A 57,671-nucleotide genomic window follows, 5' to 3' on the forward strand; every position below is an offset into this window, starting at 1 on the left:
GACTTAGTTGAACGAAACTCGTCAAAACATAGATGCTTAGGCAACTTAGCTACACGATAGTGTGGTTCCATGCGCTCTAAAATTGTTCGACGAACACTGCTAGAAGAGCAGTGACACATTTCAGCAATTAGCTGACCAGATAGTCCTTTACGAGCTAAAAGCATGATTTGATTTTTGAGATTACTGGATAGGGTTTGATTTTCTTTGGTTAAATTAGTAATAGCACCAAACGTAGTATGGCACGATTTACATTTATAGCGTTGTTTACGAAGCTCTAGTTCATATCTTCTCCCGTTTAAACTAGCCAGTCGTACATGAGTTTTGCGAAAGCCATCCTTATTAACTGTGGGAAAGCCACAGTTACGACAACGATTAATCGGATAAGAAAGAGTAGCCGTTATTAGTGTTATATACTCTTTAACAGAGTCATCGTTGTGTTCAGCTTCTTCAACAGAAATAATTTTAATATTTTTATCTTTAATTCCAAGAATATTTAGGATAGAATCATTAGGGGACATTTGTTTAACCTTCTTTCATGATTTTTGTGGTGAATTGATTGTATAACGAGGGGACAGCAAATGTCTCTTTTTTATACAAAAAAATCTGGCATGGAATCTCCATCCATACCAGAAAGTGTATACCCTAAAAAAGTTGATAATAAAAAGGATTGCGGAGAAAAATTCCACAATCCTTTTTATTATCTTCAATTTTTTAAAAGATCTTATTAGGGATTAGTTGTGCTTGGTTGCGTAGCAGGAGCAGGGCTAGAACTTGAACTTTGTGCAGGTGCAGATGAACTTGAACTAGCCGGAGCACTGCTTGATGAAGACTCAGCTGGAGCATTGTTTCGTTCTTCTGTGCGACTTTCGCTGCTACTACTTGAAGCAGAGCTAGAAGACGATGAAGACGATGATGAATCACTTGAGCTAGAAGTAGAACTACTATCACGATCATCTGATGTATCTTCAGTGTAATCAAATGCCCATTTTGAATCACGAATTACAAGCTGACGTTTACCTTTAACTCGAACAGCCTCAACAGTGTCTGGCATCGTCCAATCAGATGCGTGATTTTGGCTGTCAAGATATTGCATTAAGTCCTTGTAAAGTAATTGCGCTGACTTTACATATTGTTCTGAAATGCTGCCACCAGGTTCGAGTGGGTGGTCATAACCAGTCCAAACTGCAATTGAGTAATTCTTAGTATAACCAGCCATCCAGGAATCCATTACGCCAGACTGGCTAGAATTTCCAGGGTAGTTTGTCGTCCCTGTCTTACCAGCTTGGTTAACACCGTCGAGTCGAGCGTCAGTTGCGCTTCCCTGTGAATCAGTGAAAACTCCTTTAAGCATATCAGTAATCATGTAGGCAGTAGCCTTATTCATTGCGCGTTTACCTTTAGGATTGAATTGCTTTACTGAACCATCTTGAGTAGTAATCGAGCTAATGTAGTAAGGTTTGTAGTAAGTACCACCATTAGCAAAGGCCGCATATGCAGCAGAAACTTGGAGTGGGGAGATATACAACGCAATCCCGTTTTGTAAAGTATATGGTTGTTTTTGTGAAATCCCTAATCCATCAAGGAAAGAAGTAGCACGCTTAATTCCAACAGCTTGCAATGCGCGAATAGCAGGAACATTCCGTGATTGAACTAAGGCTTCACGCATTGTCATATTACCCTTGTACTTTTTGTCAAAGTCATGAAGGACAGTGTTGGTACCAGGAAAGACAAACCGCGTATCAGCAATTGATTTGAAAGTTGGCCATTGCAAGTATTCGATAGCTGGACCATAATCCATTAATGGCTTTGCGGTTGACCCAGAACTACGATTGCTTTGCACAGCTCGGTTAAGTCCATACACAACATTTCCTGTGTGACGACCACCGAGCATGGCAATAATTTGCCCGTTGTGGGGGTCGGTAACAGCCACTCCAGCTTGCATTTTATCATTTTGGAACTGAACATTTTTATTTGCAGCGTCGTAAAGATGTTGTTGAGCATCAAGGTCAAGGTTGGTGTGAACCTTTAACCCATCACTATAAGGGTTGTATCCTTGTGCTTGTAAATCAGCAAGAACCTGCTTTACATAAGGATCCACAACCTTAGAATCTACAGCAGTTCCGCTTCCCGAAATATTACCGTGATCAGGGTCTAAACCAGCAGTAACGCTTTCACTTGCAGCTTGGTTAGCCTGTGATTGGGTAATGTAATTGCTGCGGACCATCGCATTCAATACTTCATTGCGCCGTTGTGTTGCATACTTTGTGTTACTTACAAGCGGATTATAGTAAGTGGGAGATTGTGGCATCCCAGCAAGCAGGGCTAATTGGGAAAGATCAAGATCGTTTAAATCTTTACCGTAGTAATACTGAGCTGCTGTTTGCATTCCATAAATTCCATTTCCCATGTAAACCTTGTTAATGTAGAAATCAAGGATTTGACTCTTGCTAAAATGCTGCTCAACATTAATAGCAAGCCATGCTTCTTGGGCTTTACGTTTTAATGTTCGATCAGAGGCAGCCGTTGAGAAGACTGATAGTTTAACTAACTGTTGAGTCAGCGTACTTCCCCCCTGCATCCCGGCTGAACGACCAAAAACATTAGAAGTGGCTGCTCCAAGAATTCGAATTGTATCAACACCATGGTGCTTGTAGAAGCGGCGATCCTCAATTGAAACAACAGCATTTTTTAACTGCTTTGGAATTTGATTATCCTTGGCATATTCTCGCTTTTGTGCTCCTAAACGAGAAATCACTCGATTTTGATCATCGTAAATAGTCGTAATACTCTGACTTGTTAAGTCGCTTCTACTAATTTTAGGAGCGCTTGAGGCATAGTAGAAAAATAAAGCTGCAGATGCCACCATTAGTAGAACGACGATTCCTGCTACCCATAGCAAGATTTTCTTTATTAAGCCGCCAACATTGCGCTGTTGATTGTCATTATTATTATGACGCTCACTACGCGTTGACTGATTATCATTTGACATAGTAAACTCCTTTACGCTTTTGCAGCAATTATTTTATCAACAGCGTTTAAATATGGTAAACGCGGATTGAGTTGATAATGAATTTGATAGCCTTCTTTAGCGATATCAGTTCGCAAAATTGATTTACGGCCGCCATTTTGCTGTTGGTCCCAATATTTAAACAGGTTGGAAGCGGGAAGCAGGTATAGCAGGTCAAGCTCCGTAAATTTAATGAAAGCAAAACAAATTCCTCCCTGTGCTACACATTCACGCATATGTTGAATTTGGTGGGGATGAAAGTTCTTTAATGGAAAAGAATTTTTATTACGTGTTTCTTTAGCATCAAAATCAATGTAGTATCCACGGTACACCCCATTGTAATCAGTAGTTGATGGCCGCCGAAAATATGCTTCTTTAATAACAGCCGCACTCCGCTTGGGGTAATCAACTTTTACAAGCTGAATAGGGGTAGGCTTTTTATGAATAACAGCAATATGGCGAGCCAAATAGTACTGATTACTATGATTGATCTCATCCTCTAACGACATCCCACGTTTGGCATAAATAGATTGATGTGGTGTCGGTAATTCATTATGTGTATTATAGTGTTGTACAGGTTGCTGACCATTGGGATAGTGAATGGTCACAGTGATCACTCTCCTAACTAGAGATTTATTATACCAGACTCGTTACATAATGATTGATACAAGATGATTACAAGTTTAAGTTAAAAGGCTTTATATCTGCTTATTTAGGGAGGATTTTATGAAGAGAGTATGGATTACTGGCTATCGAAGTTACGAACTAAATATATTTAATGATGATGATCCCAAAGTTCAAGTAATAAAAGAGGTGCTAAAAAAATATTTAAGAGCTCAATTAGAATTAAATGATGATGAATTCTGGGTAATAACTGGACCACAAATGGGAACGGAAAGATGGGGACTTGAAGCTGCCTTAGAACTCCAAACTGATTTTCCACAATTAAAAACAGCTTTAATGTTTCCTTTTGCAGAATTTGGTAAGCAATGGAATGAAAGCAATCAGTTAAAGCTGACAAATGTTACCCAGCAAGTTGATTTTTTTGCTAATGTTTCAGATAAACCTTATCAATCGCCACAACAATTACGGAATTATCAGCAGTTTATGCTTACCCATACTGATGAGGCTTTTCTTCTTTACGATCCAGAGTATGAAGGAAAAACTAAGTATGATTATGAGACGATTCAAAAATATATAGAAGAAAGTGAGTATTCGATGACGCTTGTTGATTTTGATGAACTTCAAGAAGAAGCAGAAGAATGGGCCGAGCGTCAAAGGGAAAAAGATGAATTTTAATCTTGCATTTTTTCTTTGATTTGGTATTATAGTTATTGGACTACGCAAACTAAACAATTGAGGTGTTTAAGTTGGATAACATAAAATTTACTCCACAAGATATTTTGCACAAGCAATTTAAGGAGAGAAATATTGGCAAAGGCTACGATGAAGCGGATGTTGATGCTTTCTTAGATGATGTTATTAAAGACTACGACACCTATAACAAAGAACTTGAACGTTTAAATGATGAAAATGAACGTTTGAGAGCAAAGGTTGACGAATTAAATCGTCAAGTAGAAGTTGGTTCATCTATGAGTAGCCAAACTACTTCCCGACAACCTGTATCGAGCGCTACAAATATGGATATTTTAAAGCGTCTATCTAATCTAGAACGTCGTGTATTTGGTTCACAATTAGATGGTAATGATAATAATGACTCACATTTGCTTTAGTGCGTGTCGAATAGTTTATTAATAATTTTGCAAGTTTTGGGTAATTGAGCACAGCTTATGTTGTGTTAGGAAGGTCCATGCTCGCACAGGCTGCGATGCCTGTAGTGTTTGTGCTCGCTGAAAAAATAAGGCGGGGCACCATTTTATGGTGACGGCGGAAAAACGGACTAAGGTTTAACTATGTCTTAGTATTCCTGAAAAGTGCCACAGTGACGATACAATATCGGAAACGATATTGGTGGAACGCGGTAAACCCCTCAAGCGGTAAACCCAAACTACGGTAGGGGAGCTTTGGATAACAAATTGAAGTGATTCCAGGGGAGAGTATTTCGGTACTCTGAGATAGATGATTACCTCGATATAATTATGCCTGATAATTATATTACGACAAAACATGGCCTACAGATACTTGCATACAGGCACCCGAGTTCGCTCGGGTTTTTTTATTTTAAAAATCAGAGTATGGTTTTATTGGTTCTTTTTTTGTAGAATGCGTTAATAATTACTCGCTTGAAGTAAAAAGTTAAATGGTGATAAATTAAATTTTAGAAGCTTAAGATAGATATCACTTAAAATAGCAATAAAATATAAATAATCGTTTCATTTTATTGCAAGTGCGCCTATAATGTTAAAGGGGTTAGAAATGAGTTATTTGTAAATTTGGCTTATCTTTTGATTAATAAAATTAGATAATGAAGTTAGGGAATTATGGATAATAAGAGAATAAAAATTGTATATATGTCGTTTTCTGGGAATGTACGGTCATTTACTCATCGGCTTCAAGAATACGCAACGCAACAACATCATTTGAATAATGAAAATCCTTTAGTCGATTTATTGGAGATTTCAGAGGAGACCCTTCCGACTGAAAGCGATAGTAAATTTTTTGTTTTACTACCAACATATATGATTGGTGGAAGTAGATTTACGCCGACATTAACAGAGATTTTAACAACACCAATGCACGATTATTTGGAAAGCTATGACAATGTTAAACGTTGTGCGGGAATAATTGGCAGTGGGAACTTAACCTTAGGGAAGATGTATGTAATAACTGCCAAGACATACGCTAAAGAATATGGTTTGCCTTTATTGGACGCATTTGAATCTCGTGGCACCACCCGGGATATTGAACGCATTTACAAAATATTGACTGATAAAGCAAATGAGAATTCATTAATGTAGTTAGGTTAAAGTCAACTACCATTCATAAACAAAAAGGGACTGTGACATAAGTTAAGTTACTTTCATAAAAAGAAAATACACAGTACAACAATGGCCTCCAACGTCCGGCAAAAAAGCCGAACATTGGAGGCCTATTGTTGCTTGCGGGGGCTCGAAGTCCCTGGGAGCATGATCGATCTTAGCTCTATCTTCAGAATAACAAAAAAGTCCAGGACAATAATTATTTTTGTCCTGAACTAATCTTAGGTTGTTTTGTTTCTTCTTGCGGCTTCTTTTCATTTTGAAGCAACATAAGGTAAAATAGCTAATAGGAATAAGTCTAAAGGAGCGTTTAATGTGCAAACATATCAGTTAATTGCTACTGCTGCTGCAGGTATTGAAGCATTAGTAGGAAAAGAACTAAGAGATCTTGGCTATGAAGTCAAAGTAGAAAATGGTCGGGTGCGTTTTCAAGGGACAATGAAGGATGTCATTCGGACTAATCTCTGGCTACGGACAGCAGACCGAGTAAAAATTGTTGTTGGTGAATTCGATGCTCGGTCTTTTGAAGAATTGTTTGATCGTACTGAAAACATTGCATGGGAAGATTTGTTACCAATTGACGCGAATTTCCCAGTGGAAGGAAAAAGTCATAACTCACAATTGCATAATGTGCCAAGTGTTCAAGCAATCACTAAAAAGGCGATTGTTCAACGCCTCAGTAATGCATACCACCGTCGGACTCGCTTAGCCGAAACTGGTGCCACTTACCCGTTAGAAGTAGCGATTAATAAAGACCATGTTCTTCTTACGTTAGATACTAGTGGAGAAGGGCTTTTTAAGCGTGGATATCGTAAAAATAAAGGTGGAGCACCGTTGAAGGAAAATATGGCAGCCGCCTTGGTGATGCTGGCTCACTGGTTCCCAGATAATCCATTTGTCGATCCTGTATGTGGTTCGGGAACGATTCCAATTGAAGCAGCATTATACGGTCATAATATTGCGCCGGGCATCAACCGTTCATTTATTAGTGAACAATGGGTTAACTTAGTTCCAGATGGTTTATCTGATGAAGTTCGGGATGAAGCCGATTCCTTAGCAAATTATGATATCGAATTAGATATTCACGGATATGATATTGATCAGAATATGATTGATATTGCTCAAGAAAATTCTCGTGCGGCAGGATTAACTCATGATATTACGTTTAAGCAATTAGCCGTAAAAGACTGGCAAACAAGCGAAGTTAATGGAGTTATCGTTGCTAATCCGCCATATGGTGAACGGTTAAGTGATAAGGAATCAGTTCATGAACTTTACCGGCAGATGGGTGAGTTATATCGTCCATTAACCACATGGAGTAAATATATTTTGACGGCTGATATGGAATTTGAAAAGTATTATGGCGCACCCGCTACCAAGCGTCGTAAACTTTATAACGGTGCTTTACGAACAGATCTCTACCAATATTGGGGCAAAAAAGACCGCTCCAAGATCAAAGCCCTTAAATAGCAAGGGTTTCAAGCGATTCGCATGATCGAAAATAGGTGCTAGGGGGCAAACCCACCCAATAATAAAAGCCTTAGTAGGATAACAACCGCTAAGGCTTTTTCTCTGTTTGGTGGCTGATAGAACACGTGGATGATATAATTAAAACGATATGCTGTTTTCTAAAATCACTCTATTTTATGGAGGGCCTGGTTTGCTAAATTATGTGCACCACGATTTTGGCTTTCAGGAATCCACTGGGTAACAACCGTTGAAAAGTGTTGGAGGAGAGGATTTAGTGCTGCTAATTCTTTTTGGTAATGTTTTGTATAATTTTTGCCAATTGCGTCACTTAAGATACGACTATCAGTATAAAATAGGATTGTTTCATTATTACTAAAGTGATCAATTAAGTATTTAAATCCATAGTGAGCTGCAGCAAATTCGCCATGGTGATTATCCATTCTTTCCTTATCTACTGGAATTGCAAGCTGAATTTGCTTATGATTGGCAAGTATTATTATTCCTAAACCAGTGGGGCCTGGGTTTCCTTTTGTTGCAGCATCTGTAAAGATTTTGATCATAAAAACTACCTCTTTTCTGAAAGGATGACATTTATAATTATGGAAGAAGAAACTCGTTATTTTTACCAACCAGACCTTACGGGGACAATTATTAGCTGGTGTTGGACTTTTCTCTTCTTTATTGCCGGTCTCGTAATTTGGCTTGAAATTACCCATTTTCAGTGGCTCAGCGCGCTCTTTTTTGCAGTTTTTGTAATTCTTGCCTTATTAGAATGGCGGCGACGAACCGTAGTAATCACTCCAACTAAAATGGTATTTAATCGCTTGTTACAAAAGCAGTATCTCGTTATCCCGATCTCTGATATTCGTCAGCCAGAGTTTACCAAGCATACGGTGACAATTACCGTGAATGGAGAGGTAATGAGCTTTACCTTTACCACTAAAGCAATTGCACGTTTGAAATTAGCATTGAAACAACAGGGGGTTCAATAATTGTTACTTGGGATCGCTATTGGAATTATTTTAATTTTAACAATTTGTGACCAATTATTAAAATCTTGGGTTGCTTCATCAATTGTTCTTGGTGGTAGTAAACAGCTAATTCCTGGTATTATTGAGTTAACTAATTTACGAAATTCAGGTGCTGCTTGGAGCCTTTTTGAAGGGCAACAAACTTTTTTTACCATTATAACCATTATTGCGATTATTGTAATTGGTTACTTTATCTGGCAGTACCGTAAAAATATTCCTATGCTAATTGGCTTATCATTGATTATGGCAGGAACAATTGGCAACTTTATCGACCGGTTAAGACAAGGGTATGTTGTGGATATGTTTGAAACAACATTTATTAATTTTCCAATTTTTAACATTGCGGATATGTGCTTAACACTTGGCGTAATCTGGTTAATAATTTGCATCTTAAAGGAGAAAGACTGACAAATGTCTGAAGAATTAGAATTAACAATTGATAGTGAGATGGTTGGAAGGATTGATAAGCAACTTGGCCATCACTTTGACCAATTTTCTCGATCACAAATTCAACATTGGATAGAAGATGGTCACGTTCTTGTTAATGGCAAACAGGTAAAACCTAAGTACAAGTTGCTTGTAGGTGACCACGTCCAAATAATCCCAGAAGAGCCACAAAAAATTGATTTAGCACCTGAGGATATTCCTCTTGATATTGTATATGAAGATGAGGACGTTATTGTCGTTAATAAACCGCAGGGAATGGTGGTTCATCCTGCACCGGGTCATCCAGACCATACGCTTGTAAATGCTCTTCTATATCATTCACCACTATCAACTATTAATGGAGAATTTCGGCCAGGGATCGTTCATCGGATTGATAAGGATACCTCAGGACTATTGATGGTAGCCAAAAATGATATGGCGCACCGTTCTTTGACAGCTCAATTAAAAGCAAAAACTAATAAACGAGAATATGTTGCGCTTGTGCATGGAGTTATAAAAGAAGATAAAGGAACAATTGATGCTCCATTAGGTCGCTCATTGAAGGACCGCAAGAAGCAGGCAGTTGTAGTTGATGGACGTCATGCGGTAACTCATTTTAATGTGTTAGAACGGTTTAATAATTACACATTAGTTGCCTGCCAGTTAGAAACAGGACGGACTCACCAAATTCGCGTTCATATGAAATATATTGGTCACCCGCTGGCGGGAGATCCGTTGTATGGACCGCGAAAAACGCTTGCTGGCAACGGCCAATATTTACATGCTCGTTTGTTGGGCTTTAAACACCCCCGAACAGGCAAAGAAATGGTTTTTACGGCTCCATTACCAGCCTATTTCACAAAAATGCTTGAACATTTACGTAAGATAGACCAATAAAATTATTGTGTTTAATTCGGAGAACGTTCATAATGATATTGATCAATTATTAACAAAGTTTTAGGAGAGTGGGACAGTGACAGCACGATACCTAATATTTGAAGATGGCTCAATTTTCGCTGGCGAAGGTTTTGGTTCACCAGCTGTTACTTTTGGTGAAGTTGTTTTTAACACCAGTATGACTGGTTACCAAGAAATCATCACTAATCAGGTTTATAATAACCAAATTGTCGTTTTTACCCAGCCAAATATTGGAAGTTACGGCATTCAACGTAATATTTATGAATCCATTGTACCGACAATTAAAGGAATTATTGTTCGTTCTCTTGCCGATGCTGGCACCGATGATAATGGACGACAATTGACACTTGATAAATACCTTCAACAAATGAATATTCCTGGAATCGCTAATATTGATACGCGAGCAGTAGTTCATAAGTTAAAAAAAGCTGAAAAGCCATTAAAAGGAAGCATTGTTCCAGTTCCAGATGATCACGCTTTTGACCAGCTTCATGCGACTGTTTTAACGAACCAGCAAGTTGCTCAAGTCTCTACTCCTAAGCCATATCCTAATCCCGGAACTGGGCTAAGTGTTGTTGTGATTGACTTTGGATTAAAGAACGGAATATTACGGGAATTGAGTCGACGAAAATGCAATATTACCGTCTTACCATATACTGCAACGGCTGAAGAAATATTACGGTTAGATCCTGATGGGGTTGTACTTTCAAGTGGGCCGGGAAACCCAAATAATGTTCGTAGGTCGGTCCTGGAAATGATTCGTACTGTCCAGACCAAAGTACCGATGTTTGCTATTGGACTAGGTCATGAATTATTCGGAATCGCCAATGGAGCAAATGTCCAGCAAATTCCGGTCGAACACCATGGGATGAATCACCCAATTCATGAAATTATTACTGACCACATTGTCTATGCGACTCAAGCAGAAGGATACTTGATTGATCGTAATTCGGTTGACCGCTCCCAGCTTTTTATTACATACGTTGACATGCTTGATAATAGTGTTCAAGGGCTTCGTCATCGTCGCTATCCAGCTTTTTCAGTTCAATTCTTCCCCGATGGTGCACCAGGGCCTGATGAAACTGATGGCTTATTTGATGAATTCGTTGATACAATGAATAGGAGGGGGGATCGTCATTGATGGAAAAGTTGAAATCTGTATTGATTATTGGAGCAGGAGCCAACGATGTTCAACACGGCGATGAGCTCGACTCTGCTATTTACCAGGTCTCACGCGTTTTTAAGCAAATGAAGATAAAAACAATCTTGGCAGATGATAACCCATTTTCAGTAAGCTTAGAAAATGTTGACCACGGTTGTATTGTCCCACTAAAGGTCGAAAGCCTAATGGATATTATTGATAAATTTCATCCTGACGCAATCTTACCTACACTGGGAAATCGTCGGGCTTTTGAACTTACTCAAGAATTGCTAGAAAAAGGGATTATTCGTAAAGAAAATATTCAATTGCTAGGAGTCCCTGAAGCAACTATTCGTCAAATTAATAGTGCAGTTTTACTTGAACGAACCCTTCGTCAAATGGAAGCACCTGTTAAAAAAATCGTAACGGTTAATAATTATCAGGATGCTTTGGATGAGGCAACTAAACTAGGATATCCAGTTATTATCCGGTCGGTATTACCTAAGAGTAGCAGTACGCGTAAAATTGTGCATGATCGAAGTGAATTGGCAGATGCGGTAAAGGTTTGCTTGAGCCAGTCGCGTGCGGAACAGGTAGTAGTTCAGCAAAGTCTTGCTGGCTATAAGGAAATTGAAGTCGTCGTTCAACGTGATAGTTCTGGAACAATGATGATGTTGTCAATGATTGAGGATATGGACCCAATCGGTATCCATGCTGGTGATTCAATTGCTTTCAACCCTGTTCAAACACTTCGCGATCGACAGATTCAGGATATTCGGGATACGGCTTTTGCTATTACTCGCAAATTAAGGATTGTCGGTACAAACCATATTCAGTTTGCCCTGGATACAAATAGTGATCGTTTTTATGTCATTAAGAGCAGTCCATACTTTGATCGAATTACAGCGTTTGTGTCGCAGTCAACTGGTTACCCAATTGCTCAGGTAACAGCACAATTATATGCGGGAAAGCATCTGCGAGACATTGATCTTGGCGAAAATTATGTTCATCATGCGGCTCTTATCGAACCAACAATGGATCATATTGCTGCACGGGTTCCAATATGGGGATTCAGTGATTTACCAAAAGCTAGTCGTTTACTTGGAACAGAAAAGCGGTCGGTGGGGACGGTTTTTGGTATCGGCCGAAGTACTATCGAAGCACTTTTCAAAGCTATTGAATCCCGTTATCACGAGCCAGCTGACTTTCATCTTGCCGCTCAAAAGCAATTGACTGATGACCAATTAATCGCCAAAATTGTCCATCCAGAAGCAGGACGACTTTTTGTATTAATTGAAGCGATGCAGAGAGGATATTCAGTTAACGAATTAGCAGAGATGACAAAGATTGACCCATTTTATTTTGAACAGATTAATAAAATGCGGTTGTTGATTCGGGAAATTGCTGAGCATCCAAATAAAGAACCGGTTTTACAAAAAGCAAAGAGTTACGGATTAAGCAATCAACTTATTGCAAGACTATGGAAAACTACCCCTGAGCAAGTTTATCAGATGAGTTTAGACCATCAATTATTGACAAAGTACAAGGAAATCGAACCATCAGCCGGGGAGTTTGATCAACATACTAGTAGTTTTTATTCTGCTTATGAAGAAGAGAATGAAATTAGCCGAACTTCCCAACCAAGTGCCCTTGTAATAGGAACGGGGGGACTACGTTTAGGATTAAGTAATTCTGGTGATTACTTTGTTGCTATGATGTTAAAAGAGCTTCATAATGAGGGCTTTAATAACGTCATTGTAAATTCGAATCCTAGTTCAGTTACGTTTAATCCAGAGTTAGCTGAAAAGCGCTATGTTGAGCCAGTAACGATTGAAAATATTTTGCAGATATTACGGATAGAGCAACCCCAGTATTTGTTTATTCCTGCTAGTTATAGTAAATTATTGAAATCATTGCAAAATTATGACTTGGATGTAAAAATTATCGTAATTCCAGATGAATTGCCAACTACTGCTGCTAGTAGCGATAGGCAACGTTACTCCTTCAATTATGTCTATGATGGCAATTATGCTTATCCATTAGGAACAATGACTGATCTTTTTTCACCAATTGCGTTAAACTATCAATCCACCGCTTTACGCTACCCGGCTGATCTTCCTTCATCAACTTACCAAAATCTCAATGACCAGGCTAGTGTTGCTGTATTAAAGATGGAACAGCCAGGATTATACCAAGTGATTTTTGAAGAGAATGATGGTGAATTTAATTTAATGAAAGTTCAACCATTATCATTGCCAGAAGTAGCCTTTTTATCAAAAGCACTTCATATTAGCTTACCAGGAATCTTTACTCAATTATTCACTGGTAAATTCGATAAAATGCTGGAGCCCAAACCGGTATCAGGGATTGTTAACTATCGTGCAACCTTCCCATTTAAGGCGTTGCGAGTTAAGGGTGGAATTCCTGCCCGTAACCGAGTCATTGGTGCTCAGATGCAATTTTTAGGAGAATAATTTAGAGATATAAAAAACTTCAGCCCGGTGTCTTGGGCTGAAGTTTTTTAGTTAGAAAGCTTATGCGGTGTTACATAAAGTGTTTTCTGACCTGTAAAAATAACAAAGCCAGGTTTAGCTCCGTTTGGCTTATGAAGTCGCTTGACAGGAAGATAATCAACGGGTACGTTATCGGAATCGCGACCTTTAGAGAAGTATGCTGCTAACTGTGCAGCTTCTAGAATCGTATCTTCAGATGGGTTTGTTGAGCGGATTACCACGTGGGAACCTGGGATATCTTTAACATGTAACCAAATTTCATTTTTATTAGCAATCTTAAAGCTAAGACGGTCATTTTGTAGGTTATTTTTACCTACTAAAATTGTAGTGCCATCACTAGTATGAAACTCTTCTGGGGCACTTACTTTAACTTTTCGTTGCTTTTTCCCACTTTTCTTCTTTTTAATATAACCTTGCTCTTGTAATTCTAGTTTAATCTCTTGAATATCAGCAGGAGCAGCTAATTTAATCTGATTTTCAATGTTTTCAAAGTATTTGATTTCATCATTTGTCAGTTTTAGCTGTTCCTTTACATATTCAACAGAGGTTTTGAGCTTATTATACTTAGTAAAGTACTTTTGGGCGTTACGCGATGGTGATAATTCTGGAGCAAGCTTGATTTTCAGTGGCTTATTATCATCATAAAAGTTAGGAAGTTCGATTTCTTTCATTCCTGGAGTTAATTTACTAAGATAGGTAGTAAGGATTTCACCACAAATTCGGTACTGATCTGCAGTTGCTGCATCTTGTAATTGTTGTTGCAGTTTTTTTACTTTTCGCCGATCTTTTTTTAGCTCATTCTTCAGTACTTTTAACACTTGCCCAGCTAATTCTTTGGAACGATCCTGCTCTGCTTTATTGGCATAGAAGGCATCGAGAAGGGCAGAGAGGGAGTCGAAATGTTGCAACTCGCCGTCAATATTTAATGGAGGGAACACAGCAAATTGGGTCTTTCCATTAGAGCGGGTGATTAATACTGGCTCTGGATTTTCAAAGTGCTTAAGAAATTGCTGATAGGTAGCTGGCAAATTATCACTTTGCAGTAATTCTGTAGCTAGTTCCCGTGCGGAGTCTTTACCAAATCCTTGATAATGCTCCTGTAACTGATGACTTAATTCTGCTGTGTCATCGGTTTGTCTTACAAGATCAGAGTAGACCTGGTTTGGTAAGTAAGGGTTAACTTTATCTTGCTTTGGTGGCATGACAAAGGTAGCACCAGGTAATAACAGGCGAACCCGATTTTGATCTGAGCCAATATGCTTAATGGTGTCAATGATTTTACCTGTCTTGAGGTTAACGAGTGAGATATTACTATGCCGGGCCATAATCTCACTCACAAGGACTAGTTGTTGACTATCGCCTAATTCATCACGAGTGTCAAAGGTAATTTTGATAATCCGATCATTATCAACTTGTTCAATTTTATTGACGATTGCACCTTCAAGGTATTTCCGCATCGTCATTGTAAAATTAGTTGGAACTGCTGGATTTTTATATGGGATCTCAGTAATTTGGATTCGTGGGTATGTTGGATTAGCAGAAATGAGTAATGGATAGTTGTGCCGGTGAGCACGGATCGTAATGATTAATTCTGCAGGGTAAGGTTGACTAACTTTGGCTACCCGACCAGTAGTTAATTTTTGATCTAGCTCATGGACAATTGCATGAGTAAACAAGCCATCAAAAGACATTAGTGTAGCCTCCTAAATATTATAATTACAAACGAAAATAGCACTATTAATTATACAGTTTTACATCATTAATGAAAAGTAATGTTACTTTAGTGGACATATTTTTGGTTGGTTTAGGGCCGTCAATGTGGTATGCTTTTTGTATTATGTGGGTGAAATCCGCGTAAAAACGCAATTATTTTTAATTATACAAATTTAGAACATGGAGTTGATAAGATGAAAATTGCTGTTGTTACTGACAGCACTGCCTACCTTTCTCCTGAAGAGGCGGCGGCTAATAATATTCATGTTGTCCCAATCCCAGTGACATTGGATGGTCAAACATACCGTGAAGGTGTCGATATTTCCACCAGTGATTTTTATGAAAAGATGGCAAATTCAAGCTCTTTTCCAACGACTTCTCAAACGCCAATCGGTCAATTGATGGAAGTTTACCAAGGATTAGCCGATGATGGGTATGATGCTGTGATTAGCATTCATTTAACACGGGCTATTACAGGATATTTGGATACTGTTGAACAACTTGCTGAGCAGATGAAGGATACAATCAAGATCGTACCAATTGATTCCCACCTAACAGTTAAAATGATGGGATACTTAGCCTTAGAAGCAGCTAAATTAGCTAGTGAAGGCGATGATTTAGATGACATTGTTAAAAAGGTAAAAGAATATCGTGATACCTTTAATAATGTATTTGTGGTTGATGACTTGCAAAACCTTGTTCGTGGTGGTCGTTTATCAAACGCCTCTGCATTTGTAGGCTCAATTTTAAAAATCAAGCCTCTCTTGACTATGCATACTCCAACGCATGCTATTGAAGCATTTGAAAAGGTACGGTCAATGAAAAAGGCTAAACTTCGCTGTGAACAAATCTTTGATGAGGATATTGCCAAACTTGACTATCCAGTTAGAGCAATGGTTGTTCATGCGAATGCTCCAGAAGAAGGCCAAAAGTGGCTTGATAAACTTCAAGCAGATCATCCTGATATTTCATTTGAGTTGAGTTACTTTGGTCCAGTAATTGGTTCCCACTTAGGACAAGGAGCCCTGGCCTTAGCATGGATGCAAGATACAGCAAAGAAGCCTTTAGCATGAAAAAACAAACCTTAATTAAAACCCTTTTGGCAATTGCGGCGGGTATTTTGATGATATTAATATCATTTACTGGCTTTCAAACCATTTTACCGACCGGTGAGGCGTTTATGCCTTTAGCTGGCGTGATTGCAGTGGGAATAGCGGTTGCATTAGGAATTAATATTGCATTTATTGTGACGCTGGTTAGTGCCATAATCATGATTGTCTTAGGAACTGCTGACTGGGTAATATTAGTCGATTTTATTGTTATTTTGATTGTGGTTGGCTTGATTTTACGCAAACAAGTTCCATTATCTATTGATCTCAATCATTCACAATTATTATGGCTTGCTATTTTTACCGGTCTAGTTCAATTATTCTTTATTTCAATCTTTTATGGTCTAATTGGATTAGTCCTAACGGGGACGCCAACAGGTGGATTAACATTTGTTCAACTGATTATTCCTAACGCATTATTGACAGGATTATTGTATGGCTTCCTAGTAGCACCGATCTCATTGATTTTTCGATGGGTAGCGCGAAAAGCATTGCATATTGATAATAATCATCATAATGATTCAGGTAACTCTGCAGGCGATAAGCAGGGCGGTTCGATTATTGTCGACTTAAGAAGTGCTAAAAATAAAAAAGATGATAAGTAAGAAAAATGCCTTGGAAAAACATTCAAGTTTTCCAGGGCATTTATTATTTCTCTAAATAATTTACATCTTTGCATCCCATTCTGCATGAAATTCATCAAGAAAGTCGAGCATTACTTGTTGACGGTGATTTGCAATTTTCTTGGCAGTTTCAGTGTTCATCATGTCTTTTAGATGTAAGAGTTTTTCGTCAAAGTGATTAATGATAGTTTCATTTGCTAAATTACGATATTCTTCCCGGGACATATTATGACGAGGTTTAATAGCCGGATCGTATATTTTTTCATGATGACCACCTCCATAATAAATTGCCCGAGTAATGCCAATTGCGCCAATTGCATCTAACCAGTCGGCATCACGGACTATTTGTCCAATGAGTGAGAGTTCGACTTCCTCTTTATCTAATGTATGAGCAAAAGAAATATTATTGATGACATTCATAATTATTTCGACTTGTTCATCACTAAAGTCAATTTGCTTTAAGTAATCAACTAATTCTTGTTTAGCTGCCTCAACGTTGTCAACTAATTTCTCATCAATTGTATCGTGAAGGTAGGCCGCCACGATGGGCAAAAAGGGATCAACTTTTTCACCAATTGCTAACCGTTTACTCATTTTTACTACGCGGTTAATATGGTCCATCCCATGTCCAGTCTTGTCCTGACCTAATTTTTGAATGGTGTACTCTTTAATGGCAGTTAATTGTTCCACTTGTTTCATCATAAAACCTCTATTCTTGATTGGTTCTTTAATTATTAAATACTGAATCGCAATCCACGTCAACGTTTTGTAAAATAAGATGTGAGGGGTGGAATAAAATGAATTTATTATTTTCAATTAACGACAAATTTGTCACGCAATTAGCAACAGTTTTGTTATCGATCAAGTTAAATACTCACGCACAAGAATTTAACGTATATGTCTTACAAAAAGAGAAATTGAAACGAACTGAAGACTTGGAAAGAGTTTGTAAGCAATTAGGAATGAACTATTTTCCAATCAAAGTTAATGATCAATTATTTAGCAAAGCACCAGTTACAGACCGCTATCCGACAACAATTTATTATCGTTTACTAGCACACCGTCTTTTACCTCAAGATTTGCATAAAATTTTATACTTGGATGCTGATGTTTTGTGTATTAATGATCTTTCAAGTCTGTATGAGACTTCATTAGAGGGATACCTATATGCTTCTGCCATCCATACAAACCTTACGAATACGACAGAGGTTATTAATAAGATTCGTCTGCAAAACTTTGATGCTGACGGGTACTATAATTCTGGCGTTCTCTTGATGAACCTTGATACTATCCGTAAAAAAGTAAAGGATACGGACATTTTTAACTACATCTGTACCCATACACTTTTATTACCTGATCAAGACGTCTTGAATGCCTTATATGGACGCTATATTAAATCTGTCCCTGATCAACTATATAATTTTGATACTCGTAAAGGCGGTATTTACGAAACAATTTCCTTTGGTGAATGGACAACCGATTGGGTAATGCGTAATACTGTGATTCTCCATTATTGTGGGCGAGACAAGCCATGGTTACCAACAAAAAATAGTGGACGTTACACTGCTTTATACAAAAACTACTTTCAAATGACTAATAAACTTATTAGCGCAGCATTATTACTTTCCCCAGAAGAAACTGATTAAGATTTTATTGACTTGCGGATTATGATGAAGTAATTCGTGTTTAGCGTTTGGTCCAGTAATCTTAACTTCGCGGTATGAACGTGCGCGGTTATTAATAAGGTACTTAAGAGAAAGACAGGAAGCGTTTGAAACTTGGCTATCATTGCCATCTTTTAAGTCACCGTAAATATTCAATAATTTAATTTGTCGTGGGTAACGGTGACGTAATGGAAGTAACTTTTGATAGGAATCATTCATTGCGGAAGGTTTTCCCGTTTTTTTATTCACGGTTAGATTAGCAGGTTCATTCCAACCGATTGCACCATCAAAGGTTCCAGCCATCGCAACTTGTTTTTGAATTTGTGGAAGGTTATGGTTACCGGCATTAGCAAGCAGAAAATACATAACTGCCATGTTTCCCATGGAGTGTGCTTCGATATTTACCTTTTTAAAATGATATTTAGCTTGCAGTTCTTCAAGAACGTTCTTAACCCATTGTCCTTGTAATTCATAATTTGTGCTATGGTTATCATTGAAATTGACCATCACGAGCGGATTGACGGCGTTATGAGGGATATCTCCTTTAAGAGTAACGGTTCCATCGCCAGCAACATCTGCGGTGATAACTGTCTTTGACACACCTGCTTTCACAAAACCATTTACCATATATTCTTCTGCATGGGCACCGCTTCCGTAGCCATGGAAAAAGAGGGTGGGGGTAGTAGAATGGATATATTTATTTGAGAGATCTGCATGAACTGGATTTGCTGCTAGTCCATAAATGAATATTAGGAGAAATGCAGTAAATATTGTTAAAGTAAATTTAATAAATTTGATCATATGGAAGCCTTCTTTTTCTTTTTAGTGCTATCATAGCATATTGAAGGGGCATCTTTTAATAGTTAACAGTTGTATTTAAAACGTAAAATATGTTACAGTATTAGGGTTGTTAAACGAATAACACATCTAATTAATGTAATGAGAAGGGAAGGTAATACGATGCAAATCAAACAAGCCAAAATGGATGATTTAAATCAAATTATGGAAATTCTGCGAGATGGTCGAAACCAATTAGCTGAACAAGGGATCGATCAATGGCAAGGAGATTACCCGAACGAAGAACATATCAAAGAAGATATTGAAAAAGGATTTGCATACCTTGTACAATCACAAGATGATGAAACTGTCGGTGCATTATCAATTGTTGAAGCACCAGATCACTCATATGATGAACTTGACGGTGATTGGTTAATTGACACTGATCATTATGTTGTTATTCACCGTGTGGCAATCCACTCTAATCATGCTGGAAAAGGATATGCTTCAGCATTATTCACTAGTGTAATTGATTATATTAAGAATAATCGAAAGGATATTAAGACCATTCGGATCGATACCCATGAAGATAACAAGATCATGCAACACTTGATCGACAAAAATGGCTTTACTAAAGTTGGTGAACTTCACGGGGTTTACCGTCCAGAAGAAAATTCATATGTTTACGCCTTATTAACAGGTAATTAAACACTAAAATAGCGGGAGACTAGGGATACCTAATCTCTCGCTATTCTTTTAAATTAATTTTTGAAACTATGAATTGGGGCGGGAATAAGTCCACCACGGTTAATCATAGCGGTACTTGCGGCTTTATTGACTGCCATTACCGGGGCATATCCTAATAAACCGCCGAATTCAACCGTATCACCAACTTTTTTACCAGGTGCGGGAATCACACGGACAGCAGTGGTTTTATTATTAATCATTCCAATTGCTGCTTCATCAGCAATCATTGCGCTAATGGTTTCTTTTGGTGTGTCACCTGGAATTGCAATCATATCAAGACCAACGGAACAAACTGCAGTCATTGCTTCTAATTTAGAGATATTTAGCGTTCCAGCGTTAACTGCCTTAATCATGCCAGCATCTTCAGAGACGGGGATGAATGCGCCTGATAAACCACCAACATGACTGCAGGCCATAATGCCACCTTTTTTCACGGCATCGTTTAACATAGCTAGAGCAGCGGTGGTTCCATGAGTTCCAACCTGAGCTACGCCAATTTCCTCTAAAACTTCGGCAACGGAATCACCAGCGGCAGCAGTTGGTGCGAGAGAAAGGTCCACGATCCCAAATTGAACGCCCAGTCTTTCCGCTGCAACAGTTCCTACTAATTGACCCATTCGTGTAACCTTAAAGGCAGTTTTCTTGATCGTTTCAGCAACAACGTCCATTGATTCACCTTTAACTTTTTCTAGGGCGGTTTTGATAACTCCAGGTCCTGAAACACCAACATTTATTACTACATCTGGTTCACCAACACCATGAAATCCGCCCGCCATGAAGGGATTATCTTCAACAGCATTGCAAAAGATAACTAGTTTAGCATTTGTCATCATATCAAGCTTTGAGCCAGCAACGACTACTTCACCCATTTGTGCAACGGCATCCATGTTGATCCCGCTACGAGTAGAGCCAACATTTACTGATGCACAAACAAAATCAGTTTCTGCCAATGCTTCAGGGAGAGAGGCGATTAACGTGCGGTCACCAGTTTGATATCCTTTTTGAACAAGTGCACTGTAACCACCGATAAAATCAATTCCTAATGCTTTAGCAGCCTTGTCTAATGTTTTAGCATATTTAACATAGTCATGGTCTTGAGAGGCAGCAGCAATAAGAGAAATAGGAGTAACAGTTACTCGCTTGTTAGCAATCGGAATCCCATATTCGGCTTCAATTTGTTGGCCGACTTTAACAAGGTTCTTTGCTTTTGTCGTAATTTTGTCATAGATCTTTTGACATGCAACCGTACTATCACTATCGATACAATCAAGTAAAGAAATTCCCATCGTGATTGTCCGCACGTCAAGATTTTCATTAGAGATCATATGGCTAGTTTCATAAATTTGTTGTGAATTCATTAAGGGGTATTCCTCCTCTATATCTTAAAGATTATGCATGGCATCGTAAATTTTGGCATTTCTAAGGTTGATTTCAACGCCGATTTTTTTGCCGAGTTCTGTAAACTCATTGGTTAACTGATAACTATCAATACTTTCAGGAATCATTACAGACATCATCATTACGAAATTGCCATCCATTATTGTTTGAGAAACATCAAGAATATTAATTTGCTTTTGGGCAAGAAGGGCACTTACCTTAGCGATAATTCCAACTTGGTCTTCACCTAGAACAGATACAACAGCTTTCATTAAAGAATCCTCTCTTTCTTTTAATGATTTTAATTGTAGTATAATAATATGAACATTTCTAGAAAATTTTGGTTAATAAAAAAGGCATCACTCGTTTAGAGGTGCCCTTTATAGTAAAAGATATGAAATTGGTTGGATCTAAAATGCGCCTGGCTTACCAATATAGTCATCTACACCGTCAGGATTGCCTGACCATTTGAACTTATCATACCAGATAGAATGTTTTTCTTGATCTAACTTGTCGATTTGTTTCATTTCATCTGGTGAGAGGGTGAAGTCAAAAATTTCTGCATTTTCTTGCATACGTTGAGGATGAGTAGTCTTGGTAAGAACAACAAAGTCTTGCTGAATTTCCCAGCGAAGAATTACTTGGGCAGGACTCTTTTGGTGCTCGTCTGCGATTTGCTTAATAACATCATTAGAAAGAAGACGACCATTGCCTAGTGGCGACCAGGCTTCAAGCTGAATATCATTTTCTCGACAAAACTTTACAATTTTAGGTTGGTGAATTAGGGGATTGAATTCAATTTGATTAATTGCTGGTTTAATTTTGGCGTGATCGAGCAAATCAGTCATTCGTTCAACATTAAAATTGCAAACACCAATTGATTTTGCTTGACCATCAGCATAAATATCTTCGAGTGCCCGCCAACTCTCATTATATTTATCATTAACTGGCCAGTGAAGAAGAAGAAGGTCGACATAATCAGTTTGAAGCCTTTTAAGTTGTGCTTTTACTGCTTGCCGAAGTTTATCATAGTCTCCTTGATCACCATTGAAAATTTTAGTAGTGAGAAAAATACTGTTGCGCTTACGACCAGTTGCTATAAGGCCGTCCTGAATCCCTTGTCCGACAGCTGCTTCATTCCCATATTGTTTAGCAGTATCGATTAAGACGTAATCATTCATAATAGCCTCTTTAACCATTTGCTGTGTTTCCGCAAGTGAGGCTTTCCAGACTCCTAAGCCAAGTTGGGGGATGAGGTGACCGTTGTTTAATTTTATCTTTGGTTGCAGATTTTGATTCATTTAACATTACTTCCTCTCTATATGTAATTATAGCAGTCATTAAAAATAACTAGTCATTGTTATCTTTCGAAGGCAATGACTAGTTAATATTTTTAGTAATACTTGTACATTTCATTGGCAAGCATAATAAATGGTCCTGTTCCTTTATGATCATTTGAAACAATAGGCTCGCTCATATAATAGGCAAAAGAACCATCACGATGATTTGGTCCCCCTAAGCCGCCAACATGAGCAATCTTGTTAACATTAACCCAACCTTCATTGGTAATTGAAATAAATTGTTCTAATGCATTTTCCCAGCCTTTGATGAGGAACTTAGTCCATTCTTGCTTGTCTGATAAGTATCCTTTACGTAAAGACTTTGCTATTGCATTGAGAATCATTAAACTACCAGAAGACTCTAGATAGTTCATAGGCCGATCTTTTTCGTCAGGAACTTGATACCAAAGATTTGTCTTTTCATCGGCAACATTCTTAAGAGATTGAAGTAAATTATTAAGATTAGTAAGTATTTGTGTTCGTCCAGGATTATCTTGAGGTAAATGCTCCGAGACGTCTGTCATTGCCATTACATACCATCCAATGCTACGTAACCAGAAGTGTGGTGAATGCCCATTTTCTTTATTAGCCCAATACATTTCTTTTGATTCATCAACAGCATGGTAGCAAAGACCAGTTTTATCATCTAAAGCTATTTCGTAGGATTTTGTAAACTGATGAATAACATCATCAAATGAAGGATTCTCCTGAAACTTCTCTAAGTATTCGGCGTAAAAAACATCACCCATGTAAATTCCATCAAGCCATACTTGATTTGGATAACTCTTTTTATGCCAAAAAAGATTACTATTGGTCCTTGGCTGAGTTTCTAATTGAGAATACTGTTTATCTAAGGCTTCTTTGTATTTGTTATTCTTGGTTAGGTTATAAAGTCTTAGTAAAACTTTACCATTATTAATATCATCTAAACGAAAAAGATTAACATTGTATCCTTTTATTTCCCCATTAGGCTGGATATAAGAATCGAAGTAGTGCTTAATATAATTTAAATAGGCTTTGTTCTTAGTTCTTTCATAGACATCCATTACTCCGTCTAACATTAATCCATCCTCATATTCCCATTTCCCTTTTAGGTTTACTTCGGGCTCACGTTCTAATAATGTTTCTACTGTTCGAGTTGCCCAATCATCTGAAGGCTTTCCATATCCTTTATACATTATGTAAGCATCTCCTCAATTACAAATCTAAAACTAAATTATCATTAGCGTCATTGAAAAATACTTTTTCGACAGTGTTGTTTGAGATTGTTATATTATTCAATTCACAATTTTTAGTATTTGCGATAAAAAATCCCTTTTGAGTTAATTCAGGTGCATTAGCAAACATAGCTGGCTTTTGCGGAGTACAGTTGGAATCCAAATAGAAAGAACTATTAGTGATATTAATATCTTCTATTGGCATTTCAGGCAATCCATAAATTAATCCAGCACAGGATCTAATATGCATAACGCTAAGCTGTGAAATTCGAACATGTTTGATTGCAGGGGTAGAACTCGAAACAGGATAAGGATTTTTATCCCAAACTATCTTTTCTTTTCCTTTTTTACCACAGAAATAGTAAAGATTCATAATAATAGGGCAAAGAACATTATTCATTGTGATGTTAGAAATTGTTATATTTTCAATTGTTCCGCCTCTGCCACGACGAGTCTTAAACCTAATACCTCTATCTGTATCGGTAAATGTGCAATTACTGATAGCAACGTTACGAATATTTCCGCTCATTTCGCTTCCAAAAACGACTCCACCATGTCCATGAAGCATATTACAATTGGAAATAACAATATTTTCACAAGGAATTTTCTTTATTGCATCTTCTGTGCCAGCTTTAATCGCAATACAATCATCACCAACATCAAATAGAGAATTAATAATTCTAATATTCTGACAAGATTCAGGGTCAATTCCATCAGTATTAGGGGAATCGGCTGGGTTTTTAACAAAGATATTGTCGATCACAAAATCATTACAATCAAAAGGATGCAATGTCCATGATGGGGAATTAATAAACTTTAAATTGTAAACCTTGATATGTTGAGAGTGTTCAATTGATAGAAGATAAGGTCGGGCATGGTCAACGTGTTTATTTTTTTTACGAAATTCATCCCACCATGAAAGACCATTACCGTCAACTGTACCAGTACCATCTAAAATAACATTTTCAATATGGTCGCCAAACAGGCATGCTTGATAGATAGATGTTTCCCTGCCTTCCCATCGTGATGTAATTACTGGATAATCTTGTCGAATATTAGAAAAGATTAATCTAGAATCAGATTCGATAGTAAAATGGAGATTACTGCATAATTGTAGAGGGCCAGTATAAAAGGTTCCACCAGCTAAAATTAAGTGTCCACCACCATTAGCTTTTAAGCGATCAATTGCTTTTTGAATATACTTTTTATCTTTATTTTTATCGTTAGGCGAAATAACTAACAGTTTCTCATTGCAAACCATTTTTTATCCTCCGTAATTTTATCGTTAACATCACTACAATAAAAGCGCTTTCATGATTATTGTAAATAATTGATCATATTATGTCAATTTTCAGTTGAATATTGTTAATAAAATATTTTTTATTAGTTAGAATGGTTGATATTAAAGGAATTAGACATCTTTCTGTAGAAAGCGCTTACACAAATTCATTGATTAACAAATAAGATAGTTGTATATTGAAGTTGTAGATGTTAACGGTAACATTTATTATTTCCTTATTCCATATTTCCTTATTCGATTTCTGCAATTGTTTTTGTTTATTAGCTTTGGAGGGATAAATATGGTTTCAAATGGGTCTACTGCTAATTCACCGTCTGGTAAACACAAAATCACTATTATAACTAAACTTGGTTATGGTTTTGGAAACTTTATTGGTGGTGGTGCCTTATCAATTTCTTCTGCTTGGTTGCTGTTCTTCTATACTACTTTTTGTAATTTGCCTGTTTGGCAAGGAACCTTAATCTTTACGATTGGTACTTATTTAGATGTTATTGAAAATCCATTGATGGGTTATATTACCGATAATTTTAATAATACACGTACTGGTCGTAAATTTGGTCGGCGTCGGTTTTTCATCCTATTATCTGTACCATTAATGTTTTGGTATCCATTATTATGGCAAACCGGAAAATCATTCGTTTACTATTTAGTTACTTATTTGATTTATGAATGGTTCTACACTATGTTTAATGTTCCATTTAAAACGCTTCCGGTTGAGATGACTAAAGATTATACTGAACGTTCACAATTAACTGGTTTTATGTCTGTATTTGGCAAAGTTGCTGGATTTGTAACTTCAGCATTACCAGGTGTATTCTTTGTGTTAATGGGTAAAAACAATCCACGTTCCTATCAAATGGCTGTCTTAACATATGCTGCTGTAATGGCTCTTGCAGCTTTATGTGTTTACCTTGTTACATGGGAATTACCAGTTAGTGAAGTTAAATCTGAACATGTTAAAGGCTTTTGGGATGGATTTAAGAAAATCTTTGTTGATATTGTGTCAACTATGCGGAATAAGAGTTTCCGTTGGCATATTGGGATGTATGCCTTTGGATTTGGTGGCGAATGGCTTTTCGCTGCAACTAACACATATTTCTTCATCTTTGTCTTAGCACAAACAAATGTCTTTGTTTCAGAAATCAATTCGCTTAATAATATTTTGCAATTGATCTCAACCTTCTTTATCATGTGGGTATTTGCCAAATATGGCAAAGCATCTAAGCCGTATATGTTTGCTTTAACTACTGTTATTATTTCGATGATCGCTTGGTGTTGTGTATGGTTTGCAGGTGCTACATCGATGACTTGGTTAATCTTTGCAATTAGTATTGTTTATGGCCTTGGAACAGGAGCTGTTTATTATATACCTTGGGCCAATTATTCGTATATGGCCGATGTTGATGAAGCAATTACTAATCGTCGTCGTGAAGGAATTTATTCCGGTGCAATGACAATGATGGGCAAGATTATGCGAGCTACTATTATGTTAATATTAGGATTTGTTCTTTCTGAAACTGGTTTTGTTAAAGGTCACGCAACACAACCTTTAAGTGCTCAGTGGGGAATTGTATTAATTCTATTAGTAGGTGTTTGTGGACTTGAATTATTAGGTATATGGAGTTCTAAACATATGCATGTTACACGTGATACCCTTAAGATACTAAATGCTGAAACTAAGCGTCGTCATGAAGGTGGTAAGCCGCAAGATGTTGATCCGAAGACTAAGGCTGTAGTTGAAGATTTAACAGGTTTTAAATATGATCAATGCTATGGGAATAATAATGTAGGCTATCAAGAAAAGACAGATCCAATTAAGCAAGTGACACCATCACATTAGTTGGAAAACTAACTTAACGGGAAATACTAAATAATTAAACGAAAAGTTGGGTTTGTTAAACTCAACTTTTTTTATAAGAAAGGTGAGTTTAATGGTGATAATTGATATTATTATTCAATAAATAATATTCAAAGCATTCTAGCAAAATTTCAACGAGGAATCATTACCTCCAAATAAAATCATCATTAAAATCCATGCTGGCTTTTACTCTTAAGAAAGACTAAAATTTTTGATCTTAGAGGAGTTATCAATAACAATAATTTAGGTCCAAAATAAATTAGATCATAATCTAGCTTTTAATTCTTTACGATAGCGAGAAACAAAATATTAAAAATACTAATAATGCAGGAATTAGTTGTTCAGTTGATTAAAGTGTTGTTTTTTACTTGAATAGGTTTCTATCAATATACGATTATTTCTTACTAAGATAAAGTAATTCAAATAAATCGTAATAGAACAAATTACTGATATGCCAATTAAAATCAAGTAATTAACAATGGCACGATATGCTTTTGAAAATTATAATATCCAAGGAGTTATTGACTATATCTTTAGGGATGGAGGTGAAATGCCATATATATATAATAATTTCAACGTATATACGTGTCCAATATACTGATAAATCAAAATGTTTGACTTTGTTTTTAGCAATAAACAAATGTATTTTTAGATCAGCGAATTTGGCGTAAATTTTCAAAGGCATACTATATTATTTGTGAATCGACTCAACGACGGTAAGAAATGTTGTTATTAAATTAATAGACTCAATCCAACAATCTTTTTATATTATTTTATGGTTTATATAAATCTTTTTCACGTGAACATTACTAAATTAATGGTTTTATCTTATTTTGTAACCTATAAAACTTGCTAAGCCATGTCATTATTAGTATTATTTACACTAATAAAATAATAGGGAGATATATGAGAATGAACGATAAAGTAACAATAAAAACAATTGCAAAGATGGCAAATGTTTCTCATACAACTGTATCAAGAGCATTAAATGATAGTCCATTAGTTAAAGAAAAAACAAAAAAAGAAATTCGGGAGATTGCAGAACGATTAAATTATTCGCCTAATTTAAATGCTAAAGCCCTTGTTGAGCATCGTTCATTTATTATTGCCGTTTATTTTACTGATTTAAATAGTGGAACTTCTCCTAGTTTTATGTCAGAAATGCTCCACCAAATAAAAGAAATGCTCCCAGCTGGTTATGAAATAGCGGTCGACAGTTTCGCTGGCCTGCGTCGTGCTAATCAATCAATTAATTTAAGATTTGATGGGGCGTTAGTTGTTAGTCAATCTTCAAGCGATGATGTGTACATTGATCAATTGGCTAAAACAGGCAAGCCCGTTGTAGTGTTAAATAGGAAGATTGAGCGTGACGATCTCTTTAATTATGCTTCTGATGATTATTCAGGAACTGTAACTGCAATTGAATATCTCTTACGAATGGGTCACAAAAAAATTGGAATTATTTCGGGGAAAGAGGAATTTGCATCATCTCAAAATCGGTTGAATGCTTTTGTTGATGTTTTGAATAAATATAATATTAACTTAAATGATAATTGGATGGTAACTGGAGACTACAGTGTTAAATCGGGATATAATGCTATGGAAAAAATCTTAAATGCAGGTGAGCTTCCCACTTGTATTTTCGCTTCTAACGATGACATGGCGATGGGAGCTATTCGGGCATGTCAGGATTATGGATTTAATGTTCCAGATCAAATCTCGTTTGTAGGATTTGATGATAGTGCATATTCTAATTATTTTATTCCGCGATTAACAACAATTAAAAAGCCAATGCGTGAAATTACTAACAAGGGGTTAAAAACATTAAATAATCTTATTAATAATAAGAATATTACACCTATTGAATTTATGAATATAAAGCCATCATTAGTAGTCCGTGAATCAGTCAAAAAAATAAATTAGTTATTTTTTTCACAAAAATTGTTAACGTTTTCAAAAATATGTGGTATTATACAGTTGTTAAGGAAATCGCTTACAGTTTTATAGGGCATCCTTAGCGATTGCAATCATTCACAGTAATTACTGTTAAAAAGTTGCGTATAACGCAGCTATTAATTTTATAGATAAATGTTCACGTGTGTTTTTTTTGCTCTTGAATATTAAGGGAGGTCATACCGTTGGATACTACATCTGCTAAAACTCCAAATGACACTAGTTCAGTAGGAGAGAAAACAGTAACGAAAACGGATAACTTTAATAAGCAAATTCCTACTCATCAGAAAATCTTTTATGGTTTTGGGGACTTTGGAAATGGTTTTATGTTTGATTTAGGTCAAGCGTATTTAACAAAATTCTGGATTGATGCTGCAGGGATTGGTGCTGGTGCCGTTGCTGGAATCTTTGCTTTTACTAAAATATTCGATGCTTTTATGGACCCTATTGCTGGTTCTTTTGTCGATGGGAGAAAAAATATTGGTAAAAGGGGTAAGTTCCGCCCCGTTATGATGGTTTCAGCAATTATTTTAGGTATTATGACTGTAATTACTTTCACAATGCCAATGGGTTTATCAACCACACAAAAGATTATTTACGCTTATGCTGTTTACATGATTTGGGGTGTTGTTTATTCATTTACTAATGATCCGTATGGGTCGCTAGCGTCTGTTATGTCACGGAATCCGCAAGATCGGAGTTTTATGGCAACAACTCGTCAAGTAGGGTCAGTTGGTGCGCAGTTTATTGCGGGAGTTGCCTTCATTCCATTGATGGAAATGGTCGGCGGCGGAATGAGTAGTAAAGATCAATTACACGGATATTTTGTTGCTGCTGCTGTATTTGCCGTTATTGGTGTTGCAATGTTTGCGGTTTGTTATTTCGGAACCAAGGAAAATGTTAAGGTACACCGTGATAAGAATGCTAAGCGTGAAGGGTTCAAAGACTATATTAAAGTAGTCTTCACTAATGGTCCTTTGGGTGCATTGATTTTAATGACATTGTTTACTATTTCTGCCATGAATACTAACAACCAAATGATGGTATTTTATGCTCAATACAACTTAGGTAACATTGGATTACAGCCAGTTATTAACGCTGTTATGATGGGGTGCTCAATTGTTGGGGTCTTCATGATTCCAGCACTAACAAAGAAGTTTGGTCAAAAGCGGACAGCAATGTGGTCATTCGTTGTTGGTGCTGTTGCTAACATCTTAAATTTCTTCCTCCCTACTAACGTCATTACTTTTATTGTTTTGGTCACGATTGGGTATACTGCTCTAGCAATTCCAAATGGTATTACTTGGGCGATGGTTTCTAATGCAATTGATTATGGAGAATGGCATACCGGGATGCGGAAGGAAGGTATTACTTATGCTGCCTTTAACTTCTCACGAAAAATTGCTCAATCTCTTGCGGCATTAGTTAGTGCAGGGGTGCTAGCTGTAACAGGTTATGTTGCTAATGCTCACCAATCTGCTCGTACTTTACAAGGGATTAAAGCTGCAATGACGCTTTACCCTGGCTTCTGCCTAATTATGGCTGCTGTTATTATTGGATTCTTATACAAGATTAGTGATAAGAAATTCAAACAGATTGCTACTGACCTTGATAATGGTAAGTGGGAACATGGTGTTATTGGTGATGAAGATGTTAAAACTGATAAGTAGGTTGGCTGTATTATAAAACTATAAGGAGGAATTATCATGACATTACTTGGTAAGGATTTTTTGTTAACAAATGAATGGGGTAAAAAGTTATTCTTTAATTATGCTAAGGATATGCCAATTATTGACTTTCACTGTCATTTGAATCCAAAAGAAATTTATGAGAATAAGAACTACGCTAATATTACTAGGGTTTGGATTAATGAAGAACATTATGGAGATCACTACAAGTGGCGTTTAATGCGTGCTAACGGTGTTCCTGAAGACTTAATCACTGGTGATGGTGATGATTATGAAAAATTCTTAGCTTGGGCTGGAACGATTGAAAAAGCTGTTGGTAATCCGGTATATGAATGGACACACCTTGAATTGCGGCGATTTTTTGGGATTGATGAGCCTTTAACGCGAAAGAATGCTCCAGAAGTTTGGAAGAAGGCTAATGAGTTGCTGCAAACTGAAGACTTCAAGCCTCGTAACCTTATCAAATTGTCAAATGTTAAGGCAGTCTGCACTACTGATGATCCTGCCTCTGACCTTCATTATCATAAACTTTTGAAGAAGGATGAACGGGAAAATGGCTTCCGGACACTTCCTGCTATGCGGCCAGATAATTTAATTCAAATTAACAAGCCAACGTTTGCTGAATATATTAAGAAACTTAGTGAGGTTTCTGGTGTCGAAATTAATTCATTCCGTGACTTGATCAAAGCAATGGATCAACGTTTCCAGTTCTTCAGCGAAATGGGTGGACGGTTATCCGATCATTCATTATTGACTTACCATTATGCCGAAGCTACTGATGATGAATTGGACGCTATCATGAAGAAGGCTGAAGCTAATGAAGAAGTAACCGGTGTCGAATATGATAAATGGCTTACAATGTTCCTCGAAGAAATGATGAAACTTAATACTAAGTATAACTGGACTATGCAGTTCCATATCAATTCTATTCGTGATCTTAACCATCCTATGTTTAAACAACTTGGTCAAGATACTGGTTACGATGCAATGGGAACTCAACCAGATATTGTTGCTCACATGCAAAAACTTTACACTAAGGTGCGTGATACAAATGATATTCCTAAGACAATCTTCTATTCCCTTAATCCAAACGATTGGATGCAATTAGTAACATTAATGGGTTGCTTCCTTGAAGGTGGAAAGCAACGAATGCAATTAGGTGCTGCATGGTGGTTTAATGATACCGCTGAAGGGATGACTACCCAATTACGTGATTTTGCCCAACAAAGTCTTTTGCCAAATTTTGTCGGAATGTTAACTGATTCACGGAGCTTTCTTTCATATCCACGGCATGAATATTTCCGTCGTGTATTATGTAACTTCATTGGTAGTTTAGTTGAACAAGGACGAGCACCTGAAGATGAAGAATACCTTGGTAAGATCGTTCAAGATATTGCCTATAACAATGCTTACAATTACTTTGGATTTTTTGACGATGCTACACCTGCAGAATTATTTGCAAAGCATGAAAATCCATTTCAATATTAATGATTAATTATTGAGCGACGACGAGAGGGTCATCGCTCTTTTTTATCAAAAGGAGAAGAATAATGAATTACACAGGTGAGCCACTAAATATTTTGCATACGATTGGCCTTAAAGAACTTTATCCCCTTATTCGAATTAGTTTTGTTGTAAGTAATGATTTTGATCTTACACATTTTAAACAAGCAATTTTGCTTTGTAGTAAGATTGTCCCAGAACTTTTCTGCAAATATGTGCTAAATAATAACTCTTTCGTTCCAGTAACGGATGATCTATCAGACATTTTATTTACTGATCAAGATCCTGATAATGCTATTGGACAATGGGACTTATTTTCTGATCCTCAACTGCGAATATTTCTCAATAAGGTTATAAATGGGTATAGAATAACAGTTTATTTAAGTCATATTTTAACTGATGGAGCAGGGGGCAAGCAGTTTTTGTATTTATTAGCTAAAGCATATAATACTGGTAAAATTGCTGAGAAAAACCATCAAGATATTACTTGGATTCGTAAATTACTTAAGGAACATCCAGTAAAGCCAAATCCGCAAGTTGATCACCCTGGCAAGCCGTTATCCATGCCGGCATTAGCAAATAGTAAAAATAAAAGACGCCGAACAGTAACTTATCGTTTAAGTAAAGTAGAGACAAATAAGTTACGTTATGCTGCTCACCAAGCAAAGGTAACCTTGAACGATCTTTTTATGGCAGCTTTTGGTTGGGCAGTTCAACGTTATTCTGATACAGATGAAATATCGTTAGCTTGCCCAACTGATATGCGTCAATTTATACCGGGAAAAAAGGAGTTGCGAATTGCTAACCATACTTCTCGATATAACATTTCAGTTAAATCAAGCTTAGATCAACCATTTGAAAAAGTAGTAAATACTGTCCATCAAGCGATGAATAAAAACAAAGATCAATTTCAATGTTTTCAATCAATTCAAGAATTAGTTGCTAATTATGATAATTATTCATTATCGGATCTTCAGAAAATAGTTGAAGAGAACTATCACGTTCGCAATATTTCTTACACTAATTTTGGTATTATTGATAATCAAAAATTTTCTTTTAAGAGCTGTAAAATTAATGATTTTGCAATGCTTGGTACGTATCGTAAATATCCGATGTTTCAAGTAGCCGTTAGTACTTATAGTGGGCAAATTAATTTTTCATTTGCAATGCTTGGTAATGATGAAGAGGAAAGGATGGGAAAGACTGTTATTCTAACTATAATGGACATATTGCGCAATTTCCTTCAAAAAGCAGCATAATTGAATAACTATTGACATTATTAATAAAAGCGATTACAATTCTAATATACTAATATATCAGTTAAAAAAATAAAACAAACCTCTTGCATAACAATATTGATGTAGTAAAATACAGAATGTTGATTCACTGTTCACGTGAACATGAAATGCGAGAGGAGAGAATTTGATGAGTCTTATAAAGAGTTTAATTGTTGTAATCGTTGCTAGTATCTTATTAGCAGGTGGAGTAAGTGCGAGTTCGATTTATACTGCCCATCAAAATGTAAATAGTCATAGTTTAAGTTACCAAATGACTAATGTTGTTACTAAGAACAAAGAAACAATCGATTATCAATTAAATAGATAGAAAGCTTATGTTATAAGGCCAGCGATATTGAGTTGGTCTTTTATTTCAAAGCGATTTGATCAATCCTAAACAATCTTAGAGATGCTATTGAAATTTTCACGTTAACATTTTATAATGAAAGAGAATTGAGAGCGCATTCATTCCTTGGCGTTATCATCATAATGAGTACGCATTCAATCTTCTGGCTTGATTTGCGAGAAATTACACATCAACCTCTCACAGGTGTAGCTGAATTTAGCAAATTGAACTAATAACGTAAGATGGCTAGTTAAATTTGGAGGTTTTTAGGATGGAAAGTCTTAACAATAGTTTTCGTAAATTACCACAATACCCCAATAAGGTTATTCAATTTGGTGAAGGAAACTTTTTACGTGCATTTATTGATTGGCAAATTCAACAAATGAATAAACAGGGATTGTTTATGGGGGGAGTACAAATTGTTCAGCCACTTCCTACTGGTCGCGTTAAAGAATTAGATGCGCAGGATGATCTTTACACTGTATTACTTGAAGGTATTCTAGATGGTGAAAAGATCCAAAGCCATGAAGTCATTGAATCGGTAAATGGAACTGTTAATCCATATACTGATTATGATAAGTACCTAGCACTTGCTGAAGATGACAACATTGAAGTTATCTTTTCGAATACCACTGAAGCAGGAATTGCGTTTGATAAGAATGATACTCTTGAAAAAATTGAAAATGGTGAAAAGAGTTCATATCCTGCTAAATTAACCGCTTTACTTTATCATCGATTTAAGCTTGGCAAGAAAGGTTTCCATATTATTCCATGCGAGTTGATAAACCATAATGGGGACGCATTAAAGAAGACAATTTTACAATATGCTGATTTATGGGATCTCGGGCAAGACTTTGTTGATTGGCTTAATAATGATAATGAATTCTACTCCACATTAGTTGATCGGATTGTTCCTGGCTATCCACGTGATCGTGCTGCTGACTTAGAAAAAGAATGGGGTTATAAAGATCAAAATATGGTTAAAACTGAGCCATTTTTAATCTTTGTGATTGAAGGAAATAAAGATATTGAAAAAGTTCTTCCACTCAAAGAAGCAGGAATTAATCTTGTTGTTACTGATGACATGCAACCATATCGTAATCGGAAAGTCTCCATCCTTAATGGACCTCATACAACAATGTCACCAATTGGTCGTTTAGCAGGTTTACAAACTGTTGGTCAGGTAATGGCAGATAAGGACTTCTATAAGTTTATTGACGATGAAATGCATAAAGAAATTATTCCAGTTGTTCCATTGCCAAAAGAAGAATTAGAGAGCTATGCCAAGGGAATTCAAGAACGTTTTGAGAATCCGTATGTTAAACATCAACTAAGTGCTTTAGCGTTAAATAGTATTTCTAAGTATCGTGCACGGCTTCTTCCAAACTATAAACGTTATTACGAAAAGTATGGTGAACTACCAAAACGAATGACATTAGCCTTAGCAGCTTATCTTTGGATTTATAACGGTAAATCTGAGTTTGAAATTAATGACACAGCAGACATTGTCGAAGGTTTTGCCAAGATTAAAGGAACTGATAATTATATTCATTCTGCTCTTTCTAATCCAGACTTTTGGGGTGAGGACCTAACAAAGATTCCTGGCCTCGAAGAATTAGTTACTAAGTATTATAACGAGATTGGTAAAAATGGAACCCGTGAAATTGTTCAAGAAATTAATGCAGAGGAGTAATTTTATGGAAAAGCTACTTATCCTAAATCCTAACGATAATGTGGCCCTTGCTACTGTTGATATTCCTGCACAAACAATAGTAAAAGTTAATAATAAAAAAATTACGATACAAGATGATATTCCTGTTGGTAATAAGGTTGCCTTAAACGATTTACAAAAGGACGCCAATATTATTAAATTTGGTCAATCAATTGGTCATTTAACAGCTAATGTGGCTACAGGGGCTTTGATTAATAAGCAAAATCTTGTAACAAATCAAAGCGACAGTGTGGTTAATAATGCAGATATAAAGGATGATCTACCTGATATTGACCGGAAAACTTTTATGGGATATCGACGTGAAAATGGTAAAGTCGGGATTCGTAATGATCTTTATATTGTGCCGACAGTCGGTTGTATCACGCCATTGATGGATGTAATGGTTCAACAATTTAAGGCAAAACATCCTGATAATGGGTCATTCGACAATATTATTCTTCTGAAGCATCCATATGGTTGTTCACAGTTGGGAGATGACTTTGAGCAAACCCGCCATATCCTTTGTGATGCTGTCTTACATCCTAATGCTGGTGGTGTATTAGTATTTGGCCTTGGTTGTGAAAATAACCAGATGGACGGGATGAAGACTGAAATTGAGCAGATGGAAGGCATTGATAAAGACCGGATGAAATTCTTAGTTGCGCAAGAAGTCAAGGATGAATTTGCTAATGCTCAACAAATGTTAGAAGAATTAAATGAAGCAGCGGCTAATGACAAGCGCACACCAGTCCCGTTAAGTGAATTAAAGGTCGGGTTGCAAAGCGTTCGTCCTGATGGATTAAGTACAATCACTGCTGACCGCTTAATTGCCAACGCGGCAAGTTATTTAACTGCCAATAATGGAACGGTTGCATTAACTGGAATCCCGGTATTATCAGGTGCTGAGCAAGAAATTGTTAAGCGCACACCAGATAATGACACGGCTGATAAAGTAATGACAATTTTTGATAACTTTAAGCAGTATTATGAACATTTTGATTCAGCTATGCATAAAGTACCAAGTGCAGCAGAGGATAAAATTGGCATTTCAACAGCAGAAGAACGAGCCTTAACGCTTCTTCGACTTGCTGGTAACGGTGAAGTTAATGATGTTTTGCCATATGGACATAAATTAACAAAGAGTGGAATTAATATCATTGAAAGTCCAAATAATGACCTAATTGATTCTTCAGCCGAAGCATCAGCAGATTGTCAAATGGTTATTGTCAGTACCGGTAAAGGAACCCCATACTCTACTTATGTTCCAACTATTAAAGTCGCTTCTAATTCTGCTTTAGCTGAGAAGAAAAAACGCTGGATTGACTTTGATGGTGAAAAGGCTACGCAAAGTTTACATGGTAGTGAAGAACTTATTAACTTTATCTTGGATGTTGCTAATGGTGAAAAAACTAGCAATGAGAAATCGGGTCTTCATGGCTTAGCGATCTTTAAGATTGGTGTTACCGAATAGGGGAAGATTAAAATGCAAATTATTGAAAATAAAGAGTTTCGTGCTGAAATTGATGAACATGGAGCGCAATTAACTCACCTCTATAACAAAAAAGCCGGTTTTGATTATATCTGGAATGGCAAAGAATGGGGTAAACATGCTCCTGTCCTATTTCCAGCAATCGGACGGTCAAATAAAGATGAGTATATATTAAATGGACAAACTTATTCCATGCCTCAACATGGGTTTGTTGCAGATGAAGACTTTACGGCTAGTTCCCATGAACCTAATATCCTTACTCTAAGTCTACGGGCCAATGATCGAACTAAAGAGATGTATCCTTTTGATTTTGAGTTAAAGATTACGTTTACGCTTTTAAGTACCGGGCTTTCGCTTAGTTTTAATGTTATTAATCATTCATCTGAAACAATGCCATTTTCACTTGGCTCACACCCAGCATTTAATGTTCCGATTAATGGTATTGGGAAGTTTGATGATTATCGCGTAGATTTTGTAGGTGCTCAGGACTCATTAAATGTCTATGAGATTGTTAAGACACCAGCTCCATACCGAACTGGGAAACAGGAGTCATTGCCAAGTTCAAATGGATCAATTCTCCATTTGAATTATGAAACATTTAAACCCGGATTACGGATTGTGACTAATCCTGGCATTAAGAGTGTGCGTTTGTTCTCACCATTAACGAGTCATCAAATTCAACTAGATGTTACGCAATTTAATAATATCTGTTTATGGACAAAAGAAGATGAAGATTGTTCATTCCTTTGTATTGAGCCATTTAATGGGTTGCCTGATGTATTGGGTGAACCAATTGATTGGGAAGACAAGGAAGGAAATCTGTTCTTGAAGCCAAATAGTTCGCAAGTTTATCAATATGAAATGCATCTTTCATAAAAAGGAGATTAATTAATTATGTTACCAAAATTTGAAGCATTAGAAGCAGTTAAAAATGCTGGTGTTGTTGCTGTTGTTCGGGGTCGGAGTGAAGAAAATTCTTATAAAATTTCAAAAGCAAGTATTGAAGGAGGCGTTAAGGCAATTGAATTAGCATTTACATCACCAAATGCGGACGTTACGATTAAACGCTTAAGTGAAGAATATGCTGATGATCCATCAGTAGTTGTAGGGGCAGGAACTGTTCTTGATCCTTCAACTGCTCGGCTGGCAATGATTGCTGGTGCTAAATTTATCGTTAGTCCTTCTTACAATGCTGAAGTTGCAGAAATCTGTAACCTATATTGTGTTCCTTACATGCCTGGTTGCTTTACACCAAGCGAAGTCCAAAAAGCTCTGGAAACTGGTGCTGATGTTATCAAGATCTTCCCTGGAGCAATTGCCACACAAAAGATGATCCCAGAATTACAAGGGCCTTTCCCACAAGCTAACATTATGCCTAGTGGTGGTGTTTCCCTCGACAATATGGCTGAATGGTTTAAAGCTGGGGCATTTGTTGTTGGTGCTGGTGGCAGCTTAGTTGGTCCTGGTGCTGATGGTGATTATGATCAAGTGAAGAGTAACGCTCAAAAGTTCCATGCAGAATTTGAACGGATTCGTCAAGAAGTAAAGTAATCGCTGACTTTTACTTCGATCATAAGAAGGAGTTTGATACTAGTGAACAATTTCATTATTCTAGATGATCATGATATTGTTGCCGTTGCCCTTCAAGATATCAAAAAGGGGTCTGTTCTAAAGACCAAGAACCACGGGGATGTTACGGTTTTAGAGGACATCACGCGTGGGCACAAGATTGCTCTTGAAGATATTGCTGAAGGAGAAGATATCATTAAATATGGGTATCCGATTGGTCATGCAACAAAGCCGATTAAGCGTGGTGTTCATGTTCACGTTAACAATATTGCAACCAATTTATCTGGTGAATTACAGTATCACTATGACCCAATTAAGATAGGGTCGAAAGTCAAAAAGGATCAACGAACTTTCATGGGATATAAGCGTCCTAATGGGAAAGTTGGCATTCGTAATGACTTATACATCATTCCAGTAGTAGGTTCAGTCAGTGAAATGTTGGACCCGTTAGTAGAACAATTTAAGGCTTTACATCCTGATGATGGGAATTTCGATAATGTAATTCCGTTAAAGCATACGTACGGCTTTGATACGCCAGAGGATAACTATGAACATGCCCGCAAGATCCTTATTGATGCTGCTTTGCAACCTAATGCAGGTGCTGTCTTAATTTGTGGTCTCGACTGTGCTGATGATAGTGAGCTTGAAAAGATGAAGCAGGCATTGATCAAAGCAGGTGGTTCGATTAACTCTGACCGAATTAAGTTTCTTTCATCAACTGATAGTGATGATGAACTGGCAGACGGTCTCGATATGTTAGAAGAACTAAATCAGGCAGTTGCTGAAGATCAGCGGACGCCACAACCATTAAGTGAATTAAAGATTGGTTTAAAGTGTGGTGGATCAGATGGGTTATCTGGGGTCACTGCTAATCCATTACTTGGTCGTCTCTCTGATTTTGTGGATGCCCAGGGAGGCACCACAGTCTTATCCGAAGTTCCAGAAATGTTTGGTGCAGAACAGATTCTAATGTCACGGGCGCGTGATAAAGCAACTTTTGATAAAATTGTCAACTTGATTAATAACTTTAAAGCTTATTTTGAAAGTTTCCATCAACCAATATATGAGAATCCTTCTCCGGGTAACAAAGCTGGTGGAATCTCAACGCTTGAAGATAAATCATTAGGGTGTACCCAGAAGTCAGGTTCCTCGGCTGTTAATGATGTTTTGCAATATGGTGATAAGTTGAAGACAAAGGGATTAAACCTATTGCAAGCACCAGGAAATGATTTGGTTTCCTCTTCAGCAGAAGCATCAGCAGATTGTCAAATGGTATTATTTACGACTGGTCGGGGGACACCGTTTGCAACCTATGTTCCAACAGTGAAAGTATCATCAAATTCTTATATTGCTAACTTAAAACCACGGTGGATTGATTTCGATGCGGGTCGCTTAATGAATGAATCAATGGATGATTTAGCAGACGAGTTTATCCAATTCATTATTGATGTGGCAAGTGGTAAAAAGACCAATAATGAAAAATATAATGTTCATGGTATTGCAATTTTCAAAACAGGAGTCACTGAATAGTAAAAGGGGTGGCATAAAATGAATAAGATTGTAACATTTGGCGAAATGATGATGCGGTTGAAGCCAACTGATAAGAAACGCATGCTTCAAGCTGATCAATTTGATGCTAATTATGGTGGCTCAGAAGCAAACGTTGCTGTATCGCTAAGTCTCTTTGGCGATCAGGCCGCGTTCGTTTCAAAATTTCCTAAAAATATCCTAGGGCAAGCAGCGACTGATAAACTTCGTGAGTACGGGGTTGATACATCTTTACTTCAGTATGGCGGCCCACGTCTTGGAATATACTTTTTTGAAAAGGGTGCCAGTGTCCGTTCAACGAAAGTAACATATGATCGAGCTGGAAGTTCATTTGCACTGTCAAAGAGTGAGGAATATGATTGGCCAACTCTGCTTAAAGGTGCGGACTATTTCTATTTCAGCGGTATTACGGCAGCTCTTTCTGATGAAATGCGTAAGACAATTTTAGCAGCATGTGAGTATTGTAAAGAAAACGGGATTAAGGTTGCTTGCGACTTAAACTTTCGGGGGAAACTCTGGACACCTGAAGAAGCCCAATCCTATATGAAGAAGATCATGCCATATTTAACTGTTTGCTTGGTCAATGATGAGGATTTTGAGCAGAGCCTTGGCATTTATGCTTTTGATGGGGATATGTCGCGCGGAATTGAGCAGAAAGATACCTTTATTAATGGGATGAAGGAAATTGTCAAACAGTATCCGAACATAAAAGTTGTAGCGAGTGTATTGCGAAACATTCAGTCTGTCGATAAATCGACTTGGATGGCATTAATGCTTAAAGACGGCAAGATTTATGAAAGTCCTGCATATAATATTGATGTTCTTGAAGGCGTTGCCGGGGGAGATGCATTTGGAGCCGGACTAATGCATGGGATCTTAAACGGTAATGCTCCACAAGAAATCATTGATTACGCGATTGCTGCGAGTGTTCTCAAACTAACAGTCCTCGGTGACCTAAACGTTTCAACAAAAGAAGATGTTGAAGCAGTTATGCAAGGCGGGGCCGGAACCCGGGTTGCACGATAGAAAATAAATAATCCATTCAATGAGTACTTTTTCACTGAATGGATTATTTTTTATTCAATATTTGAGAAATAATTAGGGAAAGTTTTAATGAGTGAATCTTCTTCATCAAGCATCCGGTGCATGTGATTGGCAGTTAGTCGGTCTGCTTCATTAACGTCATTTGCTTTAATTGCTTCATAAATAGCAATGTGTTCTTCAATTAAACCCTGCCAAGAAAGCTTCTGCACTTTTAAACGTAAAAAACGAAAACGATTGAATTGAATGTTTATTTTTTTAAGCCAGTCCCAGACGCGTTGATGATTAGTAATCTTATAGAAATATTCATGAAAAATATCATCACTTTCTAAAAAGGCGGGGAAATCATCATTTTCACGGGTCCTTTTTTCGTTTTGAATAATCTGATCAAGGTCTGCTATTTGTTCTTCGTTTAGGTTAATAGTTGCTGCTTCTCGCATAATACGACGTTCGACACTTGCGCGGGCAAAACGCGCGTCTAAAACATCTTTTAAGTCAATTTTTGAAATGTAAGTTCCAGATTGCGGGATTACATTAATAAGGCTTTCTTGCCGCAATTGTAATAAGGCTTCTCTAACGGGGGTACGCCCAATTTGTAAATCTTCTTCAATCTTTTTTTCAGAAATCTTCTGACCAGGTTCGTATTCGGCATCAATAATCTTTTTTAAGATGAGATCATAAGCTTGCCCAGTTAAGTCATTTCGTGAATAATTTGGCATTGTAATAACGTCCTTTCTAGTGATTTAATTATAACTCTTTTTATTTCTGAAAATACAATTTCTGGAAAATCATTGACAAAAGTTTTGAAAGCGTTTACTATAAAGGCAACTGATATATTAGTATATTACTTAGAAGGGAGAGATAATTTAATGGTGAAATTAACTGATGACTATCTCAATAACCCAGCACCATTTGAAGATGCGGGAATTAAGCTACCACAGTTTAATCAAGACGAAATAGTCAAGCATACAAATGAAGCGCCTGTCTGGGTTCACTTTGGTGGTGGTAATCTTTTTCGGTGTTTCCATTCTGTTATTGCACAAGACCTAATTAATAAAGGGGAGCTAGATAGCGGAATTGTTGTTGCTGACACTTATGATGATGAAGTAATCAATAAGGTTTATAAGCCATATAATAACCGGTTCTTATCGGTTGTCATGAAAAAGAACGGCTTTGATAAAGAGTTGGTCGCAAGTGTAGCTAATAGTATTTATGCTAACAGTAAAAATAAGGCTGGTTTAGACGAGCTCAAACAAATATTTGAAAAGCCTTCACTTCAATTTGCAACATTCTCAATCACTGAAAAAGGGTATGCGCTAAAGGATATTGATGGGAACCTAACTAAAGGAGCTGAACACGATATCAACAGCAATCCTGATGAAGCGGTTACAAATATGGGGATTATTACCAAACTCTTATTAGCTCGATATAAGGCTGGCAAATATCCAATTGCAATGGTTAGCACTGATAACTTCTCACAAAATGGGAAGCGACTTGAAGAAACTGTATTATTAATTGCTAATGGTTGGCTGAAAAACGGGATTGTTGATCAAGGGTTCGTTGATTATCTGAGTGATTCTCAGCAAGTTTCATTTCCATGGAGCATGATTGATCGGATCACGCCAAATCCATCTGAAACAGTTGCTAAACAGTTAGCAAATGATGGAATTGGAGATGCAGCAATTATTCACACCGATAAGCATACGAATATTGCGCCGTTTGGTAATACCGAAGAAACTCATTATTTGGTAATTGAAGATAGTTTTCCAAATGGTCGCCCTAAGCTTGAAGATGCGGGTGTACTGATGACAGATCGGGAAACGGTTAATGATGCTGACCAAATGAAGGTGACAGCTTGTCTTAACCCTCTGCATACATCTTTAGCAATTTTTGGTTGTTTATTAGGCTTTAACTCCATTGCTGATGAAGCGGTCGATGAAGATTTATTCAAGATGATTAAGAACCTTGGCTATGGAGAAGACCTGCTAGTTGTTAAAGACCCCGGCATTATTAATCCAAAAGAGTTTATTGATACATTGATTGAGAAACGGTTACCAAATAAAAATATTCCTGATACCCCGCAACGAATTGCTTCTGACACTTCCCAAAAGGTTGGTATTCGATATGGGGTGACTCTTCAGCATTATGTTGATGACCCTATACTGAATCCGGCAGATCTTGAGTTTATTCCGATGATTATCGCTGGTTGGTGCCGTTACTTGATGGCAATTGATGATGAAGGAAAGGCATTTGTTCCTAGTCCAGATCCTTTATATGATCAACTGCATAAATATGTAGCAGATATCAAACTTGGTGATGGTGAGCTTGATGTACATGAAAAACTTGAGCCAATTTTAAGTAATAAATCAATTTTTGGAAATGATCTTTATGAAATTGGTCTTGGTAATAAGATTGAAAACTACTTTAAACAAATGATTTCTGAACCGGGAGCTGTGCGTGAAACTATCCATCAAACAGTGATGGAAAAAGGAAAATTTTAATGTAAAGAAGGAACCAAACAAATGAAGAATATGGGATTTCGCTGGTATGGCGATAAAAATGACTCGATAAAACTGTCAGATATTCGTCAGATTCCAGGAACAACACAAGTAGTAGGAGCCCTATTTGATATTCCAGTCGGTGAAGTTTGGCCGAAAGAAAGAATAGCGGCATTAAAACAAGAAGTTGAAGATGCAGGGTTGAAGTTGGAAGTGATTGAGTCAGTTAATATTCATGATGATATTAAGATTGGTCTGCCAAGCCGGGACAAATATATTGAGAATTATAAGGAAACCATCAAGAATTTAGCAGCTTATGGTATCAAGGTCATTTGCTACAACTTCATGCCGATTTTTGATTGGGTACGTACAGATTTACATTATCCATTGCCAGATGGCTCAACTGATATGGCTTTTCAACATAAATATGTCGAAGGATCACCAGAAGATATTATCAAATCAGTTGAGAAGAACTCAAATGGTTACGTACTTCCAGGATGGGAACCAGAACGATTAGCTGAGGTTAAGCGGTTATTCAAAGCTTATAAAGATGTGGATGAGCAAAAACTCCGTGAGAATCTTAAATACTTCCTTGATGCGATAATTCCAACCTGTGAAAAATATGATGTCCGAATGGCAATGCATCCAGATGATCCGCCAATGCCATTATTTGGTTTGCCACGGATTTACAAAAATAGGGAAGATATGCTCAAAATTGAGCAAATGCATGAATCAAAATATAATGGCTTTACAATTTGTACAGGAAGCCTTGGTGAAAATCCAAATAATGATGTTCCAGCAATTATTCGTGAATTTGTAAAGAAGGATCGGGCACCATTTATTCATGCACGTAATATCAAATTTATGGGAAATGGCGATTTTCATGAATCTGCACACTTATCTTCTGAAGGTTCATTAGATATGTACGAAATCATGAAAGCTTTGTATGACACAGGGTTTGATGGCTATATTCGACCAGACCATGGCCGTGATATCTGGGGTGAAGAAGGTCGCCCAGGATATGGATTGTACGATCGTGCTCTTGGAATCACTTATTTAAATGGCCTTTGGGAGGCAATTCAAAAGGATAATAAATAGGTAGGAAAGATTAGTGTAAGAACTAATCTTAATTTAAAAAACATTTTTGAAAACGCTTTCGCCGAGGAGTGAGAATAATGGATAGTAAACTTTCAAATGATAAAGATCAAAAAGCTACTTCGTCAGTAATAGGGGAGATTACGAACGCTAAGGTTAAGGATTCTGAACAACCTAAACTACCTTGGATGATTTCTTCCGCAATGTTTTTAGCACCGCTTTGTTGGTATGGGCCTATTGGCTCGACTAGAAGCGTTTTAATTCCACAATTATTCAGTCAAATTGATCCAGCTAATAAAGTATGGGCAGTTGGTATTTTAGCAACTGTTGCATCAATTACAGGAGCTATTGCTAATTTGCTTTTCGGTGCTTTTTCAGATGTTACTAGGACACGTTTCGGGAAACGTAAACCTTATATTGTATTGGGAACTTTAGCAATAGCAATTTCACTATGCGTCATTGCTAATATGAAATCTGTTGTAGGCATTATTCTAGTATGGATTATCGCAGCAGCAGCGGAAAATGCTATTGCTGCAGCTATTTACCCACAAATCTCAGATAGAGTGGCACCAAAATGGCGTGGGACTGTATCAACATTTTATGGTGTTGGCTTTACAATTGCCCAACAAGGATTTGCACTATTGGCTGCTCAGTTCTTAGGAAATGTTAAATTTGGTATTTATGTTATGGCTGGGTGTACTGTTGTACTTGCAATTATTCACGAGTTATTAATTCAAGAAAAGGGTAATTTAGATGAACCTAAAGTTAAGTTTGACAAGCAATCGTTAAAGAAATACTTCTTCTTCCCAACTAAAGGTGCACGTGATTTTTACTTTGCATTGTCAGGTAAGTTCTGTATGGTTGTTGGCTCAACTATAGTTACAACTTTTGAACTTTATATTTTTACTGATTATATTGGACAGAGCACGCAGGATGCTGGACATTCAATTTCAATTTTCTCAATGATTATGTTAATTATTGGTGTTATTTTTGCCCTTATCGGAGGCCCTCTTGCTGATAAAATGAAGCGGGTTAAGGGACCAGTTGTTTTAGCTACATTTGCTTTAGGTGCCGCTGCATTATTCCCATTATTTGTTGCAAAGCCATGGGCGATGTTTGTGTACGCTATTATCGCGGCTTTTGGTAATGGACTATATAATTCGGTTGATGGCGCTCTTAATATGGACGTGTTACCATCAGCTGATACAGCCGGAAAAGATTTGGGATTGATTAACCTTGCCAATACTTTGGGTCAAATGTTGGGTGCTATGTTTGCTTCAGCAGTTGTTGCTGGGTTTGGTTACAAGTCTATCTTTATTTTTGCCGTAATCATGGAAATTGTTGGTGGTTTCTTAATTTGGTCAATTAAACGTGTTCGTTAAAGGGTGAAAAATTATGAAATTTAAGAATGAATTTTGGACAGCTACTTCTGGAGATCTAACAGAAAAGCGCCAAAAAATTGAAATACCTGTTAGTACTAAAAATCCAGGGACTGGTAGCCAGATTATAATTGATCCTTCAATAAAAAAGCAGCATTGGATTAGCGCGGGTGCAGCAATTACTGATGCAACAGCTTCATTAATTTGGAAGCAGACCTCTGAACAACGCAATTCTTTACTTCACGAATTGTTTGATCCTAATGAAGGAAACTTTTCTGCAATTAGAATTCCAATTGGATCATGTGATTTTGGATCTGGAGAAGTTTCAGAAGAAGAATATTATAGTTATGATGATGTTCCATTTGGCGAGCATGATTCAAGCTTAAGTAAATTTTCTATCGGTGAAGGTAAACCAGGAGCTGAAAATGCAACAAAGGATCTCAAGTACATCGTTCCGGTAGTTCAAGAAATTTTAAAAATCAACCCAGCGGTTAAAGTTCTTGCTTCTCCGTGGTCGGGTCCTGCTTGGATGAAAAATACAGGTAATATGAAAATGGGAGGACATCTACGCTTTGGAGAATTTACCGGAAATGGTTATGCAACTAAAGACCGCTTAGAAGGTGTATATGCTAATTATTTCATTAAATTCATTGAAGCATACAAAAAATTAGGTATTCCTATTTATGCATTGACTATTCAGAATGAACCATCCAATGCTGCTGCATGGCCGGCAATGATTTGGGACATCAAAGAATTAGCTCATTTTGGTTATAAATACTTACGACCAGCATTAGATAATTCATTTCCCGATACCAAATTATATTTCTGGGATGGCAGTTTAAACGTACTTAATGAGCCATTAAGTAAATTCATGAGTATTGAAGAAGCTAAAGCATTCAATGGATTTGCTTTTCATACTTATGATGGTCCCTATTCTAATCTTTTTAATGCAAGTCGATTTAATCCTAATTGGGATTTAGCAATGACAGAACGCCGGTGTATGTTAGAAGAATCAGTTGATGATGCCTCACATATTATGTTTGGCTTAATTGGGAACTGGTTAGTACGACAAGGCTTATCATCGATTTATTTATGGAACCTTGCACTAGATGAACGTGGTCTTCCTAATATTGCTGGATCTACAGGTCGACGTGGCGTTATAACTATTGATCATAAAACCGGAAAGGTCCAACGAAATCTTGAATATTATATGTTACGGAATTTTACACAAGATGTTGATGCTGGATCAGTCGTAATTGGATCGAGTAATTATACGCAGGATGGTTATTCAGGCGGTTTAGGATCAGTAGCATTCATGGGTCCTACTGGTTCAATCACAGCTCATATTTATAATCCAACTGCTTCCCCAATGATGGCAACAATCAAGCTTAATGGATTTGATACAGAATGGCAAACAGTCGAAGTACCTGCTTACGGAACTATTACTCTTCATAAATCTAATGCAAAAATAAATGAAAGTAGTCCTCGAGAAGACGAAAAATTTAAATTAAATCCTCGTCCGGCTGCCTTACAAGATGATTGGGCACCGGGAAAAGGTATAAATAAATAGGGAGGATACATTATGACCAAATTTAATAATGAATTTTGGACTGTTACTTCAGGAGATTTAAAGCAAAAACGTGAGCATCTTTCGACTCCTAAGTATCATTTAAATAGTGGTGAGGGATATAGAATTGTAATTGATCCCTCAATAAAAAAACAAAATTGGATTGGAGCTGGAGCGGCAATTACTGATGCAGCAGCCTCTCTTATTTGGAAGCAAAGTCCAGAACAACGGAACAAACTTTTGCATGAATTATTTGATCCTAATGAAGGCAATTTTTCAAATATTCGTATACCACTTGGTGCTTGTGAGCCATCTAGCCAACCTTATTATAGTTATGATGATGTTCCCTTCGGTGAGCATGATTCAAGCTTAAGTAAGTTTTCTATCGGTGAAGGAAAGCCTGGTGCTTCAGATGCAACTAAGGACTTAAAATATATTGTTCCTGTGGTCCAAGAAATCTTAAAGATTAATCCGGCAGTTAAGATTATGGCTTCTCCATGGTCTGCCCCAGCCTGGATGAAGAATACAGGCAATATGAAAATGGGTGGTCACCTGCGATTTGGCGAATTTACAGGAAATGGATATGCTACGAAAGATCGTTTTGAAGGTGTATATGCACAATACTTTGTCCGGTACCTTGAGGAATATAGGAAACTTGGTATTCCAATTTATGCCATTACTATTCAAAATGAACCATCTAATGCTGCAGAATGGCCAGCAATGATTTGGAACATCAAAGAATTAGCTCATTTTGGTTATAAATATTTGCGACCAGCGTTAGATAATTCTTTCCCTGATACCAAACTTTACTTCTGGGATGGCAGCTTAAATGTATTAGATAATCCATTAAGCGATTCTGTTACGCAAGAGGAGGCTAATGCGTTTGATGGATTCGCCTTCCATACTTATGACGGTCCGTATACGAACATTTTTAATGCAAGTCGGTTTAATCCTAAGTGGGATTTAGCAATGACAGAACGTCGTTGCATGCTCGAAGAAACTGTTGATGATGCATCACATATCATGTTCGGATTGATTGGGAATTGGTTGGTACGACAAGGTTTGTCTTCTATCTACCTTTGGAATATGGCGTTAGATGAACGTGGATTACCAAATATGGTTGGCTCTACTGGGCGTCGTGGTGTCGTTACAATTGATCATAAAACCGGTAAAGTTCAGCGGAACCTTGAATATTATATGTTACGTAATTTTACTCAGGATGTTGTACCAGGATCAATAGTAATTGGTTCAAGTAACTATACTTCAGATGGCTATACAGGTGCATTAGGATCAGTTGCGTTTCTTGGACCAGGTGATTCTATAGCAGCGCATATTTATAATCCAACAGATAAACCTCTTAAAGCCACGATTATAATTAATGGCTTTGATAACGAATGGCAAGATGTTACTGTCCCCGCTTATGGAACTGTAACATTACACAAAGCGAATGAACCAATTAACGAAAGTTCTCCACGGAAAGATGAGGATTTCAAATTAAATCCTTATCCAGCAAACCTAATGGATGATTATGCGCCAGGTAAGGGGGTGAATAAGAAATAGTCTCAACAACATAAATTAAATATCTTACACTTAGGGTTCATTAAATTTTTATATTAATATTTAATGAACCTTTTTGTATTTAAAATACACAAGCAAATGGAGGTAATTAAAATGTCACTAATTGGCAAAAATTTCTTATTAACTAATGAATGGGGTAAAAAACTATTTTTTGATTACGCTAAGGATATGCCAATAATTGATTATCATTGTCATTTAGTGCCTAAAGAAATTTATGAGAATAAGAACTATAAAAATATAACACGAGTATGGCTAAATGATGGGACTTATGGTGACCATTACAAATGGCGTTTAATGCGAGCAAACGGTGTTCCAGAAGAGCTAATAACAGGGGATGCAGACGATTATGAAAAGTTTCTAGCCTGGGCGGCAACAATCGAAAAGGCGGTGGGAAATCCTGTTTATGAATGGACTCACTTGGAATTAAAAAGATTTTTTGGAATAGACGAACCATTGACACGAGAAAATGCTCCTGAGGTTTGGAAAAAGGCTAATGCATTACTTCAAACAGAAGATTTTAAGCCTCGTAATCTTATTAAACTTTCTCATGTTATGGCGGTATGTACTACTGATGACCCAGCATCTGACCTTCATTATCACAAACTTCTAAAACAAGAAGAACGTGAAAATGGTTTTCGTACTTTACCTGCAATGCGCCCTGATAATTTAATCTATATTGATAAACCGACATTTGGAGAATATCTTCAAACCCTTGGAAAGGTATCAGGGATTGAGATAAATACATTTGCAGATATTGTTACGGCCATGGACCAACGTTTTAGTTACTTTAATGATATGGGAGCACGTTTATCTGATCATTCATTAAGTACCTACCATTTTATTGAAGCAAGTAATGCAGAATTAAATGCGATCATCAAAAAGGGCATTAATAATGAACAAATTACCGATCAAGAACGAGATCAATACTTAACAATGCTTATTGAAAATCTAATGAAACTTAATAAAAAGTATAATTGGATAATGCAATTTCATAATAATGTTTTGCGAAGTATTAACCATCCAATGTTTAATAAGGTTGGTCCAGATACAGGATTTGATGCGATGGGTACCCAACCAGATATGATTGCTGAAATTCAAAAGCTATTTACAAAGATGAAAGATAAAGAAAGCTTACCTAAGATTATCTTTTATTCTCTGAACCCAAATGATTGGATGCAGTTAATAACTTTAATGGGGTGTTTTCAAGAAGGCGGCAAGCAACGGATGCAATTAGGTGCTGCATGGTGGTTCAATGACACAGCAGAAGGAATGCGAACACAGTTACGTGACTTCGCCCAACAGAGCCTTTTATCAAATTTTGTTGGGATGCTAACAGATTCTCGAAGTTTCCTCTCGTATCCGCGGCATGAATACTTCCGCCGTGTATTATGTAACTTCTTCGGTGAATTGGCAGAACAAGGCCGGGCACCAGAGAATAAAGAATACCTCGGAAAGATTGTCCAAGATATTGCTTATAATAATGCGCTAAATTACTTCAACTTCTTCCCAGATGAGAAACCGAATGAACTTTTTCCAAAACGTAATAATAGATTTCAATTTTAGTTAAATATAATACCCGTCAAATATTAGTATTGATGTAAGGATTACATTAAATATCATATTTGACGGGTATTGTTTAGTTTTATTGAATAATAATTGTATTTGACTTTATCTCGGCTTGGTGTAGGGCATGCAAGGCATCATCTAACTTATCTTCTTTAGTCGCCTCGAAAGTTGCATAGGTATATGGCTTCAGTTTATTTATAAAGTCGATATAACGCTCAACATCAACTAAACCTGATCCAAACGGTACAGTAACTTTTTTCCCATTAATAAAACCAATGTCTTTTAAATGAAAAGTACAAATGCGATTACCATATAATCTGGCAGCATCTTTTAAAATTTTGTCTTGATTTTTGTAGTTTTCTTTTGAAAGTAGATTAGCAAGATCAAAAATAACTAATAAATTAGGACTGTTGACTTCATCAAGTACTCGACGAACAACATAATTATTGTATAATGGATGATTTATCCCAGGTTCGATTGCAAAAATAGCTCCTAATTTTTCTGCGTTACGGACAATTTGTTTTACAGAGCTGATTACTCGCAATAGGGCAGTTTCTGTAAAATTATCAATGGTATATCCTCCTGGTGAAAGTATACTACCGGTTTCACTACCCACGACTGCAGCATGAAGAAATTGTTCTGCTAGCAGACTGTTGCGGTAACTTTGCAAATTCTTTCTTCGTTTGCTTTCATCAAGATCAATCATATTAACATAATTTCCGAGAACAGAGATTTGTATTTCGGCCTGTTTAAACTTTTGATTGATTTCGTTTAGTAATCCTGGAGAATAGAATGAGCTATCTGCTATTAATTCCTTAGGTAAAAATTTAAATGGTGCGAATTGAACATTATTTAACCCGTAATTATGGGTTACAGCAAATAAATGTTTAAAAGTATGTTCGTTGACATCGTGAGCACGAATTCCAATATTAATACTCATCATCATCACCTCTGAATCTATATTATCACTTTGTGCACTATTTAGAAATCTTATTTCTTTTATAGAAATAATTTATTGAAAGCACTTGCAAAAAATGTCAATGATACTATAATTAAAGGTGAATAAGGAAATATAATTTCGAATTAAGAAACGGAGGAATGAATAAGATGGGATTTAAGATGGTAACGCGATATGCTCATAGTCCCAAAGATATCCAACATTATGATACGAAGGAATTACGAGACGAGTTTTTAATGGATAAGATTTTTTCACTTGGTGATATCTTACTAACATATACTTATAATGATCGAATGATTTTTGGCGGAGTTACTCCTAAAGCCGGTGAACCCTTAGAAATAAAACTGGATAAGGATCTCGGTGTTGATTACTTCTTACAGCGCCGTGAATTAGGCTTTATTAATATTGGTGGTTCTGGATCAGTAACAATTGATGGTAAGAAAGATTCAATCGTTAAACATGATGGCTATTACATTGGAATGGGTGCCAAACATGTTGTCTTTGAGTCCGATAATTCTGACGATCCAGCTAAGTTCTATGTTGTATCAACTCCTGCTCATAAGACTTATCCAAATAAAAAGCTTCCATTCAAGGATGCAATTGCAATGCCGATGGGCAAGCAAGAGGATATGAATAAACGAACTATTTATAAGTACATTGATGCATCAAGTATGGACACATGCCAGCTTCAAATGGGCTATACAGTGCTTGAACCAGGAAATGGTTGGAATACAATGCCTTGTCATACTCATGCACGGCGAATGGAAACTTATATGTACTGTGAATTTGCTTCTAAAGACACCCGTGTATTCCACTTCATGGGTAAGCCTGATGAAAGTAAGCATATTGTCATGGAGCCAGAACAAGCAGTTGTCAATCCTAGTTGGTCAATCCATTGTGGTGTTGGTACGACTAGTTATTCATTTATTTGGGCAATGTGTGGTGAAAACCAGACCTATGATGATATGGATATGGTCGACATGCATGATTTGAAGTAAAGAAGGTATTTTTATGGCCCAATCACAAGAAGAGATTAAGCAAAATGAAGCTGCCTTAGATAAGTTCAAAATGTCAGCTTTTGATTTAAGTGGCAAAGTAGCAATTATTACTGGTGGAAATACGGGCTTAGGGCAAGGTTATGCGGTTGCGTTAGCTGAAGCCGGAGCAGATATTTTTATTCCTACTTATGGAACGCAAGGCTGGGATGATACCCGTGAGATGATTGAAAAGCGTGGACGAAAAGTCGAATTCATGCAAGTTGATTTGACTGCTCCTGGTGTTGCCCAGAAAGTAGTCGACCAAGCTATCAAGACTTTTGGTCACATTGATATTTTGATCAATAATGCCGGAATGATTAAGCGTAACCCTATCCTAGAATCAAAGGACGAGGACTGGGACGCGGTTATCAATATTAACCTCAACGCGGTCTACCATATGTCAATGGCTGCTGCAAAAGTATTTGCTAAGCAGGGACACGGTAAAATCATTAATATCGGTTCAATGTTGTCGTTCCAAGGTGGAAAGTTTATTCCATCTTACACTGCCTCTAAACACGGGGTGGCCGGATTAACCAAGTCCTTTGCAAGTGAAATGGGAGCTTATGGTGTTCAAGTTAATGCGATTGCTCCTGGTTATATTAAGACCGCTAATACAGCGCCAATTCGTGCTGATAAAGCTCGTAATCAGGAAATTCTTGACCGAATTCCAGCTGGTCACTGGGCAGAACCACATGAATTAATGGGAGTCGCAGTCTTTTTAGCAAGTGATGCAGCTAACTATGTCAATGGGACAATAATGCCAGTTGATGGTGGTTATTTGGTTCGATAAATCAAAATATTATATCAAAAGCGGGAGTAATACAGACGCAATCCTTGTGTTCTGTACTACTCCCACTTGTATTTTCATATTAATTAGCTTGCTAAAAGAAATAAAATGTTGTTTGATAGAAATTAGTTAATCTTTAATGAAGTGAGTGAATGAGATGGAAAATAAATTATATGGTGCTGTTTTATTAAAAGCACGCCTAATTCTTGATTATATTGCAAGTGCTTCTGAAGCGCCGACTCTCCGTGAATTAGATGATCACCTTGATATTTCAAAGCCCACGATTTATAAAATTCTAAAAACTTTAGAATATTGTGGCTATGTTCGAGTAGAAGGGGAAGATAAGCACTATTACTTAGGAACCATTTTTCTTCAATATGCCCAAGCCGTTAATAATTCGTTTAATATTGAAGAGATTGCTAAACCGTATTTAAAAGAGCTTCGTGACGCGACTAATGAGACGGTTAACCTGGGAATTATAGAAGATAAAAGCGTCGTTCTGCTTTCAAAGCTGGAAAGCACTAATAGTATTAAATTAGTATCATATATCGGCGGTAAAATGCACATGTATTCTTCGGCGATGGGGAAGGCAATTTTAGCTACTTACAATGATAAACAGCTATCATCATATTTAACTGATATTACTTTTGAAAAGTTAACCCCTAACACAATTAATAATGAACAAGAGCTTTTAACTGCCTTGAATGAAACCAGAGCCCAGGGATACTCAATTGATGATGTTGAAAATCAGCCAGGAGTATACTGTCTCGGCTTTGCCTTAGTAAAAAATGGTCATATATTTGGAGCGTTTAGTATTAGTACCCCTGAATACCGGATGGATCCGCAGAAAAAAGAGCAATTTGTAAAACTTGGGCAACAGACGCAGCAAAAAATTTTAAGTGCGATCTAGGATTCTTGAATTTGCTCGTTAACAAACTGAAGAAACTTTTCGATTGCTGGAGATAAGATAGTATTTTTACGCCAGGCAAGGACATCCCCTGTCGATTTGTTAGGCACAAGGGGAACAAAAACAAGGTCGGGATCATGAAAATTATTATAGACGCCTTTAATTGTCAGACCATAGTAATTACTATTTCTTAAAAGGGAAACGGTATTCCCAGGTAAACTGGTTGTTGCACGGATATTTAAACGCGTTTGATCTAATTTTAAGATATCACTAACTTCATCGCGAACAATACTACGGTGGGGAAGAATTAGGGGAATCTTGTAAAGATCTTCTTTGGTAATAGTAGAATACTTGGCAAGTGGGGCTGATTTTTTCATTATTACTCCCCATTCTTCACGGACCGGTAATTCGAGAAAGTTATATTTAGCAGCTTCAACGGGTTCAAGGAGGCATACAAGATCATTAAGCCCTTCATCTAGTTGTCGACGAAGGACATCGCCATCCCCATCAGATAAATTAAAGATTACGTTCGGGTAAAGCTTTTGGAACTCGAAAATTAATTTTGTTATGTAAGGAGAGACACTCGAAACTGCTGAGCCGAGATTAATTTCCCCTGTTAAAGCCTCTTCTTGTTGATGGAGGTCGTTTTCCGTCTGATCCAAGAGTTGTAGCATGGTCGTTGCTCGCTGTTGAAATAGGATTCCAGCTTTTGTGAGTTGAAGGCGCCGATTTTCTCGGTTAAACAACTTTATGTCTAATTCGGTTTCTAGGTCCATGATTTGCCGGGAAAGGGTAGGTTGCGTAATGTGTAATTGTTCCGCAGCTTTAGTGATATTATTAGTTTGTGCAACAGTTAAAAAGTATTTTAATACACGTGTATCCATATAGTATCCCTCATTTTTATTTATATTAAGGAGTTATTGATAATGGCAAAGCAAGCATTGATTTTATATTATTCGCAATTCGAAAATACTGCTAGACTCGCTAGTAAGATTCATGAAGTAACTGGTGCCGATATTGTGAGAATTAAAGTTTCCGATGATACTTTTCCACTGGATATGGAAGAAACTGGAAGGATTTATCAGCAACAGCTTAAAACGCATGCTTTCCCTAAACTAGTGACTACCTTACCAGACTTATCGTATTACGATTTGATTTTAGTTGGTGGACCAGTCTGGAATGGCGCAGTTGCCTCACCAATCATTGCCTTACTTCAACAAATTCAAAAATTCACTGGTAAGATTGCACCATTTAGTACAGGCTGGAGTGACACTGGTGATTATCAAGAGGACTTTATCAACAATGCTGGTAAGCTAAATGTCACGTCTGGCTACCATATTCTTACTCATGGTAGTCCAGCTTTCAATGAAAAGTCATTATTTTCATGGTTGCGAAAATTATAATTCGTTTTTTGAATAACTCACCATTTATAATAAGCTTTTTACATTCTTAATGCTACAGTTTATTATTAAACCAACAATTAATTGGAGGTTAGTAATAATGGCTAAGAATGAACATGAAGTAAAAAATGACCTTTTTGGTTTTGGTGATAAGAACGTTGCATTTGCAAAATACTTTATTGGAACAAGTTATCTCAATGGATTAGTATCTCCTGATGATAACATTGATGTAAATGTTTCAAACGTTAATTTTGAGCCCGGTTGCCGTAACAACTGGCATATTCACCATGATGGTTTCCAAATCTTATTAGTAACTGCTGGTGAGGGTTGGTATCAAGAAGAAGGCAAGCCGGCGCAATTGTTAAAACCCGGTGATGTTGTAGCAATTCATGAAGGTGTAAAGCACTGGCATGGAGCTACTAAGGATAGTTGGTTCTCTCATGTTGCTATTACGAAGGGAACTAGTGAATGGTGCGAAGAAGTAGATGACGCTACTTACAACCGCCTTCCTGATTAGTTAATTAGTCAGCTTTCTTTGTCCTCGTCCTCAACTTTGATATACTAGGTAAAGTTTGAGGAGGAGATTACATGGAAAGCTGGCTTTTTTTAGCTTTAGTATTATTAATTGCAATCTTTGGTCATAACTCATCATTGATTATTGCCACGGTAGTAGTAATGGTCCTAAAAGTGATCCCTTATACCGCCAAATGGTTGCCCTTGATACAACATAAAGGAATTAATTGGGGTGTGACAGTGATTTCAGTTGCGATCTTAATTCCAATTGCGACTGGTCAAATTGGCTTTAATGATTTATGGGCGGCTTTTAAGACCCCCGCTGGTTGGATTGCAGTCGGCATGGGCATTGCAGTTGCCATCTTATCAAAGTATGGAGTCAACCAGTTGGCAGCTGTTCCTCAAGTCACGGTTGCCTTAGTACTTGGAACGATTATTGGAGTGGTTGCGTTTAAGGGAATTGCTGCCGGTCCAGTTATCGCGAGTGGGATGACATATTGTATTGTAACGCTATTGAATTTGCATTTTTAAATATTAAAAAACCAAGCGAGGTCAAAAGGGATCTCACTTGGTTTTTGTTTTACGCATTTTCTAATTGCGCTTGCGAAGAAATTTTATGGTATAGCTTAGTGCTAAGGTATAGCGAAGTTAATAGCAGGCATAAGCATAGAAGGAAGCCGGCTTGAATACCGAGGTGTGAGAACGGGTTGTGAACTAAGTGATTAACAATACCAACAATTGAAACGATGAGGGCAGTTCCAAAGGCAGCCGCAATTTGTCGTAACGTATTAAAGGTAGCAACCGCATCAGGAACGATCTCATTAGGTAGCAATGATAATGCTTGTGTTTGCAGAGGGATTAACATTGTCACTAATCCAAACTGTCGAATTGTTTGGAAAAGAGTGATCATGAGGACAGAACTACGCGCACCGATTGCGGCTTGACCGATTGTTCCGATGATATCGATTATGAGACCAGTCCCAACAAGAATCTTAATTGGATAAATGTCATAAAAACGGCCACTCGTTGTCGATAATAGGCCCGTTAAGATTGCCCCCGGAAGGACAGCGATGGCTGAAACAACCGTACTT

General features: G+C 37.1%; 53 protein-coding genes and 1 other RNA gene (1 of these 54 running past the window's edge). 38 read left to right on the forward strand and 16 right to left on the reverse strand.

Going from position 1 to position 57,671, the window contains the following annotated elements:
* From LMC10_RS07780 to recU, 3 genes are all read right to left on the reverse strand, one after another.
* Positions 1-518: transposase family protein (locus LMC10_RS07780; protein WP_229269408.1), on the reverse strand; the 518-nt coding region annotated here is incomplete at its 3' end.
* Positions 519-724: 206 nt separating this feature from the next.
* On the reverse strand, positions 725-2,989 hold the full coding sequence (locus LMC10_RS07785; protein ID WP_229269410.1) for a PBP1A family penicillin-binding protein: 2,265 nt from the start codon (positions 2,987-2,989) through the stop codon (positions 725-727).
* A gap of 11 nt (positions 2,990-3,000) precedes the next feature.
* Positions 3,001-3,615 (reverse strand): Holliday junction resolvase RecU, encoded by a 615-nt coding sequence (gene recU, locus LMC10_RS07790; protein ID WP_011953465.1) that lies wholly within the window; start codon positions 3,613-3,615, stop codon positions 3,001-3,003.
* A 118-nt stretch (positions 3,616-3,733) separates the two neighbouring features.
* Between recU and LMC10_RS07795 the strand changes: the two genes are divergently transcribed.
* The 5 genes from LMC10_RS07795 (at position 3,734) to LMC10_RS07815 (ending at position 7,416) form a co-directional block, all read left to right on the forward strand.
* A complete protein-coding gene (locus LMC10_RS07795; RefSeq protein ID WP_229269411.1) occupies positions 3,734-4,306 on the forward strand; it encodes an SLOG family protein in 573 nt (190 codons plus the stop codon).
* A gap of 71 nt (positions 4,307-4,377) precedes the next feature.
* A complete protein-coding gene (gene gpsB / locus LMC10_RS07800) occupies positions 4,378-4,740 on the forward strand; it encodes a cell division regulator GpsB (RefSeq protein WP_152697652.1) in 363 nt (120 codons plus the stop codon).
* 32 nt (positions 4,741-4,772) lie between these two features.
* Positions 4,773-5,147, forward strand: an RNA gene (rnpB, locus tag LMC10_RS07805) — RNase P RNA component class B.
* A 301-nt stretch (positions 5,148-5,448) separates the two neighbouring features.
* Positions 5,449-5,925 carry a class Ib ribonucleoside-diphosphate reductase assembly flavoprotein NrdI gene (locus LMC10_RS07810; protein WP_229269412.1) on the forward strand — a complete coding sequence of 159 codons (477 nt, stop codon included), beginning with the start codon at positions 5,449-5,451 and terminating at the stop codon, positions 5,923-5,925.
* 336 nt (positions 5,926-6,261) lie between these two features.
* Positions 6,262-7,416, forward strand: coding sequence for a THUMP domain-containing class I SAM-dependent RNA methyltransferase (locus tag LMC10_RS07815; protein ID WP_019253615.1), 1,155 nt, complete (start codon positions 6,262-6,264; stop codon positions 7,414-7,416).
* A gap of 164 nt (positions 7,417-7,580) precedes the next feature.
* Here the strand turns inward: LMC10_RS07815 and LMC10_RS07820 are convergent, their stop codons facing one another.
* Positions 7,581-7,976, reverse strand: a complete 396-nt coding sequence (locus LMC10_RS07820; protein ID WP_229269414.1) for a ribonuclease HI family protein — start codon at positions 7,974-7,976, stop codon at positions 7,581-7,583.
* Positions 7,977-8,000: 24 nt separating this feature from the next.
* Here LMC10_RS07820 and LMC10_RS07825 point away from each other — a divergent pair, with 24 nt between their 5' ends.
* From LMC10_RS07825 to LMC10_RS07845, 5 genes are all read left to right on the forward strand, one after another.
* Positions 8,001-8,408: an EbsA family protein gene (locus tag LMC10_RS07825; RefSeq protein ID WP_003667861.1), complete on the forward strand. Its 408-nt coding sequence runs from the start codon at positions 8,001-8,003 to the stop codon at positions 8,406-8,408.
* Positions 8,409-8,855, forward strand: a complete 447-nt coding sequence (lspA, locus tag LMC10_RS07830) for a signal peptidase II (protein WP_229269416.1) — start codon at positions 8,409-8,411, stop codon at positions 8,853-8,855. It begins immediately after the preceding gene.
* Between the two features lie 3 nt (positions 8,856-8,858).
* The gene (locus LMC10_RS07835) at positions 8,859-9,770 is read left to right on the forward strand and encodes an RluA family pseudouridine synthase (RefSeq protein WP_229269417.1); all 912 of its coding nucleotides are present in this window, start codon (positions 8,859-8,861) and stop codon (positions 9,768-9,770) included.
* Between the two features lie 76 nt (positions 9,771-9,846).
* Complete coding sequence (locus LMC10_RS07840; protein ID WP_229269419.1) at positions 9,847-10,932, forward strand: carbamoyl phosphate synthase small subunit; 1,086 nt, start codon at positions 9,847-9,849, stop codon at positions 10,930-10,932.
* Entirely contained in the window at positions 10,932-13,406 is a 2,475-nt protein-coding gene (locus LMC10_RS07845) for an ATP-binding protein (protein WP_229269421.1), read from the forward strand. The genes LMC10_RS07840 and LMC10_RS07845 overlap by 1 nt, the downstream gene beginning before the upstream one ends.
* A gap of 47 nt (positions 13,407-13,453) precedes the next feature.
* On the opposite strand, the gene LMC10_RS07850 is transcribed toward LMC10_RS07845, so the two are convergent.
* Positions 13,454-15,136 (reverse strand): NFACT RNA binding domain-containing protein, encoded by a 1,683-nt coding sequence (locus LMC10_RS07850; protein WP_229269422.1) that lies wholly within the window; start codon positions 15,134-15,136, stop codon positions 13,454-13,456.
* 216 nt (positions 15,137-15,352) lie between these two features.
* On the opposite strand from LMC10_RS07850, the gene LMC10_RS07855 reads away from it, so the two are divergent.
* A complete protein-coding gene (locus tag LMC10_RS07855) occupies positions 15,353-16,231 on the forward strand; it encodes a DegV family protein (RefSeq protein WP_065867941.1) in 879 nt (292 codons plus the stop codon).
* Complete coding sequence (locus LMC10_RS07860) at positions 16,228-16,872, forward strand: hypothetical protein (RefSeq protein WP_035157383.1); 645 nt, start codon at positions 16,228-16,230, stop codon at positions 16,870-16,872. The genes LMC10_RS07855 and LMC10_RS07860 overlap by 4 nt, the downstream gene beginning before the upstream one ends.
* A 60-nt stretch (positions 16,873-16,932) precedes the next feature.
* Here the strand turns inward: LMC10_RS07860 and LMC10_RS07865 are convergent, their stop codons facing one another.
* Complete coding sequence (locus LMC10_RS07865; protein ID WP_229269425.1) at positions 16,933-17,592, reverse strand: HD domain-containing protein; 660 nt, start codon at positions 17,590-17,592, stop codon at positions 16,933-16,935.
* A 95-nt stretch (positions 17,593-17,687) separates the two neighbouring features.
* Here LMC10_RS07865 and LMC10_RS07870 point away from each other — a divergent pair, with 95 nt between their 5' ends.
* Complete coding sequence (locus tag LMC10_RS07870; RefSeq protein WP_229269426.1) at positions 17,688-18,536, forward strand: glycosyltransferase family 8 protein; 849 nt, start codon at positions 17,688-17,690, stop codon at positions 18,534-18,536.
* On the opposite strand, the gene LMC10_RS07875 is transcribed toward LMC10_RS07870, so the two are convergent.
* Entirely contained in the window at positions 18,510-19,355 is an 846-nt protein-coding gene (locus LMC10_RS07875; RefSeq protein WP_229269427.1) for an alpha/beta hydrolase, read from the reverse strand. The two genes, LMC10_RS07870 and LMC10_RS07875, sit on opposite strands and share 27 nt — an antisense overlap.
* A gap of 159 nt (positions 19,356-19,514) precedes the next feature.
* On the opposite strand from LMC10_RS07875, the gene LMC10_RS07880 reads away from it, so the two are divergent.
* Positions 19,515-20,039 (forward strand): GNAT family N-acetyltransferase, encoded by a 525-nt coding sequence (locus tag LMC10_RS07880; protein WP_035160101.1) that lies wholly within the window; start codon positions 19,515-19,517, stop codon positions 20,037-20,039.
* A gap of 53 nt (positions 20,040-20,092) precedes the next feature.
* Here the strand turns inward: LMC10_RS07880 and LMC10_RS07885 are convergent, their stop codons facing one another.
* The 5 genes from LMC10_RS07885 to LMC10_RS07905 all read right to left on the reverse strand — a co-directional run bounded on the left by LMC10_RS07885 (position 20,093) and on the right by LMC10_RS07905 (position 25,273).
* Complete coding sequence (locus LMC10_RS07885; RefSeq protein ID WP_229269428.1) at positions 20,093-21,436, reverse strand: PFL family protein; 1,344 nt, start codon at positions 21,434-21,436, stop codon at positions 20,093-20,095.
* Between the two features lie 24 nt (positions 21,437-21,460).
* Positions 21,461-21,727, reverse strand: coding sequence for an ACT domain-containing protein (locus LMC10_RS07890; RefSeq protein ID WP_229269430.1), 267 nt, complete (start codon positions 21,725-21,727; stop codon positions 21,461-21,463).
* 138 nt (positions 21,728-21,865) lie between these two features.
* Entirely contained in the window at positions 21,866-22,756 is an 891-nt protein-coding gene (locus LMC10_RS07895; protein WP_085650194.1) for an aldo/keto reductase, read from the reverse strand.
* Positions 22,757-22,848: 92 nt separating this feature from the next.
* Positions 22,849-23,973 (reverse strand): glycoside hydrolase family 88/105 protein, encoded by a 1,125-nt coding sequence (locus tag LMC10_RS07900; RefSeq protein ID WP_229269432.1) that lies wholly within the window; start codon positions 23,971-23,973, stop codon positions 22,849-22,851.
* Between the two features lie 19 nt (positions 23,974-23,992).
* Complete coding sequence (locus LMC10_RS07905; RefSeq protein ID WP_229269434.1) at positions 23,993-25,273, reverse strand: glycoside hydrolase family 28 protein; 1,281 nt, start codon at positions 25,271-25,273, stop codon at positions 23,993-23,995.
* 319 nt (positions 25,274-25,592) lie between these two features.
* On the opposite strand from LMC10_RS07905, the gene LMC10_RS07910 reads away from it, so the two are divergent.
* From LMC10_RS07910 to LMC10_RS07965, 12 genes are all read left to right on the forward strand, one after another.
* Positions 25,593-27,152 (forward strand): MFS transporter, encoded by a 1,560-nt coding sequence (locus LMC10_RS07910; RefSeq protein ID WP_229269435.1) that lies wholly within the window; start codon positions 25,593-25,595, stop codon positions 27,150-27,152.
* A gap of 930 nt (positions 27,153-28,082) precedes the next feature.
* The gene (locus LMC10_RS07915) at positions 28,083-29,093 is read left to right on the forward strand and encodes a LacI family DNA-binding transcriptional regulator (RefSeq protein ID WP_229269436.1); all 1,011 of its coding nucleotides are present in this window, start codon (positions 28,083-28,085) and stop codon (positions 29,091-29,093) included.
* Positions 29,094-29,308: 215 nt separating this feature from the next.
* Entirely contained in the window at positions 29,309-30,793 is a 1,485-nt protein-coding gene (locus LMC10_RS07920) for a glycoside-pentoside-hexuronide (GPH):cation symporter (protein ID WP_229269437.1), read from the forward strand.
* Positions 30,794-30,829: 36 nt separating this feature from the next.
* Complete coding sequence (uxaC, locus tag LMC10_RS07925; protein WP_229269438.1) at positions 30,830-32,299, forward strand: glucuronate isomerase; 1,470 nt, start codon at positions 30,830-30,832, stop codon at positions 32,297-32,299.
* A gap of 62 nt (positions 32,300-32,361) precedes the next feature.
* Positions 32,362-33,573 carry a condensation domain-containing protein gene (locus LMC10_RS07930; protein ID WP_229269439.1) on the forward strand — a complete coding sequence of 404 codons (1,212 nt, stop codon included), beginning with the start codon at positions 32,362-32,364 and terminating at the stop codon, positions 33,571-33,573.
* 166 nt (positions 33,574-33,739) lie between these two features.
* Positions 33,740-33,919 (forward strand): hypothetical protein, encoded by a 180-nt coding sequence (locus LMC10_RS07935; protein WP_229269441.1) that lies wholly within the window; start codon positions 33,740-33,742, stop codon positions 33,917-33,919.
* Between the two features lie 289 nt (positions 33,920-34,208).
* Positions 34,209-35,630: a tagaturonate reductase gene (locus LMC10_RS07940; protein WP_229269442.1), complete on the forward strand. Its 1,422-nt coding sequence runs from the start codon at positions 34,209-34,211 to the stop codon at positions 35,628-35,630.
* A gap of 4 nt (positions 35,631-35,634) precedes the next feature.
* Positions 35,635-37,119, forward strand: a complete 1,485-nt coding sequence (locus tag LMC10_RS07945; protein ID WP_229269443.1) for an altronate dehydratase family protein — start codon at positions 35,635-35,637, stop codon at positions 37,117-37,119.
* Between the two features lie 12 nt (positions 37,120-37,131).
* Positions 37,132-38,013: an aldose 1-epimerase family protein gene (locus tag LMC10_RS07950; RefSeq protein WP_229269445.1), complete on the forward strand. Its 882-nt coding sequence runs from the start codon at positions 37,132-37,134 to the stop codon at positions 38,011-38,013.
* A gap of 18 nt (positions 38,014-38,031) precedes the next feature.
* Positions 38,032-38,688, forward strand: coding sequence for a bifunctional 2-keto-4-hydroxyglutarate aldolase/2-keto-3-deoxy-6-phosphogluconate aldolase (locus LMC10_RS07955; RefSeq protein ID WP_086135919.1), 657 nt, complete (start codon positions 38,032-38,034; stop codon positions 38,686-38,688).
* Between the two features lie 42 nt (positions 38,689-38,730).
* A complete protein-coding gene (locus LMC10_RS07960; protein WP_229269446.1) occupies positions 38,731-40,236 on the forward strand; it encodes a UxaA family hydrolase in 1,506 nt (501 codons plus the stop codon).
* Between the two features lie 18 nt (positions 40,237-40,254).
* The gene (locus tag LMC10_RS07965) at positions 40,255-41,280 is read left to right on the forward strand and encodes a sugar kinase (RefSeq protein WP_229269447.1); all 1,026 of its coding nucleotides are present in this window, start codon (positions 40,255-40,257) and stop codon (positions 41,278-41,280) included.
* Between the two features lie 50 nt (positions 41,281-41,330).
* On the opposite strand, the gene LMC10_RS07970 is transcribed toward LMC10_RS07965, so the two are convergent.
* On the reverse strand, positions 41,331-42,014 hold the full coding sequence (locus tag LMC10_RS07970; protein ID WP_229269448.1) for a GntR family transcriptional regulator: 684 nt from the start codon (positions 42,012-42,014) through the stop codon (positions 41,331-41,333).
* Between the two features lie 150 nt (positions 42,015-42,164).
* Here LMC10_RS07970 and LMC10_RS07975 point away from each other — a divergent pair, with 150 nt between their 5' ends.
* The 6 genes from LMC10_RS07975 (at position 42,165) to uxaC (LMC10_RS08000) (ending at position 50,975) form a co-directional block, all read left to right on the forward strand.
* The gene (locus LMC10_RS07975) at positions 42,165-43,796 is read left to right on the forward strand and encodes a mannitol dehydrogenase family protein (RefSeq protein WP_229269449.1); all 1,632 of its coding nucleotides are present in this window, start codon (positions 42,165-42,167) and stop codon (positions 43,794-43,796) included.
* A gap of 21 nt (positions 43,797-43,817) precedes the next feature.
* A complete protein-coding gene (gene uxuA, locus LMC10_RS07980) occupies positions 43,818-44,891 on the forward strand; it encodes a mannonate dehydratase (RefSeq protein WP_229269450.1) in 1,074 nt (357 codons plus the stop codon).
* Between the two features lie 77 nt (positions 44,892-44,968).
* Entirely contained in the window at positions 44,969-46,270 is a 1,302-nt protein-coding gene (locus LMC10_RS07985; RefSeq protein ID WP_229269451.1) for an MFS transporter, read from the forward strand.
* Positions 46,271-46,283: 13 nt separating this feature from the next.
* Positions 46,284-47,837 carry a glycoside hydrolase family 30 protein gene (locus tag LMC10_RS07990; protein ID WP_229269452.1) on the forward strand — a complete coding sequence of 518 codons (1,554 nt, stop codon included), beginning with the start codon at positions 46,284-46,286 and terminating at the stop codon, positions 47,835-47,837.
* Positions 47,838-47,849: 12 nt separating this feature from the next.
* Positions 47,850-49,394, forward strand: coding sequence for a glycoside hydrolase family 30 protein (locus LMC10_RS07995; RefSeq protein ID WP_229269453.1), 1,545 nt, complete (start codon positions 47,850-47,852; stop codon positions 49,392-49,394).
* Positions 49,395-49,505: 111 nt separating this feature from the next.
* The gene (uxaC, locus tag LMC10_RS08000) at positions 49,506-50,975 is read left to right on the forward strand and encodes a glucuronate isomerase (RefSeq protein WP_229269454.1); all 1,470 of its coding nucleotides are present in this window, start codon (positions 49,506-49,508) and stop codon (positions 50,973-50,975) included.
* Positions 50,976-51,054: 79 nt separating this feature from the next.
* Here uxaC (LMC10_RS08000) and LMC10_RS08005 read toward each other — a convergent pair whose 3' ends face one another.
* The gene (locus LMC10_RS08005; protein WP_229269455.1) at positions 51,055-51,918 is read right to left on the reverse strand and encodes a sugar phosphate isomerase/epimerase family protein; all 864 of its coding nucleotides are present in this window, start codon (positions 51,916-51,918) and stop codon (positions 51,055-51,057) included.
* Between the two features lie 167 nt (positions 51,919-52,085).
* Between LMC10_RS08005 and kduI the strand changes: the two genes are divergently transcribed.
* The 3 genes from kduI to LMC10_RS08020 all read left to right on the forward strand — a co-directional run bounded on the left by kduI (position 52,086) and on the right by LMC10_RS08020 (position 54,670).
* Positions 52,086-52,934 carry a 5-dehydro-4-deoxy-D-glucuronate isomerase gene (gene kduI / locus LMC10_RS08010; protein ID WP_229269479.1) on the forward strand — a complete coding sequence of 283 codons (849 nt, stop codon included), beginning with the start codon at positions 52,086-52,088 and terminating at the stop codon, positions 52,932-52,934.
* A 13-nt stretch (positions 52,935-52,947) separates the two neighbouring features.
* Positions 52,948-53,763, forward strand: coding sequence for a 2-dehydro-3-deoxy-D-gluconate 5-dehydrogenase KduD (gene kduD / locus LMC10_RS08015; RefSeq protein ID WP_229269457.1), 816 nt, complete (start codon positions 52,948-52,950; stop codon positions 53,761-53,763).
* Positions 53,764-53,917: 154 nt separating this feature from the next.
* Positions 53,918-54,670, forward strand: coding sequence for an IclR family transcriptional regulator (locus LMC10_RS08020; protein ID WP_229269458.1), 753 nt, complete (start codon positions 53,918-53,920; stop codon positions 54,668-54,670).
* Here LMC10_RS08020 and LMC10_RS08025 read toward each other — a convergent pair.
* The gene (locus LMC10_RS08025) at positions 54,667-55,551 is read right to left on the reverse strand and encodes a LysR family transcriptional regulator (RefSeq protein ID WP_153702884.1); all 885 of its coding nucleotides are present in this window, start codon (positions 55,549-55,551) and stop codon (positions 54,667-54,669) included. The genes LMC10_RS08020 and LMC10_RS08025 overlap by 4 nt on opposite strands.
* A 42-nt stretch (positions 55,552-55,593) precedes the next feature.
* Between LMC10_RS08025 and LMC10_RS08030 the strand changes: the two genes are divergently transcribed.
* The 3 genes from LMC10_RS08030 to LMC10_RS08040 all read left to right on the forward strand — a co-directional run bounded on the left by LMC10_RS08030 (position 55,594) and on the right by LMC10_RS08040 (position 57,111).
* Positions 55,594-56,070 (forward strand): flavodoxin family protein, encoded by a 477-nt coding sequence (locus LMC10_RS08030; protein ID WP_229269459.1) that lies wholly within the window; start codon positions 55,594-55,596, stop codon positions 56,068-56,070.
* Positions 56,071-56,167: 97 nt separating this feature from the next.
* Entirely contained in the window at positions 56,168-56,584 is a 417-nt protein-coding gene (locus tag LMC10_RS08035) for a cupin domain-containing protein (RefSeq protein WP_229269460.1), read from the forward strand.
* Positions 56,585-56,655: 71 nt separating this feature from the next.
* Positions 56,656-57,111: a DUF441 domain-containing protein gene (locus LMC10_RS08040; protein ID WP_229269461.1), complete on the forward strand. Its 456-nt coding sequence runs from the start codon at positions 56,656-56,658 to the stop codon at positions 57,109-57,111.
* Between the two features lie 49 nt (positions 57,112-57,160).
* On the opposite strand, the gene LMC10_RS08045 is transcribed toward LMC10_RS08040, so the two are convergent.
* Positions 57,161-57,671 carry the end of a DHA2 family efflux MFS transporter permease subunit gene (locus tag LMC10_RS08045; protein ID WP_229269463.1) on the reverse strand. The gene runs 878 nt beyond the window's last position, so only the last 511 of its 1,389 coding nucleotides appear in the window; the start codon falls outside the window, past its right edge — the gene reads right to left on this strand; it ends in the stop codon at positions 57,161-57,163.

The organism is Limosilactobacillus reuteri subsp. simiae (genome assembly GCF_020784875.1).
GTDB classification, from domain to species: domain Bacteria; phylum Bacillota; class Bacilli; order Lactobacillales; family Lactobacillaceae; genus Limosilactobacillus; species Limosilactobacillus reuteri_H.

Excerpts from the sequence above, each read along its gene's own strand:
- LMC10_RS07845 (WP_229269421.1), top strand. The coding sequence starts at position 10,932 with ATGGAAAAGTTGAAATCTGTATTGATTATTGGAGCAGGAGCCAACGAT.
- LMC10_RS07970 (WP_229269448.1), bottom strand. The coding sequence starts at position 42,014 with ATGCCAAATTATTCACGAAATGACTTAACTGGGCAAGCTTATGATCTC.
- LMC10_RS07785 (WP_229269410.1), bottom strand. The coding sequence starts at position 2,989 with ATGTCAAATGATAATCAGTCAACGCGTAGTGAGCGTCATAATAATAAT.
- LMC10_RS07885 (WP_229269428.1), bottom strand. The coding sequence starts at position 21,436 with ATGAATTCACAACAAATTTATGAAACTAGCCATATGATCTCTAATGAA.
- uxaC (WP_229269438.1), top strand. The coding sequence starts at position 30,830 with ATGACATTACTTGGTAAGGATTTTTTGTTAACAAATGAATGGGGTAAA.
- LMC10_RS07965 (WP_229269447.1), top strand. The coding sequence starts at position 40,255 with ATGAATAAGATTGTAACATTTGGCGAAATGATGATGCGGTTGAAGCCA.
- LMC10_RS07995 (WP_229269453.1), top strand. The coding sequence starts at position 47,850 with ATGACCAAATTTAATAATGAATTTTGGACTGTTACTTCAGGAGATTTA.
- LMC10_RS07850 (WP_229269422.1), bottom strand. The coding sequence starts at position 15,136 with ATGTCTTTTGATGGCTTGTTTACTCATGCAATTGTCCATGAGCTAGAT.
- LMC10_RS07860 (WP_035157383.1), top strand. The coding sequence starts at position 16,228 with ATGAAAAAACAAACCTTAATTAAAACCCTTTTGGCAATTGCGGCGGGT.
- uxuA (WP_229269450.1), top strand. The coding sequence starts at position 43,818 with ATGAAGAATATGGGATTTCGCTGGTATGGCGATAAAAATGACTCGATA.
- kduD (WP_229269457.1), top strand. The coding sequence starts at position 52,948 with ATGGCCCAATCACAAGAAGAGATTAAGCAAAATGAAGCTGCCTTAGAT.
- LMC10_RS07975 (WP_229269449.1), top strand. The coding sequence starts at position 42,165 with ATGGTGAAATTAACTGATGACTATCTCAATAACCCAGCACCATTTGAA.
- LMC10_RS07810 (WP_229269412.1), top strand. The coding sequence starts at position 5,449 with ATGGATAATAAGAGAATAAAAATTGTATATATGTCGTTTTCTGGGAAT.
- kduI (WP_229269479.1), top strand. The coding sequence starts at position 52,086 with ATGGGATTTAAGATGGTAACGCGATATGCTCATAGTCCCAAAGATATC.
- LMC10_RS07900 (WP_229269432.1), bottom strand. The coding sequence starts at position 23,973 with ATGTATAAAGGATATGGAAAGCCTTCAGATGATTGGGCAACTCGAACA.
- LMC10_RS07985 (WP_229269451.1), top strand. The coding sequence starts at position 44,969 with ATGGATAGTAAACTTTCAAATGATAAAGATCAAAAAGCTACTTCGTCA.
- LMC10_RS08035 (WP_229269460.1), top strand. The coding sequence starts at position 56,168 with ATGGCTAAGAATGAACATGAAGTAAAAAATGACCTTTTTGGTTTTGGT.
- LMC10_RS07865 (WP_229269425.1), bottom strand. The coding sequence starts at position 17,592 with ATGATGAAACAAGTGGAACAATTAACTGCCATTAAAGAGTACACCATT.
- LMC10_RS07825 (WP_003667861.1), top strand. The coding sequence starts at position 8,001 with ATGACATTTATAATTATGGAAGAAGAAACTCGTTATTTTTACCAACCA.
- LMC10_RS07935 (WP_229269441.1), top strand. The coding sequence starts at position 33,740 with ATGAGTCTTATAAAGAGTTTAATTGTTGTAATCGTTGCTAGTATCTTA.
- LMC10_RS07905 (WP_229269434.1), bottom strand. The coding sequence starts at position 25,273 with ATGGTTTGCAATGAGAAACTGTTAGTTATTTCGCCTAACGATAAAAAT.
- LMC10_RS08020 (WP_229269458.1), top strand. The coding sequence starts at position 53,918 with ATGGAAAATAAATTATATGGTGCTGTTTTATTAAAAGCACGCCTAATT.
- LMC10_RS08005 (WP_229269455.1), bottom strand. The coding sequence starts at position 51,918 with ATGAGTATTAATATTGGAATTCGTGCTCACGATGTCAACGAACATACT.
- LMC10_RS07945 (WP_229269443.1), top strand. The coding sequence starts at position 35,635 with ATGGAAAAGCTACTTATCCTAAATCCTAACGATAATGTGGCCCTTGCT.
- LMC10_RS07820 (WP_229269414.1), bottom strand. The coding sequence starts at position 7,976 with ATGATCAAAATCTTTACAGATGCTGCAACAAAAGGAAACCCAGGCCCC.
- LMC10_RS07880 (WP_035160101.1), top strand. The coding sequence starts at position 19,515 with ATGCAAATCAAACAAGCCAAAATGGATGATTTAAATCAAATTATGGAA.
- LMC10_RS07955 (WP_086135919.1), top strand. The coding sequence starts at position 38,032 with ATGTTACCAAAATTTGAAGCATTAGAAGCAGTTAAAAATGCTGGTGTT.
- LMC10_RS07895 (WP_085650194.1), bottom strand. The coding sequence starts at position 22,756 with ATGAATCAAAATCTGCAACCAAAGATAAAATTAAACAACGGTCACCTC.
- LMC10_RS07855 (WP_065867941.1), top strand. The coding sequence starts at position 15,353 with ATGAAAATTGCTGTTGTTACTGACAGCACTGCCTACCTTTCTCCTGAA.
- LMC10_RS07875 (WP_229269427.1), bottom strand. The coding sequence starts at position 19,355 with ATGATCAAATTTATTAAATTTACTTTAACAATATTTACTGCATTTCTC.
- LMC10_RS07915 (WP_229269436.1), top strand. The coding sequence starts at position 28,083 with ATGAACGATAAAGTAACAATAAAAACAATTGCAAAGATGGCAAATGTT.
- LMC10_RS07835 (WP_229269417.1), top strand. The coding sequence starts at position 8,859 with ATGTCTGAAGAATTAGAATTAACAATTGATAGTGAGATGGTTGGAAGG.
- uxaC (WP_229269454.1), top strand. The coding sequence starts at position 49,506 with ATGTCACTAATTGGCAAAAATTTCTTATTAACTAATGAATGGGGTAAA.
- LMC10_RS08030 (WP_229269459.1), top strand. The coding sequence starts at position 55,594 with ATGGCAAAGCAAGCATTGATTTTATATTATTCGCAATTCGAAAATACT.
- LMC10_RS07870 (WP_229269426.1), top strand. The coding sequence starts at position 17,688 with ATGAATTTATTATTTTCAATTAACGACAAATTTGTCACGCAATTAGCA.
- LMC10_RS08040 (WP_229269461.1), top strand. The coding sequence starts at position 56,656 with ATGGAAAGCTGGCTTTTTTTAGCTTTAGTATTATTAATTGCAATCTTT.
- LMC10_RS07950 (WP_229269445.1), top strand. The coding sequence starts at position 37,132 with ATGCAAATTATTGAAAATAAAGAGTTTCGTGCTGAAATTGATGAACAT.
- LMC10_RS07890 (WP_229269430.1), bottom strand. The coding sequence starts at position 21,727 with ATGAAAGCTGTTGTATCTGTTCTAGGTGAAGACCAAGTTGGAATTATC.
- LMC10_RS07795 (WP_229269411.1), top strand. The coding sequence starts at position 3,734 with ATGAAGAGAGTATGGATTACTGGCTATCGAAGTTACGAACTAAATATA.
- LMC10_RS07930 (WP_229269439.1), top strand. The coding sequence starts at position 32,362 with ATGAATTACACAGGTGAGCCACTAAATATTTTGCATACGATTGGCCTT.
- LMC10_RS07940 (WP_229269442.1), top strand. The coding sequence starts at position 34,209 with ATGGAAAGTCTTAACAATAGTTTTCGTAAATTACCACAATACCCCAAT.
- LMC10_RS08025 (WP_153702884.1), bottom strand. The coding sequence starts at position 55,551 with ATGGATACACGTGTATTAAAATACTTTTTAACTGTTGCACAAACTAAT.
- LMC10_RS07990 (WP_229269452.1), top strand. The coding sequence starts at position 46,284 with ATGAAATTTAAGAATGAATTTTGGACAGCTACTTCTGGAGATCTAACA.
- LMC10_RS07910 (WP_229269435.1), top strand. The coding sequence starts at position 25,593 with ATGGTTTCAAATGGGTCTACTGCTAATTCACCGTCTGGTAAACACAAA.